Origin of the sequence: Methylosinus sp. KRF6, assembly GCF_018887255.1 — a bacterium.
In the GTDB taxonomy this organism is placed as follows: Bacteria; Pseudomonadota; Alphaproteobacteria; order Rhizobiales; family Beijerinckiaceae; genus Methylosinus; species Methylosinus sporium.
This window is the reverse complement of sequence record NZ_JAHLJF010000001.1, coordinates 103,858-160,515: the sequence shown is the minus strand read 5'-3', so window position 1 is coordinate 160,515 and position 56,658 is coordinate 103,858. Positions and strand designations below refer to the sequence as shown.

52 protein-coding genes are annotated in these 56,658 nt (G+C 66.1%); 24 read left to right on the top strand and 28 right to left on the bottom strand.

What is annotated here, in order from left to right:
* Positions 1-63 precede the first annotated feature (63 nt).
* The 5 genes from ybgC (at position 64) to tolB (ending at position 4,601) form a co-directional block, all read left to right on the top strand.
* Entirely contained in the window at positions 64-483 is a 420-nt protein-coding gene (ybgC, locus tag KP010_RS00765; protein WP_142862018.1) for a tol-pal system-associated acyl-CoA thioesterase, read from the top strand.
* 231 nt (positions 484-714) lie between these two features.
* On the top strand, positions 715-1,452 hold the full coding sequence (gene tolQ / locus KP010_RS00760) for a protein TolQ (RefSeq protein ID WP_142862019.1): 738 nt from the start codon (positions 715-717) through the stop codon (positions 1,450-1,452).
* 15 nt (positions 1,453-1,467) lie between these two features.
* Entirely contained in the window at positions 1,468-1,917 is a 450-nt protein-coding gene (locus KP010_RS00755) for a biopolymer transporter ExbD (protein ID WP_108918033.1), read from the top strand.
* A gap of 9 nt (positions 1,918-1,926) precedes the next feature.
* A complete protein-coding gene (locus tag KP010_RS00750; RefSeq protein WP_142862020.1) occupies positions 1,927-3,222 on the top strand; it encodes a cell envelope biogenesis protein TolA in 1,296 nt (431 codons plus the stop codon).
* A 65-nt stretch (positions 3,223-3,287) separates the two neighbouring features.
* Positions 3,288-4,601 carry a Tol-Pal system beta propeller repeat protein TolB gene (gene tolB, locus KP010_RS00745; RefSeq protein WP_108917935.1) on the top strand — a complete coding sequence of 438 codons (1,314 nt, stop codon included), beginning with the start codon at positions 3,288-3,290 and terminating at the stop codon, positions 4,599-4,601.
* A 132-nt stretch (positions 4,602-4,733) separates the two neighbouring features.
* Here the strand turns inward: tolB and recG are convergent, their stop codons facing one another.
* Positions 4,734-6,836 (bottom strand): ATP-dependent DNA helicase RecG, encoded by a 2,103-nt coding sequence (gene recG, locus KP010_RS00740; RefSeq protein WP_142862021.1) that lies wholly within the window; start codon positions 6,834-6,836, stop codon positions 4,734-4,736.
* A gap of 42 nt (positions 6,837-6,878) precedes the next feature.
* The gene (locus KP010_RS00735; RefSeq protein ID WP_142862022.1) at positions 6,879-7,652 is read right to left on the bottom strand and encodes an SDR family oxidoreductase; all 774 of its coding nucleotides are present in this window, start codon (positions 7,650-7,652) and stop codon (positions 6,879-6,881) included.
* Between the two features lie 388 nt (positions 7,653-8,040).
* On the opposite strand from KP010_RS00735, the gene KP010_RS00730 reads away from it, so the two are divergent.
* A complete protein-coding gene (locus KP010_RS00730) occupies positions 8,041-8,724 on the top strand; it encodes an outer membrane protein (protein WP_244594713.1) in 684 nt (227 codons plus the stop codon).
* Positions 8,725-8,870: 146 nt separating this feature from the next.
* Here the strand turns inward: KP010_RS00730 and KP010_RS00725 are convergent, their stop codons facing one another.
* Positions 8,871-9,014 (bottom strand): hypothetical protein, encoded by a 144-nt coding sequence (locus KP010_RS00725; protein ID WP_166145371.1) that lies wholly within the window; start codon positions 9,012-9,014, stop codon positions 8,871-8,873.
* 246 nt (positions 9,015-9,260) lie between these two features.
* Here KP010_RS00725 and KP010_RS00720 point away from each other — a divergent pair, with 246 nt between their 5' ends.
* Both KP010_RS00720 and KP010_RS00715 read left to right on the top strand, forming a co-directional pair.
* Positions 9,261-9,614: a hypothetical protein gene (locus KP010_RS00720; RefSeq protein WP_185966426.1), complete on the top strand. Its 354-nt coding sequence runs from the start codon at positions 9,261-9,263 to the stop codon at positions 9,612-9,614.
* 135 nt (positions 9,615-9,749) lie between these two features.
* Positions 9,750-10,118 (top strand): hypothetical protein, encoded by a 369-nt coding sequence (locus KP010_RS00715; protein WP_108917940.1) that lies wholly within the window; start codon positions 9,750-9,752, stop codon positions 10,116-10,118.
* Between the two features lie 18 nt (positions 10,119-10,136).
* Here the strand turns inward: KP010_RS00715 and KP010_RS00710 are convergent, their stop codons facing one another.
* From KP010_RS00710 to KP010_RS00700, 3 genes are read right to left on the bottom strand one after another with little or no spacing between them, the layout of a single operon-like run.
* Positions 10,137-11,963 (bottom strand): serine/threonine-protein kinase, encoded by a 1,827-nt coding sequence (locus KP010_RS00710; RefSeq protein ID WP_216280281.1) that lies wholly within the window; start codon positions 11,961-11,963, stop codon positions 10,137-10,139.
* Between the two features lie 12 nt (positions 11,964-11,975).
* Positions 11,976-12,845, bottom strand: coding sequence for a PP2C family serine/threonine-protein phosphatase (locus KP010_RS00705; protein ID WP_108917942.1), 870 nt, complete (start codon positions 12,843-12,845; stop codon positions 11,976-11,978).
* 15 nt (positions 12,846-12,860) lie between these two features.
* Complete coding sequence (locus KP010_RS00700) at positions 12,861-14,681, bottom strand: trypsin-like peptidase domain-containing protein (protein ID WP_108917943.1); 1,821 nt, start codon at positions 14,679-14,681, stop codon at positions 12,861-12,863.
* Between the two features lie 204 nt (positions 14,682-14,885).
* Here KP010_RS00700 and KP010_RS00695 point away from each other — a divergent pair, with 204 nt between their 5' ends.
* Complete coding sequence (locus KP010_RS00695; RefSeq protein ID WP_108917944.1) at positions 14,886-15,116, top strand: hypothetical protein; 231 nt, start codon at positions 14,886-14,888, stop codon at positions 15,114-15,116.
* Between the two features lie 58 nt (positions 15,117-15,174).
* A complete protein-coding gene (locus KP010_RS00690; RefSeq protein WP_142862024.1) occupies positions 15,175-16,755 on the top strand; it encodes a glucan biosynthesis protein in 1,581 nt (526 codons plus the stop codon).
* Between the two features lie 18 nt (positions 16,756-16,773).
* Here the strand turns inward: KP010_RS00690 and KP010_RS00685 are convergent, their stop codons facing one another.
* From KP010_RS00685 to KP010_RS00675, 3 genes are all read right to left on the bottom strand, one after another.
* Positions 16,774-18,150: a glycosyltransferase family 1 protein gene (locus KP010_RS00685; protein ID WP_142862025.1), complete on the bottom strand. Its 1,377-nt coding sequence runs from the start codon at positions 18,148-18,150 to the stop codon at positions 16,774-16,776.
* A 429-nt stretch (positions 18,151-18,579) separates the two neighbouring features.
* Positions 18,580-19,182 (bottom strand): copper chaperone PCu(A)C, encoded by a 603-nt coding sequence (locus KP010_RS00680; protein WP_142862026.1) that lies wholly within the window; start codon positions 19,180-19,182, stop codon positions 18,580-18,582.
* A 68-nt stretch (positions 19,183-19,250) separates the two neighbouring features.
* Positions 19,251-19,820, bottom strand: a complete 570-nt coding sequence (locus tag KP010_RS00675) for a hypothetical protein (protein ID WP_216280280.1) — start codon at positions 19,818-19,820, stop codon at positions 19,251-19,253.
* A gap of 231 nt (positions 19,821-20,051) precedes the next feature.
* On the opposite strand from KP010_RS00675, the gene KP010_RS00670 reads away from it, so the two are divergent.
* Both KP010_RS00670 and KP010_RS00665 read left to right on the top strand, forming a co-directional pair.
* Positions 20,052-20,549 (top strand): MarR family winged helix-turn-helix transcriptional regulator, encoded by a 498-nt coding sequence (locus tag KP010_RS00670; protein ID WP_253203516.1) that lies wholly within the window; start codon positions 20,052-20,054, stop codon positions 20,547-20,549.
* Positions 20,550-20,629: 80 nt separating this feature from the next.
* Positions 20,630-20,926 carry a hypothetical protein gene (locus KP010_RS00665; RefSeq protein WP_142862027.1) on the top strand — a complete coding sequence of 99 codons (297 nt, stop codon included), beginning with the start codon at positions 20,630-20,632 and terminating at the stop codon, positions 20,924-20,926.
* 153 nt (positions 20,927-21,079) lie between these two features.
* On the opposite strand, the gene KP010_RS00660 is transcribed toward KP010_RS00665, so the two are convergent.
* A complete protein-coding gene (locus KP010_RS00660) occupies positions 21,080-21,778 on the bottom strand; it encodes a hypothetical protein (RefSeq protein ID WP_142862028.1) in 699 nt (232 codons plus the stop codon).
* A 218-nt stretch (positions 21,779-21,996) separates the two neighbouring features.
* Here KP010_RS00660 and KP010_RS00655 point away from each other — a divergent pair, with 218 nt between their 5' ends.
* Positions 21,997-22,458, top strand: a complete 462-nt coding sequence (locus KP010_RS00655; protein WP_246659746.1) for a hypothetical protein — start codon at positions 21,997-21,999, stop codon at positions 22,456-22,458.
* 36 nt (positions 22,459-22,494) lie between these two features.
* Here the strand turns inward: KP010_RS00655 and KP010_RS00650 are convergent, their stop codons facing one another.
* Positions 22,495-23,589 (bottom strand): polysaccharide deacetylase family protein, encoded by a 1,095-nt coding sequence (locus tag KP010_RS00650; RefSeq protein WP_185966427.1) that lies wholly within the window; start codon positions 23,587-23,589, stop codon positions 22,495-22,497.
* Between the two features lie 97 nt (positions 23,590-23,686).
* Between KP010_RS00650 and KP010_RS00645 the strand changes: the two genes are divergently transcribed.
* On the top strand, positions 23,687-24,811 hold the full coding sequence (locus KP010_RS00645) for a GNAT family N-acetyltransferase (protein ID WP_142862030.1): 1,125 nt from the start codon (positions 23,687-23,689) through the stop codon (positions 24,809-24,811).
* A 3-nt stretch (positions 24,812-24,814) separates the two neighbouring features.
* On the opposite strand, the gene KP010_RS00640 is transcribed toward KP010_RS00645, so the two are convergent.
* Positions 24,815-26,989, bottom strand: a complete 2,175-nt coding sequence (locus tag KP010_RS00640) for an exopolysaccharide transport family protein (protein ID WP_216280279.1) — start codon at positions 26,987-26,989, stop codon at positions 24,815-24,817.
* Positions 26,990-27,181: 192 nt separating this feature from the next.
* Between KP010_RS00640 and KP010_RS00635 the strand changes: the two genes are divergently transcribed.
* From KP010_RS00635 to KP010_RS00610, 6 genes are all read left to right on the top strand, one after another.
* Positions 27,182-27,748: a polysaccharide biosynthesis/export family protein gene (locus KP010_RS00635; RefSeq protein WP_142862032.1), complete on the top strand. Its 567-nt coding sequence runs from the start codon at positions 27,182-27,184 to the stop codon at positions 27,746-27,748.
* A gap of 9 nt (positions 27,749-27,757) precedes the next feature.
* Positions 27,758-28,987 carry a glycosyltransferase family 4 protein gene (locus KP010_RS00630; protein ID WP_216280278.1) on the top strand — a complete coding sequence of 410 codons (1,230 nt, stop codon included), beginning with the start codon at positions 27,758-27,760 and terminating at the stop codon, positions 28,985-28,987.
* A 16-nt stretch (positions 28,988-29,003) separates the two neighbouring features.
* Positions 29,004-30,521, top strand: a complete 1,518-nt coding sequence (locus KP010_RS00625; RefSeq protein WP_142862034.1) for an undecaprenyl-phosphate glucose phosphotransferase — start codon at positions 29,004-29,006, stop codon at positions 30,519-30,521.
* 105 nt (positions 30,522-30,626) lie between these two features.
* Positions 30,627-31,001: a DUF423 domain-containing protein gene (locus KP010_RS00620; RefSeq protein ID WP_142862035.1), complete on the top strand. Its 375-nt coding sequence runs from the start codon at positions 30,627-30,629 to the stop codon at positions 30,999-31,001.
* Positions 31,002-31,106: 105 nt separating this feature from the next.
* Positions 31,107-31,499, top strand: a complete 393-nt coding sequence (locus KP010_RS00615) for a response regulator (protein ID WP_142862036.1) — start codon at positions 31,107-31,109, stop codon at positions 31,497-31,499.
* A gap of 155 nt (positions 31,500-31,654) precedes the next feature.
* A complete protein-coding gene (locus KP010_RS00610; RefSeq protein ID WP_185966428.1) occupies positions 31,655-32,497 on the top strand; it encodes a DUF2865 domain-containing protein in 843 nt (280 codons plus the stop codon).
* A 260-nt stretch (positions 32,498-32,757) separates the two neighbouring features.
* Here KP010_RS00610 and KP010_RS00605 read toward each other — a convergent pair whose 3' ends face one another.
* On the bottom strand, positions 32,758-35,010 hold the full coding sequence (locus KP010_RS00605; protein WP_142862038.1) for a ComEC/Rec2 family competence protein: 2,253 nt from the start codon (positions 35,008-35,010) through the stop codon (positions 32,758-32,760).
* A gap of 220 nt (positions 35,011-35,230) precedes the next feature.
* On the opposite strand from KP010_RS00605, the gene gltX reads away from it, so the two are divergent.
* From gltX to KP010_RS00585, 4 genes are all read left to right on the top strand, one after another.
* Entirely contained in the window at positions 35,231-36,658 is a 1,428-nt protein-coding gene (gene gltX / locus KP010_RS00600) for a glutamate--tRNA ligase (protein WP_142862039.1), read from the top strand.
* Between the two features lie 341 nt (positions 36,659-36,999).
* Complete coding sequence (gltA, locus tag KP010_RS00595; RefSeq protein ID WP_108917962.1) at positions 37,000-38,286, top strand: citrate synthase; 1,287 nt, start codon at positions 37,000-37,002, stop codon at positions 38,284-38,286.
* A 144-nt stretch (positions 38,287-38,430) separates the two neighbouring features.
* A complete protein-coding gene (locus KP010_RS00590; protein ID WP_142862040.1) occupies positions 38,431-39,078 on the top strand; it encodes a hypothetical protein in 648 nt (215 codons plus the stop codon).
* Between the two features lie 438 nt (positions 39,079-39,516).
* Positions 39,517-40,926 carry a PAN domain-containing protein gene (locus tag KP010_RS00585; protein ID WP_142862041.1) on the top strand — a complete coding sequence of 470 codons (1,410 nt, stop codon included), beginning with the start codon at positions 39,517-39,519 and terminating at the stop codon, positions 40,924-40,926.
* A gap of 203 nt (positions 40,927-41,129) precedes the next feature.
* Here the strand turns inward: KP010_RS00585 and KP010_RS00580 are convergent, their stop codons facing one another.
* The 15 genes from KP010_RS00580 to KP010_RS00510 form a co-directional block, all read right to left on the bottom strand.
* Positions 41,130-41,786 carry an iron-containing redox enzyme family protein gene (locus KP010_RS00580; RefSeq protein ID WP_108917966.1) on the bottom strand — a complete coding sequence of 219 codons (657 nt, stop codon included), beginning with the start codon at positions 41,784-41,786 and terminating at the stop codon, positions 41,130-41,132.
* Entirely contained in the window at positions 41,779-42,486 is a 708-nt protein-coding gene (locus KP010_RS00575; protein ID WP_142862042.1) for a hypothetical protein, read from the bottom strand. Before KP010_RS00575 ends, KP010_RS00580 begins: the two co-directional genes overlap by 8 nt.
* A 126-nt stretch (positions 42,487-42,612) precedes the next feature.
* Complete coding sequence (lpxB, locus tag KP010_RS00570) at positions 42,613-43,695, bottom strand: lipid-A-disaccharide synthase (RefSeq protein ID WP_246659749.1); 1,083 nt, start codon at positions 43,693-43,695, stop codon at positions 42,613-42,615.
* Between the two features lie 73 nt (positions 43,696-43,768).
* Positions 43,769-44,602 carry an acyl-ACP--UDP-N-acetylglucosamine O-acyltransferase gene (lpxA, locus tag KP010_RS00565; RefSeq protein WP_142862043.1) on the bottom strand — a complete coding sequence of 278 codons (834 nt, stop codon included), beginning with the start codon at positions 44,600-44,602 and terminating at the stop codon, positions 43,769-43,771.
* 16 nt (positions 44,603-44,618) lie between these two features.
* Positions 44,619-45,080 carry a 3-hydroxyacyl-ACP dehydratase FabZ gene (gene fabZ, locus KP010_RS00560; RefSeq protein ID WP_108917969.1) on the bottom strand — a complete coding sequence of 154 codons (462 nt, stop codon included), beginning with the start codon at positions 45,078-45,080 and terminating at the stop codon, positions 44,619-44,621.
* A gap of 75 nt (positions 45,081-45,155) precedes the next feature.
* Complete coding sequence (gene lpxD, locus KP010_RS00555; protein WP_142862044.1) at positions 45,156-46,199, bottom strand: UDP-3-O-(3-hydroxymyristoyl)glucosamine N-acyltransferase; 1,044 nt, start codon at positions 46,197-46,199, stop codon at positions 45,156-45,158.
* Positions 46,200-46,372: 173 nt separating this feature from the next.
* Positions 46,373-48,862, bottom strand: coding sequence for an outer membrane protein assembly factor BamA (bamA, locus tag KP010_RS00550; protein WP_142862045.1), 2,490 nt, complete (start codon positions 48,860-48,862; stop codon positions 46,373-46,375).
* Positions 48,863-49,214: 352 nt separating this feature from the next.
* Entirely contained in the window at positions 49,215-50,357 is a 1,143-nt protein-coding gene (gene rseP / locus KP010_RS00545) for an RIP metalloprotease RseP (protein ID WP_185966429.1), read from the bottom strand.
* A 76-nt stretch (positions 50,358-50,433) separates the two neighbouring features.
* Positions 50,434-51,675, bottom strand: coding sequence for a 1-deoxy-D-xylulose-5-phosphate reductoisomerase (gene dxr, locus KP010_RS00540; RefSeq protein WP_142862047.1), 1,242 nt, complete (start codon positions 51,673-51,675; stop codon positions 50,434-50,436).
* A 6-nt stretch (positions 51,676-51,681) separates the two neighbouring features.
* Positions 51,682-52,548 (bottom strand): CDP-archaeol synthase, encoded by an 867-nt coding sequence (locus KP010_RS00535; protein WP_142862048.1) that lies wholly within the window; start codon positions 52,546-52,548, stop codon positions 51,682-51,684.
* Positions 52,545-53,324: an isoprenyl transferase gene (locus KP010_RS00530; protein WP_108917975.1), complete on the bottom strand. Its 780-nt coding sequence runs from the start codon at positions 53,322-53,324 to the stop codon at positions 52,545-52,547. The genes KP010_RS00535 and KP010_RS00530 overlap by 4 nt, the downstream gene beginning before the upstream one ends.
* Before the next feature lie 65 nt (positions 53,325-53,389).
* Positions 53,390-53,950: a ribosome recycling factor gene (gene frr / locus KP010_RS00525; protein ID WP_108917976.1), complete on the bottom strand. Its 561-nt coding sequence runs from the start codon at positions 53,948-53,950 to the stop codon at positions 53,390-53,392.
* A 134-nt stretch (positions 53,951-54,084) separates the two neighbouring features.
* Complete coding sequence (gene pyrH / locus KP010_RS00520) at positions 54,085-54,813, bottom strand: UMP kinase (protein ID WP_108917977.1); 729 nt, start codon at positions 54,811-54,813, stop codon at positions 54,085-54,087.
* A gap of 93 nt (positions 54,814-54,906) precedes the next feature.
* The gene (locus KP010_RS00515) at positions 54,907-56,187 is read right to left on the bottom strand and encodes a glycosyltransferase (protein ID WP_142862049.1); all 1,281 of its coding nucleotides are present in this window, start codon (positions 56,185-56,187) and stop codon (positions 54,907-54,909) included.
* A complete protein-coding gene (locus tag KP010_RS00510) occupies positions 56,184-56,474 on the bottom strand; it encodes a hypothetical protein (RefSeq protein ID WP_246659747.1) in 291 nt (96 codons plus the stop codon). Before KP010_RS00510 ends, KP010_RS00515 begins: the two co-directional genes overlap by 4 nt.
* Positions 56,475-56,658 lie beyond the last annotated feature (184 nt).

The following is a 56,658-nucleotide window of genomic DNA, read 5'->3' as shown; positions in this document are numbered from 1 at the left end:
GAGAGATGCGAGACGCCGCGGCCTGCTGTATAGCAGAGCCTCCAGCGATCTTGCGCGCGCGAAATGACCCACACGCACAGCCTCACCATCCGCATCTATTACGAGGACACGGATTTTTCCGGCCTCGTCTATCATGCCTCCTATCTGCGTTTCATGGAGCGCGGCCGCACGGAGCTTTTGCGCGATCTCGGCCTCGGCCAGCGCGAGCTTCTCCAGGCGCAGGGCGGATTGTTCTTCGTCGTGCGCGCCATGACCATCGACTTTCGAAAGCCCGCGCAAATGGACGATCTCCTCTTTGTGGAGACGGTCGTCCGCGAAGTGTCGGGCGCTTCTTTCGATCTCGACCAGCGCGTCATGCGCGGCGGCGACATGCTCGTCGGCGCGCAAGTGAGGATCGCGGCCGTGGAAGGCGGCCGGCCGCGCCGTCTGCCGGCGCAGGTCCGCGAAAAATTCGCATCTGTGGCCAGCCCGCGCGGCGCCTGACCTTTACGGTCCCTTAAGCCTTCCGCTCATATTTCTCTTTGTGCGGCGCATCCTGAACAAAATCTCGGCGGATTCGCGCTTCATACCGCTCTGGCTCCGCAGCCTTCGGCTCGGCGCCGCCACGGCGAGCGCGACCTGTTTTTCTTCGAGGCCGCCGTCCGGCGCGAGCAGGAGCCGATTCCGCCGCAACCGATCAGATTTCGCCCCCCGCGACTTCCGAGGACGACTTTCATGAATCCAGCCGAAATCGCCGCCCCGCTCTCCGGCGCCGCCGCCGAGGTCTCCATCTGGGGCATGTTCTGGGGCGCGCATATCGTCGTCAAGCTGGTGATGGTCGGCCTGCTGCTGGCCTCGGTCTGGTGCTGGGCGATCATCGTCAACAAGGCGATCCTCTTCTCCCGCACGCGCCGCGCCATGGATCGCTTCGAGGAAGTGTTCTGGTCCGGCTCCTCGCTCGAGGATCTCTACGCCAAGCTGCAGGAGCGCCCGGCCGCCGGCATGGGCAGCCTGTTCATCGCCGCCATGCGCGAATGGAAGCGCTCCTTCCAGAACGCCGGCGCCTCCTTCATGGGCCTGCAGGCGCGCATCGACAAAGTGCTGGACGTCTCCATCGCCCGCGAGGTCGAGAAGCTCGAATCCAATCTCCTGGTGCTGGCGACGGTCGCCTCGGCCGGCCCCTTCGTCGGCCTGTTCGGCACGGTCTGGGGCATCATGACCTCCTTCCGCTCCATCGCCGCCTCCAAGAACACCTCGCTCGCCGTGGTCGCGCCGGGCATAGCCGAGGCGCTGCTGGCCACCGCCATCGGCCTCTTCGCCGCCATTCCGGCGCTGGTCGCCTATAACAAGCTGCAGGGCGACGTCGCCCGCACCCAGGCGCGGCTCGAGAGCTTCGCCGACGAATTCTCCGCCATTCTGTCGCGCCAGATCGATCAGCACGCCGGACAGTCCGGCCGCGATCGCGCGGCCTGAGCGGGAGAAGCGCGAATGGGAGCGTCGGTCGCCGCAGGACGCAAAGGCTCGGGACGCCGCCGGCGCGGAACGCCGCGCTATGGCGCCATGGCCGAGATCAATATGACGCCCTTCATCGACGTGATGCTGGTGCTGCTGATCATCTTCATGGTCGCGGCGCCCTTGCTCGCCACCGGCGTCGCCGTCGATCTGCCGCAGACCAAGGCCGGCCCGCTCAATATCGATCAGAAGCCGCTGGCCATCGCCGTGGACGACAAGGGCCAGATCTTTCTGATGGATCAGCCGATCGAGATCGGCCAGCTGCTCGACCGTCTGAAGGAGACCGCCAAAGCGGGCTTCGACGAGCGCATCTATATGCGCGCCTCGAAGACGGTGAATTACGGCCGCGTCGCCGAGATCATGTCGATGGTGACGAGCGCCGGCTACAAAAAGGTCGCTCTCGTGACCGAAGTGGAAAAGAAGTGAGGGAAAGCGTTGAAGCCCTCGCGTTCCGAACCAGGTCTCGTCGTATCGGCGGCCGTCCATGCCGGGCTGCTGCTGGCGACGCTCATCGCCTTTTCGGACACGAAGAAATTCGATGACGCGCAGGAGAGCGTGCCCGTCGATATCGTCACCGATGCGCAGCTCAATCAGGTGATGAAGGGCGAGAAGGCCGCCAAGGAGATCAAGCCCGCCCAGCGCGCCGACAAGGTCGCCGAGCAGCACGAGACGAAGCCGTTGCCGCCGCTCGCCGAGGCCAAGAAGGACGTCGCCGCCCCGCCGCCGCCGCTGAAGCCGCGGCTCGATGAGCCGGAGGACAAGCCCGAGGCCCCTCCCCCGCCCAAGCGCATCGCCGCTCTGCCGCCGACCCCGGAGCCGCCCCTCCGCCCCACTCCGCCCAAAGCCGAGCCGCCCAAACCCGAACCGCCGAAGGCGCAGCCGGCCAAGGCGGAGCCTCCCAAGCCCGAGCCGCCGAAACCCGAGCGCACCAAGCCCGCGCCGACGCCGCCCGAGCGCGAAGAGCCGGAAGAGGCCGAGATGGTGAAGCCCAAGCCTCCCGTGCATCCGAAGCCCGAGAAGGAGGCCAAGGAGACGCCGCAGCCTCCCGAGAAGCCGAAGCCCAAGGAAGAGCCGAAGCCCCGGGACGAGCCCAAGAAGGAAGAAGCGAAGAAGGAGACGGCCAAGCCCAAGGAGGCCGCCAAGGAGGCGAGCAAGCAATTGAAGGTCGATGAGGTGGCCAAGCTCCTCGAGAAGAAGAAAGCCGCCGAAAAGGGCGCGCCGAGCGACTCCGACGAGAAGAAGAAATCCGACAAGCCGCCGGCCAAGCCGAAATCCGGCGACGAGGCCGCGCCCAAATCGAAATTCGACGCGGCCAATATCGCCAATCTCCTGAGCCATGAGGCGCCGCAACGCCGCGCCGCGACCGGCGCCGATCTGACCAAAACCGCCTCGCTCGGCGCGCCGACCGCGAGCGCGCCGCGCATGTCGCCGACGATGCAGGCGCAGATCGACGCTTATACCGTGGAGCATTATCGCAAATGCTGGGAGACCGCGCTGTCGGTCGACGCCCACGCCTATGTGCCGCAGGTGGAGTTCCGGTTCACGCGCAATGGCGCGCTCGACGGTCAGCCGCGCCTGCTCAACCCTTCCGCCAATCCCGTGGAGCGCAGCCGCGGCGAGCAGGCGCTCGGCGCCGTGCGGCGCTGCAGCCCTATGCCGATTCCGCCCGCCTTCGAAGCCTATTTCGATTATTGGCGCGTCACAGTGCTGAACATGACGAATGATATGTAACGCCTCCACCGTAGCCCGCCATCCAAACTCCCTCGCCCCCTGAGCAAGCCCAGGACCCGCATCTCATGACGTTCCACCTCTCCCGCCGCTCCGCCGCCGGCCTCATCGCGGGCGCGGCCCTTTCCCCGCTCGTCGCCGCGCCGGCGCGCGCCGCGCGCGTGCTCGATCTGCGCGCGGGCGGCGGCTTTCAGCCGGTCTCCGTGGCGGTGACGAATTTCTCCGGCGACGAGGCGGCGCGCATAGTGACGAGCGTCATCGTCAATAATTTCAAGCGCTCGGTCTTCCTGCGCCCCATAGAGCCGGGCGCCGTCCCGGAGCCCGCCGGCGCCGAGGCCGCGCCCAATCTCGATCTCTTCCGCTCGATCAATGCGCAATATGTCGTCACCGGCCGCTCGCAGCGCGGCCCGGACGGGCGGCTCAAGACCGAGTTCCGCCTCTTCGACGTCTCCACCGGCGAGCAGGCGACGGGCCAACAATATGTCACCGATTCCGCCAATATGCGCCGCGTCGCGCATCTCGTGTCCGACGCCGTGTTCACGCGCATCACCGGCGAGAAGGGCTTTTTCGACACGCGCGTCGTCTTCGTCGACGAGAGCGGTCCGAAAGAGCATCGTCGCAAGCGTCTCGCCATAATGGATCAGGACGGCGCCAATGTGCGCTATCTGACCCGCGGCGAGGAGCTGGTGGTCACGCCGCGCTTCTCGCCCTCCTCGCAGGACGTCACTTACATGTCCTTCGGCTCCGCCGATCCGAAGGTGCTGCTGCTCAACATCGAAAGCGGCCAGCGCGAGGTGGTCGGCAATTTTCCGGGCATGACCTTCTCGCCGCGCTTCTCGCCGGACGGCCAGAAGATCGTGATGTCGCTATCGCAAGGCGCAGCCACCAATCTCTACGCCATGGACATACGCTCGCGCACGACGACGCGGCTCACCGACACCAACGCCATCGACACCTCGCCCTCCTATTCGCCGAGCGGCGGCGAGATCGTCTTCGAGTCCGATCGCGGCGGCTCGCAGCAGATTTACGTGATGGGCGCGAGCGGCGGCGGCGCGCGGCGCATCTCCTTCGGCCAGGGCCATTATTCAACGCCGGTGTGGTCGCCCAAGGGCGATTACATCGCCTTCACCAAGCAATCCTCCGGCTCTTTCGGCATCGGCGTGATGAAGCCGGACGGCTCCGGCGAACGCATCCTCACCGAGGGCTTTCATAATGAAGGCCCGACCTGGGCGCCGAACGGGCTGTTCCTGATGTTCTTCCGCGATCCGGGCGGCGGCGGCGGCGCGAAAATCTACATGGTGGATATTTTCGGCCGCTCGGAATTCCCCGTGCCGACGCCGTCCTACGCCTCCGATCCGTCCTGGGGGCCGTTGCAGGATTAGAACGTTTCCAGCTGACGCGGACGCCGGTTCGGCGTTGGAAATCGACCTCCCCCGCGATCGCGCTATTCGAATGCGCGCTCCTCCGCGCCCCCGCGACGGCCGCAGCGTCTCGCGAGGTGCGAACGCGGCGCGTCATCCCGCCCGCAGCAGCTTCACCGCCTCGTCGCGCTCGAAGAGGTAGAGCAGAACCCTCAGCGCCTCGCCGCGCGGGCCGGAGAGATCCGGGTCGCGGCGCAGGGTCAGCTCGACATCGTCGCGCGCGATCGCCAGCAGCCGCGCATGGGCCGAAAGATCGGCCAGGCGGAAGCCCGGCAGGCCGGATTGCCGCGCGCCGAGAATTTCCCCCTCCCCGCGCAGGCGCAAATCTTCCTCCGCTATGCGGAAGCCATCCTCGGTCTGGCGCAGCATCACCAGCCGCGCCTTGGCCGTCTCGCCGAGCGGACCCTTGTAGAGCAGCAGACAGGAGGATTTGCCAGAGCCGCGGCCGACGCGCCCGCGCAGCTGATGCAATTGCGCGAGGCCGAAACGCTCGGCGTGCTCGATCACCATGACCGTCGCCTCGGGCACGTCGACGCCGACCTCTATGACAGTGGTGGCGACGAGAATGCGCGTCTCGCCCCGCTTGAACGCCTCCATTGCGGCGTCGCGCTCGGGGGCTTTCATGCGGCCGTGAACGAGGCCGACGATCTCGCCGAAGATGCGCGTCAGATCCTCGTGACGATCCTGCGCGGCGGCGAGATCGAGATCTTCGTTCTCCTCGACCAGCGGGCACACCCAATAGACGCGCGCGCCGGAGGCGAGAGCGCGGCGCACGCCCTCCACCACATCGCCGATGCGCGAGACCGGCAGAGCGCGCGTGTCGATGGGCGAGCGGCCGGGCGGCTTCTCGTCGAGGACGGAGCTGTCCATGTCGCCGAAATAAGTGAGCGCCAGCGAGCGCGGAATGGGCGTCGCCGTCATCACCAGAACATCGACGCTCTCGCCCTTGGAGTCGAGCGCCAGACGCTGCTGCACGCCGAAGCGATGCTGCTCATCGACGACGGCGAGGCCGAGATCGGCGAAAGCGAGCTCGCTCTGCACCAGCGCATGAGTGCCGATGACGATATCGACAGCGCCCGCCGCAATGGTCTCGTAGAGGCGCGCGCGCTCGGAGGGCTTGGCTCTGCCGGTGAGCAGGCAGAGGCGCAGGCCGGCGGCTTCGGCGAGCGGCGCCAGGCGCTCATAATGCTGGCGCGCGAGAATTTCCGTCGGCGCCATCAGCGCCGCTTGTCTGCCGCATTCGACGACGCTGGCCATGGCGAGCAGCGCGACAATGGTCTTGCCGGCGCCGACATCGCCCTGCAGCAGCCGCAACATGCGCCGCGAGGACGCCAAATCCTCGCGTATCTCGACGAGCGCACGCTGCTGCGCGCCGGTGAGCGCATAGGGAAGCGCGGCTTCTATAACGCGCGTGATGCGCCCGTCGCCGGCGTTCTCGCGGCCCGGCTCGCGGCGCATTTTCGAACGGATGAGGCGCAGCGCCAATTGTTGCGACAGCAGCTCATCGAGCGCGAGGCGTTGGCGCGCCTTGCTGGCCGGCTCTATGTCGGCCGGCGATTTGGGGTTTTGCGCCGCGGCGAGAGCGCTCGCGAAATCGGGAAGGCCATTGGCCGCCAGCACCGAGGCGTCCTGCCACTCCGGCAGCTTGGGCAGCCGCTCCAGCGCTCCGGCGACCGCGCGCTGCACGAAACGCTCTTGCAGCCCTTCCGTCAGCCCATGCACCGCCTCCGCCGGCGGCAGCTTGGCGAGGCCCGCCTCGTCCAGCACGCGATCGGGATGCACGATCTGCCGGCGCCCGTCATAGAGCTCGATCTTGCCGGAGACCCAGCGCGTCGCGCCTATGGGCAGGCTGCGCTCGATCCAATCGGCGTTGGAAAGGAAGAAGACCAGCTCGGCGTCGCCGGTGTCGTCCTCGACATGGACTTTGAACGGCGCCTTGGCGTAGCGCCCTTGCGGCTTGCGATGCTCGGTGACGCGCACCTTCAGCACGACCACGCGATCCGTCGGCGCCTCGGCGATGGCGGGGCGCAGGCTGCGATCGACGAGATTGATCGGCAGATGAAACAGCACGTCGACGAGACGCGTCTCCTTGCCCGGACTGGCGAGCAGCCGGTCGAAATGCTTGGCCGTCTTGGGGCCTATGCCGGGAAGGGCGGCGGCGCGGCCGAAAAGCGGATCGAGGATCGAGGGACGCATTCGCGCCTTTTCCCCTATCGCGGAGGCTTTGTCGAACGCGCTCTAATCCGGCAGCACGTCGGGCGTTTCCCAGGCGAGATGCTGACCGCCGTCCACAGCGATCATCTGCCCGGTGACGCTGCGCGCCTCGGCGAGAAACACCACGGCGTCGACGACGCCGGACACATCGGCCGGCCGACGCAAAGGCACGCCGCGCGCCTCCGTCTCGAATCCCGTCTGCCCATGCACTGTGTTGGGAAACACCGGCCCCGGCCCCACGGCGTTGACGCGAATGCGCGGCGCGAAAGCCTGCGCCATGGTGCGCGTCGCCGTCCACAGAGCGGACTTGGCCAGTGTGTAAGTGAAGTAGCGCGGCGTCAGCCGAAACACGCGCTGATCGACGATATTGACGATCGCCCCTTCCGCCTCCTCCGGCAATTGCGCGGCCATGTCGCGCGCCAGCAGCAGCGGCGCGCGCAGATCGATGGCGAATTGCCGATCGAAGACATCGACCGAAAAATCCTGTGCGGCGTCGAGCTCGAACACGGAGGCGTTGTTGACGAGCAGAGTCACCGGCCCGAAGGCGCGCGCGGCGATCCCCATCAGCGCCTCCGTCTCACGCGCGTCGGAGAGATCGGCGCCGACCACGGCCGCGCGGCCGCCCTTGGCGCGGATCGCCTGGGCGGCGAGCTCCGCCTCCTCTATGGAGCGATGCGAGGCGTGCAGCACGACCGGACGCCCGCAATGCGCCAGCCGCGCGGCGATCGCCAAGCCGATGCGCCGCGCCGCGCCCGTCACCAGAACCGGCCCCGAACCGCCTGCGCCGCCAGCGCTCATCGCCCGAATCCCCATCATGCCGCCGTGAAAGGCAATTCTCACGCCGCGCCGGCGCGGTCAATGCGCGGGCGAGACGTAACCATAGACGATTTTACCGATTATTAGGCAATGTAATCGACGCCACGTCTCACAGCGCCTCGAACATCCGGGGAATATCTCAGGATAAGCTCGATTAATTCTAAATATAACACGGTTTAGACACAATCAATACAACGAGAAGCGCATCGGTTTTGCTTTGCGCCCAGCGCAACCTCGGGCGCGGCAAGGTTCCGTTAACGTGAACGATTTTAATTCGAGTGAGCTCTGGCTGGGCCTTGCCCCTCGCCCGCGCCGAGTTTGTGACCGCGAGCCGAAGCCCCGAAGGCGCGCGAATGTGGAGTCGAGTTCGATGAGACCTATGCTGCTTCCCGCGCTGCTGGCGCCCGCCCTGCTCTGCGCCGGCGCCTCCGCCCTCGCCGCCGACCTGCCGCGCCGCGGCGCCCCGGTCGCCGATTATTACAGCCCGCCGCCGGCTTTCACCTGGCAGGGATTTTATATCGGCGTCAACGGCGGCTATGCGGCCGGCGCCTACCAGAATGGCAGCAGCAATCTGCTCGGCAATCCGAACGGGTGGGTTATCGGCGGCACCGCCGGCTATAATCTCACCTTCGCTCCGAACTTCCTCATCGGCGCCGAGGCGGATTTCGATTTCAACAGCTCGAAGGACGGACGTTCGCCTTTCATCGGCGTCTCCGGCAATGGCTCGGTCGACAACACGCTCACCATTCGCGCGCGCGCCGGCGTCACCGTCGATCGCGCTCTGCTGTTCGTCACCGGCGGCTTCGCCGGCAGCAACACCACTGTGAGCGCGAACAACGCCTTCCAAGGCTTCTACGGCCAGCAGTCGAAATTTCTCGCCGGCTGGGCGCTCGGCGCGGGCATAGAGTTCGGCGTCGCGCCCAATCTCTCGGCCAAGGCAGAATATCTCTTCACCTCCGTCGGCGGCGATCGCTATTTCGATTTCTCGACCAATGCGTTGCAGACGAATATCGACACGTCGACGATCCGCGGCGGCCTCAACTATCATTTTTAGAGCGCGTTCCGATCGAACGGAATCGTTCGATCGATCAGAATTCGCTCGAACGAAAGAATGCCAAATGCGGACGCCGATCCCGCCGCCCGAGCGGGGTCGGCGTCATTCGCTCTCGCGCTCGTCCGTCGACGCGGAATTCGTTCCGCTCAATGCCCGTGCGGCTTGCTCAATGCGCGCGAGCCGGCTTTGAAAAGCAGAAAAACGACGATCGATACGGAGACGGCGGCGATCACGACGGCCTCCGTGAGCAGAGCGAATACGATCGGATCATTGGCTCCGTAAGTGGACATTGCCGATTCCTCCAGTCGCCTGTGCGATATTTCGAGACGCCAGGCTCGCATGAAAGATTAGGCCCTCGAAACGATGCGCGACGAGCGCGCGCGAGGCCGCAGCGTCAAACAACCGCAGCAGCGCGAATGATTTTGATTTTCGTCAAATAGGCGAGGTGGACGCGCGCGCACTCGCCGCTGCGAAACGCTGACATAGTTCAATCTCGTTCGCGCGACCATTGCAGCGCAGACGAAGGAGAATGCATCATGAGCACAGTCGTCAGATTGTCGATGATCGGCGTGTCGGCGCTCGTCATCGGACAGCTCGGCGTCGACGCCGCCATCGCCAAAGAAAAGCGATGTCGGCAAGTCTGCGAAGAGACGACCGAATATGAGCCGTCGCCGCCGCCATGCGAGCACAGGACGAGCTATGGGCGCCGCATCGTCGAGCGCCGGACCGTCTATGTGGCGCAGCCCGAGATCGTGGCCGCGCCGGTGATCGCCTACCCCGCCTACTCCTATGGCTATGCCTACCCGTACGGTTATGGTTACGGCGCCTATGGCGGCTATGGCGCCGGCTACGGCCTCGTCGGAGCGAGCTTCGGCGGCTGGGGCTGGTAAAACGAGAAAGCGCGGCGCGGGGACGAGCGCCGCGCGAATGCGCCTATGGACAAATGCGCGTTCGACAAAAGCTCGTTTGACAATGTCGAGACCGCGCCCGATAGTCGATGAGAGCAATTTTTTCGGCTGGCGAAGATGATCGACGAATGTAAGGGCGAATTTCACAGCGCTTCCGATTCACCGAAGCTTTCCCGCCGCGCCTTGCTGGCGGGGCTACTCGCTCTGCCGGTCGCCGCGCTCGACGCCGGCTCGGCCGAGGCGCAATCGATCGGCATCGGTCCCCTCCAGCTGAATCTCGGCCCGACTGGCGGCTATGGCGGCGGCTATCCCTATCGCACGCGTCGGCCTCCGCCGCGCCAGCGCGTCCATCACAGTGGCGGCGGCTCGCGGCACGCATCGCGACGCAGCCGTCGTAATGAAGGCGGCGGCCAGGCGAGCGGCGGCGGCGACAAGGGCGGAAGCCCCGCCAGCGGCGCGACGGGACTCGGCAAGCTGGATTATTGATCCAGCCCGGCCCGCGGCTCAGTAGCGGCCGGCCTTGCGCAAGCCTTCCAGCGCCTCGGCGGCGCCGGGAAAACTCTGTTCCTTGGCGAGGCGATAGAAATCGCCCGCCCGTCGATAATCCCTCTTCAAAACATTCGGCACGCCGCGTTCATATATTTTGCCGAGCAGGAATTGCGCGCGCGGATGCCCCTGATTGGCGGCCTCGGTGAACCAACGAACGGTTTCGCTCGGATTCTCCTGGCCGCCCATGCCGTCGCCGTTCTGATACATGACGCCGAGCGCGAATTGCGCCTCGGGATAGCCCTGCGCCGCCGAGAGCTTCATCCAATTCAGCGCCGCATCGAGATTCTGCGGCCGCCCCATTCCTTTGAGCGCGGCCCAGCCGAGCTGGAATTGCGCCTCGCGCTGCTCGCTCTTGTCGCTGGATTGAGCGAGCGCCTCAGCCATGCTCGCCGCCTTGAGATAGTCCTTGTCCTTGAGCGCCTTGCGCATGTCGGCCAGCGTCGCCGGCGCCGCCAGCGACGCCTTCTCGACGGCGGCGGTCTTCTGCCCCGGAACGGTGGAGGGCTGGCAATCGGCTATGCTGAAGCCGTCGTTGCATTTGGGCTTGGCGGCCGGCGGCGCATCATTCGTCGCCAGCGCCGGGCGATCGATCTCGCCGCGCGCCGGCTTGATCTCGCCGATCTGGCCGTAATCCAAAGTCTTCGCGGTCTGACGACGGTCGCTCTCGATCTCCGCCATGCGGCGATCGCGCTCGACACGATCGATGTCGCGCTTCCTCGCTCCGCTGTCGTCGCCGCCGCCGAACAGCAGAGGCGCGACCGCCGCGAAGGCGACGATCGCCACCGACACGCCTTGCAGCGCCGGATGCAGCGTTTTGAAGCGCCGGACCAGCGAAGTGGAGCGGCTCTTGGCGACCGCGAGAGCGACGGAAGGCAAGGAGGCGGCGGGGCCGGCGCTCGCGCTCGTCTCGGTCGCTCTGTCGAGCAAATGGGCGGGGCTCTGGATGATCGAGGTCGCATCGACGCGCAAAGCGGTGGCGCCGATGGCGTCGCTGAAGGCGCGGATCGACGGATAGCGCTGCTCCGGCCGCTTGGCGAGCGCCTTCATGATCGCCGCTTCCAGCTCCGGCGTCACGCCGGGAATGCGCGGCACCAGCGGCGGCGGATCTCTGCCGATCTGCGCCTGCAGCAGCTCCACCTCGTCGAGCCCGGCGAAGGGCGGCGCGCCGGAGAGAATCTCGTAAAGAACGATGGCGAGCGAATAGAGATCGCTGCGCTCGTCGCCCTCGCTGCCGCGGCGCTGCTCCGGCGCCATGTAGAGCGGCGTGCCGATCGCCGTGCCGGCGCGCGTCATGCGCACGCTGCCCTGCACGCGGGCGATGCCGAAATCCATGATCTTCACGCGGCCGTCATTGCCGATCATCAGATTGGACGGCTTTATGTCGCGATGGATCACGCCCATCTGATGCGCATAGGCGACGCCGTCCGCCGCCTGCGAGATGATGGCGAGACATTCTTTGACGCCGAGCGGTCCGCCGCGCTCGCGCAGCACATCGTCCAGCGCGCGGCCGCGCACCAGCTCCATCACCATATAGAGATCGCGGCCGTCGGGCAGCAGCAAAAACAGCGTGGTGATATTGGGATGGTTGAGGCGCGCGAGGCTCTGCGCCTCCGCTTTGAAGCGCCCGACGAATTCCGGGTCTTGCGTCAGCTCGGGGCGCAGCGATTTGATCGCCACCTCGCGCTCGATGAAAGTGTCGAAGGCGACATGCACCTTGCCCATGGCCCCGGCGCCGAGCAGCTCGACGATGCGGTAATGGCCGATCATTCTCTGGTCGCTCATGACCTCATGCCTCTATCGAACGACGACGACTCGCGTCGGCGGCGCGCCGTCCGCGAGGACTGAAATCTTCTGCGTCGCGGCCTGATCGCGCACGCCGGACGGCGGCGCGACAATCTGAAACACGCCGACCGAAATATTGTCGTGCCCGCCCGCCGCGAGAGCGGCCCCCACCAGCAAACGGCAGGATTCCTGCGGCGCGCGATCGGGAACGACGGCGGCGAGCTCCGCCTCGGAGACGAGATTGGAGAGACCGTCCGAGCACAGCACGATGGCGTCGCCGATCTCGAGCGGCAGGCCCTCGGACCAGATCGTCGGCGCGATCTCCTTGCGCGTTCCCACAGCCTGGAGAATGACATTGCCGCCGGGGCTGCGCTCGGCCTCCTCCTGCGTCATCACGCCGTCGCGCACCAATTGCGCATGGAGCGTCTGATCGTCGGAGAGCTGCGTCGTCTCGTGGCCGCGAATGAGATAGGCGCGGCTGTCGCCGACATGGCCGAGCCACAGCCGTCCGCTGCGAATGACGACGGCGGTGCATGTGGTGCCCATGCCCTTGCATTCGGGCTGGCGCGCGCTCTGCTCGAAAATGGCGCGATTGGCCGCCTCGAAAGCCGCCTTCAACGCGCGCGGAGGATCGACGTCGAGCGAATAGAACACGCGGCGCACGACTTCCGTCGCGAGCGCGCTCGCCACCTCGCCGGCGGCGTGGCCGCCCATGCCGTCCGCCACTATGGCGAGATAGCCCGATCTCGCCTCCGGCGCGTCTACAGCCGGCGCGACGAAGGCGACGCTGTCCTCATTATGGGACCGCACGCAGCCGACATCGGTCTGCATCGCGCCGACGACGCGGAATGCGTCGCCGGGAGCCTCGCGCCCCGTCGCCATTTTCTCGACCTTCGATCAGTTGCGCTGCGCGCGCAGCAGGTCGCGCCCGAATTTGATCGGCACGGCGAGCGTCACGCGCGCATCGCCGCGGCTGCGGCTATAGGTGAACAGGCCGATGACCTTGCCATTGGCGTTGAACACCGGGCCGCCGCTATTGCCGGAGCCCGTGGCCAGCACGCTGAGCTGAATGCGCTCGCCGGCGCTGGTCAGCGTGACGCCGTCCTTCTCCTTATAGCCGGTGGAGAGCTTGGACACGATGCCGTCGGTCACCGTCGCCTCGGGAATGACCTCGTTCTGAACGCGCGTCAGGCCGTTCTCGACCGTGACCTGCCGCTGGACGTTCTCCACCGACACGCCGGGATAGCCGAGCACGATGACCTTCTCGCCGATCGTCACCGTATCGTCTTCGGCGAGCTCCACTTTCTCGAGGATTTGCGGAGAGTCGATCTTGATGAGCGCCGCGTCCGAGTCGGACGAGGCGCGCACGAGCGTCGCATTGACTCCGAGCCGCGCGCCCGGGAAGCGGACGTCGAGCATCTCGTTGCGTCCCTCGAAGCTGCGCTGCTCGTTTTTCGTCCAGTCCGGAATATTGTTGCGGTCTCGCCGGCCGATTGCCTTGGCGACGTTCGACGGGAAGATGACGCCGCCGGCCTCGGGGACCCACAAACTCAGCTCGACGTAGTCGCCGCTGGCGAGATCGATGACGCCGACAGGTTTGCGCAATTTCGCGTCCGCCGCTCCCGGCCCGCCGCCGGCATCGAAGAGGAAGCCGTAGCGCGGCGACTCGTCGTATGTGACCTTCCAGCCCGCCGCGACATGCTTGTTGGTCAGCAGATATCCCTGCTCGCCGACGACGAATCCCGATCCGTGTCCCTCGCCCGCGATCTGCAGATTGGAGCGCTGATCGTCCTCGAGCGTCAGCCAGCGCACGACCTTGCCGTTGGGAAAGCGCACATAGGCCGGCAGCGTGTCCTTGCCGATCCTGAAAGTCTGATGGAAGATCGGCTTGCCGGTCTGCGTGTCGAAGAGACGCCAACGCAGATCGATTCGCGCGGTGGCGTTGGAATATTTGTTGTAGATGTCGAGCGGCGTCATGCCGATGAGATTGGCCTTCACCTCGCCCTGCAGCGAGGCGCTGCGCTGATCGGCCTGCTTGGCGTCCGCCTTGACGTCGGCGAGATCGGCCTGATGGCGCTCGTCGTCCTTGATCTGCTTCCAATAGACGGCGCCGCCGCCGAGCGCGATGAAGGCGAGCAGCCCCGCCGCCACGGCGCCCCAGGTGCGGCTCACAGAGCGGCGCTCCTCGACGATCAGCCGCTGCACAGTCTCCTGGCCGACGCCGGCCTTGTGCGGAGGCGCCTCGGTCGATGTCGAGCTTATCTGGGCGACGGCGGTGGAGGCCGCCGTCTGCGCCGTCTCGATCAGCCGGGTCGCAGCGGAATCGTCGATGCCGATGACGCGCGTGCGCGCCGCGAAGCTGGCCGGGCGCGGCTGAAGATCGAAGGTGAATTTCGGTCCCTTGGCGCCGCCGAGTTCGACCTTGTCCTCCGGCAGCAGTTCCGCGTCTTGCGAGATGCGCTGGCCGTTGAGGAAAGTGCCGTTGCTGGAATTGAGGTCGATCAGCTTGAACTTCAGATCGTCGCCTTCGCCCTCGATGCGGATGACGGCGTGCTGCCGGCTGACGACGCCATCTATGGTGGGATCGAAGGCGACTTTCGAGGTCGGATCGCGGCCGATGGTGATCTCTTTCAGATCGCCGATCGGAAGCTGCTCGATTTGATTTGCCTTCGACCCGGCCAAATGCCGAATAACGACGCGCTCGACGACTCCAACCATAGGCCTGCCCCTAAAAAAAACAGCGACTTTGCTTCGGCGCGAAAAAAGGAAAAAAGCGCCTGCGTCGCCCCCACTTACAGAATACCAGCGGCGCGCGGCGCATCGCAAGAGGCGTTCCGCCGCCTCCAGGGCGCCGACTTGCGCCGGGCCGGCCGATCGTATAGCACAAATGCGCTGGACGATGAGCGCGGAGAGCTTCGCCCGATGAGCGAGAAGCCCTTGAACCTTGTGCATTTGTCGACTTTGGTCGCCGTGGCGATCCTGGTCGGAACGGAGCTCGTCGCGACCTCCTGGGCGGCCGGCTGGGCGCTCGGCGGCCTGTTTCAGCTCGATCCGGCCGTGAGCCGCATTTTCGAGATCGTCTTCGCGCTGGCCGGTTTCGTCGGCCTGTATTTCTTCATGCGCACAGCCGTCCGCCACGAGCCTATCCGCTGATTTTTTATCAGCCTTCGGGCCGACGACGAGCGCTTCCCCGCCCAGCGAGGTTCCCCGCATGATCGACGACACCGATCGCCGCTCCTTCCTCAAGGCCGCGGCGGCCACAGGCGCGCTCGGCGCAATGGGCGCGACCGACGCCGTGGCGCAGCGCGCGCCCGGCCGCCTCGACCTCGGCCCGCCGGAGCCCTTTTCGTTCGAGCGGCTGAAAGAGACCGCGCGCCGCCGCATCGCCGAGCCCTTCCGCCCGCCGAGCCAGCCCGATTCGGAGATCACCTCCAAGATCGATTACGAGGCCTGGGGGAAGATCAGCTACGATACCGATTACGCGCTCACCACCGGGGCCGGCCGTTTCCCGGTCGAATTCTTCCATCTCGGCAAATTCTTCAAAAAATCCGTTCGCATCTATGCGCTCGAAGGCGGCCAGGCGCGCGAGGTCCTCTACAATCCCAGATATTTCGACATGCCCGCGGATTCGATCGCCCGCCAGCTGCCGCCGGGCGCGGGCTTCGCCGGCTTTCGCATTCAAGAGCCCAAGGACGGCCCGCTCGACTGGCGCAAGAATGATTGGGTCGCCTTTCTCGGCGCCTCCTATTTCCGCGCCATCGGCGAATTGCGCCAATATGGGCTCTCCGCCCGCGGCGTCGCGCTGGACACTTGGGCGCCCGACCGGCCGGAGGAGTTCCCGGACTTCACCAATGTCTATATCGGCCCGGAGACAGACGACGGACTGCCGCTGCATCTTCTGCTCGAAGGCCCGTCCATCGTCGGCGCCTTTCGCATTCTGGCGAAGCGCGGCAAGGGCGTCGTCATGGACATAGATTGCTCGCTGCATTTGCGCGGCAGTTTCGTTCGCTTCGGCATAGCGCCGCTCACTTCCATGTATTGGTTCTCCGAAACCAAAAAGCCGACCGCGGTCGATTGGCGTCCCGAGGTGCATGATTCCGACGGTCTCGCAATGTGGACGGGCCGCGGCGAGCGCCTGTGGCGTCCGCTCAACAATCCCGACCGCGTGATGGCGTCGGCATTCTCGGACGAAAATCCCAAAGGCTTCGGCCTGCTGCAACGCGACCGCGATTTCGATCATTATCTCGACGGCGTGTTCTATGATCGCCGCCCGAGCGTGTGGATCGAGCCCAAGGGCGATTGGGGCAAGGGAACAATTCAGCTCGTCGAGATTCCGACCGACGACGAGATCCACGACAATATCGTCGCAATGTGGGTTCCGGCGAAGCCCGCCGTTCCCGGCGCGTCGTTCGATTTCTCCTATCGCCTGCATTGGCTCGCCGACGAGCCCGATCCGACGCCGCTCGCGCGCTGCGTCGCGACGCGGCTCGGCAATGGCGGCCAGCCCGGCAAGCCGCGCCCCAGAGGCGTGCGCAAATTCATGGTGGAGTTTTTGGGCGGCCCGCTCGAGCGCCTGCCCTTCGGCGCGAAGCCCGAGCCGGTGCTGTGGTCCTCGCGCGGAAGCTTCTCCTACATCTACACGGAAGCCGTGTTCGACGGCGTGCCGGGACATTGGCGCGCGCAATTCGACCTCACGGTCGAGGGAGCCGATCCGGTCGAGATGCGGCTCTTCCTCGCGCACAAGGGCGAGACGCTCTCGGAGAACTGGCTCTATCAATATCACCCGTTCTGAAGGACGCGGCCTTTTAGGCTAGCGCGCCTCGAGAGCCTCCTCGAGCCGCAGCGGATAGCCGCCCGTGCGCAAAAGGCCCGCCAGCGTCTCTGCGGAGCCCGCCCAGGACAAAATGTCGCAGGCCGGCGCGGCAGGCGGCGCGGCGAGCGTCTCCTTCAGGCGGGCCAGCAGAGCCTCGCTGTCGCCAGGCGCGAAATAGGAGACCCATTCGCCGCCGACCTCCCGAAACACGCGAATGTCGCTCGCTATGGCGCGCGCGCCGAAATGCGCGGCCTCGACCAGCGGCAGGCCGAAACCTTCGGCGATCGAGGGAAACACCAGCGCGCGCGTGCGCTCGTACAGATAGCGAAGATCGGCGTCGCTCGCGTCCTGGAGCCAGAACAGGCGCCGACCGAATTCGGGATGCTCCAAAATGCGCCGCTCGAGCGCGCGCACATTCCAGCCCTTCGAGCCGACGATGACATAGCGGACGTCGGCGCCCTCCTCCCACCAGCGATCGAAGGCGCGAAGCGCGATCGCATGGCCTTTTCGCGGCTCCAACGTGCCGACGCTGAGATAGAGCGGCCGATCGCCCTCCACTGCGGCGATGGCGCGCGGCGACGGCGCAGCGTCGCCGGGCGCCCGAAAATCCGCGCCGAGCGGCCACCAGCCGAGCCGCAAGCCGCGCTTGCAGGGCAAAGACTTCATTCGGGCGTAGACCGCGAAATCGTCGATGACGGCCTTGGAAATGCCGACGATCGCATCGCTCTCGCGGACGAGAAGATCGAACCATTCCACAAAAGCCAGATGCGCCGAATGCGTTACCACCGACGGATAGAGAATTGGAATGAGGTCATACAGGCAGCCGATGGTCTCGCCGCCCGCCCGCGCCACCTTGTCGATCATCTGCGAATATTCCGCGGTGAGATGCCAGCCGGCGTCGAGCAGCAGAAATTTGTCGCCGGCCGCAGGCGTCACCTCGTCGGGAAGATTCGCATGGGCGAAATGGGAATAGAGGCGCCCATTCTCCATGAAGACCGGAATTGCGGCGCCGCTCTCGACCATAGCGCGCGCGATTTCCCGCACGACGCGTTGAATGCCGGTGCGGCCGATGGTGCGATGAGTCGCCGTCATATCGACGAGCAGACGGGCGCGCGTCGCGGGCGCCGGAATATCGCCCGCAAGGGCCGTGCGCCACGCCCTGGCCGCATCGCCGCCGGGCTTTCGCCAGACGCCGTCGTGCAGCCGGCCGAAACCGACGAGGCGTGTCACAGTCCAATAGAATTCACGGGCCCGCGCATAGAGAAATTTCGTGACGTCGTCGACCTCGCTGCGCGCGAGCTCGTCGATCTCCGCCTTCATCTCTCGCAGAAGATAGGCCTCGATTTGGCCATCGCCCGGCGTTCTTTCGACCATATGTCCGCGACCTCGCTGCCGTCGTCGCGACAATAACGGGAGAGCCGAACGAATCCAAACGCGCTTTCGGCGCCGGCGGGGCCCCGGATGCGCAGGGCCTCGAATGCAAAGACGCCGACCGTGATCACTGACGGATCGCGGCCGGCGTGGCGAGAACGAGAGTGTCTCGCTCAACCCCCGTGGGAGATGATGGGGGCGAAGTGGATCAGGGTGACGATCAGCACGATCGCGCCGATGAACCACGCCAGAGACTTGACGATGTCCTTCCCAGAAGTCTGCAGAGCCATTTTCTTCTCCATTAGACGCCGCCGCTCGTTTTTTCGAATTGGCTGCGCGCAGAGGCGTCGAGACGTCGCAGCTTGACCTATCGAATGGCGACATATTGCGTCGCGCGCAAGTTAATTTTTCGAGCAGCGCGATGAAAGCGGCTCACTGCGCCGGCGGCGCCTCGCCGCCGCCCTTCATATCCTCATCGCCAGAGCGATGATCCTCGCCCTGCGCGGCGCCTTCCTGTGGCGTATCTGTGACGCCGCGGCCATGCGCTTTTTCCCAACGCTCCGTCGCCTCGGCGTCATGCGCATGTGCGGCGTCGGGCGCGTCGATGGACGCTTCTATCGGCAGCTCGCCTGCCTTTTCGAACACGAGAGTGACCTCGAACCCCCAGCCGACCGGATTGATCTTCTCGATGCCGGAGAGACGAATGAAAGAGCCTCCCGGCGCGAGAGCGACTTTCGAGCCATTGGGAAAGAAGATCGCATCCGTCGCGACGGCGAAATGAGGCGCGACATGCAGAGCGAAACCGCCGATCTCGGGAGATTTTACCGCGATGAGACGATCGGCGGCGTCGCCGCGATTGTAGACCGCCATGAAGAGATCGGCCTCGCTCTCGCCGTCCCGCGGCGCGCGCAGCCAGGGATGCTCGACCTCGAGCCCGCCCTTTCTATATTCGTGCGCGCTCGCGACGCCGAGCCCGCTCGCCGCCAATGCAGCGCCTCCGGTCAGCAATAGAACGCGCCGTCGATCGATAGACATGCCCGCCTCCTTTTCGGCGAGCCGCAATGTCGCGGCGCGCTCGCAACGACGAAGATGATCCGCCGCGATCAGGCTCGCGGCGGCTTCGTCTTGAAGGAATTCTTGTACCAGAGTCCGAATCCGACCAGTCCCAGCCCCGCAAAAAATGCAGCGATGGTGATGTCGCGGCTCTCTGTCTCGCCGACCGAGAAAGGAAAGCGCGAAACATACTCGTTCGTCCCGTCATCGCTTCGCGCCTTCACCAAGCCGATGAACTTGCCCTTTTTCTTGAAGTCGTATTCGAAATTGAGCGTGCCAGTGCGATATTTCTTCGGCTGCACATAGGTCTCGGTGTTCTGCTCGAGATTCTCGTCGTCGTGCGACTGACCGACGTCGCGCAGAATGCGGATTTCCAAATTCATGTCGCGCAGCTCGTCCTGCACGGCGTCGAGAACGATGATGGTCGGGCCGACATCGGGAATGTCGTCACAAAATTGTTCGCGCGACTTCAGCGGCTGATAGCCGGTGAAATTCATTTGATCGGGTCCGATCTTCATCTTGCATTGGCCTTCGTCGATGCTGACGCCGCCATGCGCCTGCGCCTGCGTCGCCAGACCGATGCTCGCAAAAATCACGGCGGCTGAAATTCGGATGATCATGGATTCCCTCCCGGCTTCGCGCGTCGTTCGCGCGCATGTTTTTTTTTGCGAGCCGCCGCCGCCCGGCGCTCAATCGTTATACGATGGATATATATCGTATAGCGATATAAATGCAAGACCGTTCTGAGTCCCCACGGATGCGCGCCCCGGCGGACGCCTTGACCGCGCGCAGGGCGAAGGCCATCATGCGCTTTCGGCCGGAGGAGGCCGGATGCGGGGAGAGCAAAAACAATGTCGACGACGCTCGAGAGCCGCGCTCAGGAAGCCGACGAAAGCCGTCCCTCCGAGGAAGAGCTTCGCGCGCTCGCGAATTTCCGCTATGCGCTACGGCAATTTCTCGCATTCAGCGAGCAGGCGGCGGCCGACGTCGGCCTCACCATGCAGCGCTATCAGGCTCTGCTCGCCATAAAGACCTTTCGCGCCGGCGCGCATATCAGCGTCGGCGAACTCGCCGAGCAATTGCTGATCCGCGACCACAGCGCCGCGGAGCTGGTGTCGCGTCTCGAGCAGGCCAAGCTCGTCAAACGCAAGAACGACCCTCTCGATCGGCGCCGCTCGCTCCTCGTGCTGACGACGCTCGGCGACCGCCGGCTTTCGCAGCTCGCTTTCGTGCATCTCCGTAAGCTGCGCGCCGATAGAAGCGCCTTTCTGCGTCTCTTCGAGACAGAGCACGCGGGCGACGACGCTGCGCAGGGTATTGCGCCCGACGAGCCGGCGCAACGCCGATGAGACGCGCCGGCCGTCTCGCAATCTCGCTTTCGCTTCTATTCGCATCGCTCTGCGACGCGGCTGCGGCGCAGGAAGCGGCGATGCGCCCCGATTTATTCGTCAAGCGCGGCGCCGTCGTCTGCCAGCGGCGACAAGATTTGATGAAGATCGAGCGCGCGACCAACAGTCTGCGCTATTTCGGCCAGCTCCGCGCGCTCGTCGCCGAGGGACGCTGCCGACGCTCTGTCGAGCGCGAAAAAATCGTCGCGATCGTCGCGATCGAGCAAATCGAGCGGCATTCGATCGCCTCGATCCGAACCGACGAAAAGCCCGACGCCATTCGGTGGATCTCGGCGCGCGGCATTCGGCAGATCGAGCGCCGCTGGCGCCGTCGCTAGAATCGCTCTGTGCTTCATCGAACGCAGAAAGATCCGAGCTCTCGTTTCGACGCGTCTCCAACGCCGAACCGGCCTCCCGCTTCGGCTGGAAGCGCTGGCGAGCGCCTCCCGGAGCCGTCTCGAGACGACGACTCCGAGTGACGAGCGGCCGGGTCAAGGCTGCGACGACGACCAAGGACGCATGAAACTCAGCACGGTCGCGCTCAGCGTGCTGCCGGTGAGCACGACGGTCGCGCCGAGCGCCAGAAGAGCGACGAGATTGAGCACGAGATCATTGGTGTTTCCCGCGACAGCGAGAACGCCGAGCACGATCGCGGCCAGACCGGCGAGCGCCTGAATGCCCGCAGAGCCAGAGGCCATCTCGCTCGCCAGAAACTCGCCGCTGAGGTTCTGCGATTGCGTGGCTTCGCTCTTCGCCTGCGCGTGGCGCAGCGTGTAGAGATGCCACACCGCATTGCTGCTGAGCACGAGCGCAGTGCCGAAAGCGATCGCCGCGATCGGCGTCAGAACGCCGGAGTTGATGCCGAGAAGCGAGAGCACGCCGAGCACAATTCCCGCCGCTCCGACGAGGAAGACAGCCGAGAGGCCGCCGGCGCCGAAATGTTCGAAATTCCCGGATTTCGCGCCCGCGGGGAAGATGATCTGCGCATATTCGGACAGCATGGCGCCGCCTTGAATGAGCAGAGCGACGCCGAACACGATCGTCGCGATTCCGGCCATGAGCGGCGGATTGACTCCGGCGAGCCCACAAACGGCGAGGACTATTGTTGCGATGCCTCCCACCGCATCGACGAGACCGCCATAAACTGCAGCGTTTTCTTGCGCTGTCGCCTCTCGGAAGGTCATGGACATGAGGACTCTCCATTCCTGCAGCCCGGTTGCAACCCCGCGATCCATCTAGTTGCGCTGGCCGAGCCGGCAAGAGCGACGATCGCGCCGTCGCCGAAAGCGTCGCCGATCCGTGCGCCGACATCGATCGAGGCGCAGGAACCAATCCGCTTTGAACGTGTTCAGGGGAGTTGGGGATTTGTTTTGTCGGGCGGATGGCCCCATTGGCGACGGAGGGCGTGATGAAATACAGAACTCTCGAAGAAATAACTAAACTTGCAGGAGTCGAGCCCGTCGAGGCGCGGCGCGAGCAAGCCTCGCTGCGGCGCGCCCGATTGCAGCGGCTCGCGACTTTGATCGAAGCGCATGTCGGACGCATCCGCCTCTTCTCGATGATGGAATACGTGCCCGTGAAGGAGCGGATCAAGCTGCGGCAGGACGAGTCGCCGCTGTACATCGCCTTTCGTGACGCGCAATTTCGTGAGCAGGGCTTGAAAGGCGACCGTCTCGGCGACGCGATCGATTTCTTCCAGCTGTCCATGCGGGAGGCGCATCATATTTTCTGCGATTGCAATTATTCCGGCGCGATCACGCCCGGCGCAGTCGCCGCCCGCGCGCGCTCGATCGCCGAAAAGAAATCGCTCGGCGAGCTATGGCGCAGCTTCACGCAGCGTCTCGGCCTCTGGCGTCTCGGACCGGCGTAACGCCCGGCGCCGCGCCAAAAGTCAGGCCGCCAAAAGTCAGGCCGCCATGACGCGGCGGCCTGCGTTCATCAGGGCGAAAGGCGCGCCGGACAAAAGAATGTCCAGCGCGGCGAGCGATTGATGCCGTCCGTTCACCGAGAGCCGCGGCAGCGCCAGGAGATGATCGCGGTGCACGGGAAAAATCATGCCCGGACGCGTCGTCGCCGCGCTCGCGAAGCCGAGCAGCGCGGCGAGCTCGAACTCTCTTCGTCCCGCCGACGTCGGATCGCCGACCGGATAGCAAAAATGCCGAACCGGACGCTCCAGCTCGGATTCTATGCGCAGCCGACTCTCGGTCATCTCATAGATCGCCGCAGCGCAGTCGACCTTGGCGAGCCGGGCGTGGGTGACGGAATGCGCGCCGATCGTCGCCAGCTCATGACGCGAAAGCGCGCGCAGCTCGCTCCATCCGAGGCACAGGCGCCGCGTCAGCGCCAGAGGCTCGAGCCGCGCCTCGGCGGAGAGCGCGGTGACGACGCGCAGCAGCTCCGCCTCGTCCCCGGCGCGCAATTGCGCATAGATTTCTGCGAAAGCGGCGCGCTTTTCTTCCGCCGTCGCCGCGACGCGCGAGACGCGCTTGCCGCCCGCGACGACGTCGACGCGATCGAGACGGCGGATCGCTTCCTCGAGCTCGACCCACCATAGCCGCGCCGACGCATCGGCGTAGCCGGCGGTGATATAGAGCGTGAAAGGCGCGCCATGGCGTTCCAGCACGGGCAGCGCATGTTCGACGAAATCCCGATAGCCGTCGTCGAAGGTGAGCACGGCGAAGGGCGCCGCCGAAGCGCCGTCACGCAGCCGCGTGAGCGCCGTCTCCAGAGAGACGATCGCAACGCCGCGCTGGCGCAGCCATAAGATCAGCGCGTTCAAGAACTCCGGGGTGATCTCCAGCGGCTGATTGGGCTCGAAAGCCTGCTCGAGCCGCGGCCGAACGCGATGAAACATCAAAATCGCGCCGAGTCCGCGCGTAAACGGCTCGGCCAGCCGATGAGCGCCGCTCGCGCGGAAAAACTCCATCCCCGCCTCGATCGCAAATCGACGCCATTTCGTCACAGCCGCGCCTCCCGCGCTATTTTTATCGTCCCACACCATCTCGAGGTCTCGTTGACCTTTCCTTGCTAGTGTCGCGAAGAAGCGCAAACATCAGCAATGCGGCGGCGGTATGGTTAACGCAAGAGCAGAAAACGTCATGGAGCTTTCGCGGTTCGAGGCGGCGGTCGACGACATCTCGCTCGACGTCTTCTCTTCTTTCAAAGACGCGCGCGACGATTGGGAGACGCTCTTCGCCAATGCGCCGGCGAGCGCCTATCAATCTTTCGGCTTCGCGCGCGATTGGTTTCAGGCCTTCGGGCACGCCCCCGGCCTCGAGCCGATGATCGTCGTCGTACGCAACTCCGCCGGCGCGCGCCCGCTCGCGCTTCTCGCGCTCGGCGTTTCGCGCCACGGGCCGCTGCGGATCGCGCAGTTCCTCGGCGGCAAGGAGAGCAATTTCAATCTCGGTCTCTTCGCCGCCGACGCGCGCCTCGACGCGACCGCGGTCCGCGCCGTGTTGCGTCGCGCCGCCCATTCGGCGGGCGTCGATCTCTATCGCCTCGGCAATCAGCCGCTCGCCTTCGATGGCGTCGCCAATCCGCTCGCTTTGCTCGGCGCGACTCCGAGCCCGAGCTTCGCCTATGGGACGAGCCTGCCCGTGACAGTGAGCGAGCTCGACGCGCGCTTCTCGAGCGATGCGCGCAAGAAGCTGCGCAAGAAGCAGGCGCGGCTCGACAAAATGGGCGCGCTCGTCTTCGAGCATCGCGCGACGGGCGCGCGCGCGGGAGAGATTCTCGAGGCGCTTCTCGCGCAAAAGGCCGAGCGATTGCAGGACCCCTCCTTCGCGAAGGACGCCATGCGCGACTTTGTGCTCGGTCTCTGCGGCGGCGCGCTCGAGGCTCACGCCGTGACGCTGGACGGACGCATCATCGCGACCTATGCCGGCTTCGTCCATCGCGGGCGCTTTTCGGCGATGCTCAATTCCTTCGTGGCGGATGAAGAAATCGCGCGTTCGTCGCCGGGTGATCTGCTGCTGCATTCGCTGCTGCGCGATCTCGTCGCGCGCGGCGTCACGCGCTTCGATCTCGGCGTCGGCGAAGCGCGCTATAAGAACGCCGTCTGCGACGAGACGATCGCGCTGGTCGATGCGCTCATTCCCGTGACGCCGCTCGGCGCGCTCGCCGCGCCGATCCTTTCCGCGCTCACGCGCGCAAAGCGCGCCGTGAAGCAGAATCCGCGCCTCCTCGCTTCGCTCACGCGGCTGCGCCGCCTCGCGCGGTAGGGCTCAGGCGGCGGAAGCGTCGGCGGCGCTCTCCTCCTCGAGCAGGTAAGCGTCGGAGACGCCGGCCTGCGCCAGCTCGTCGATCACCGCCTCCGCAGCGGGCTCGGCGCCGCTCACCAGCACAATGTCGAATGAGGGCGCGAGAAACATCGCGCGCTCATAATCGCGCGTCGCGAAAACGATGAAATCATAAGTCTGCGCCAGCGCCTCGAGCACGGGCTCGACGTCTTGATCATACTCCGCGGCGGAGCGGCCGCCCGGCATGACATGCAGGCGCGACTCCTGATCGCGATGAATCGCCTCGCCGAAGGTCGCGGCTCCGCTGGCGAGATCGGCGAGTCCGAGCGGCCGCGCGCGCTCGAGATCGGGAATGAGCCGATCATAAAGTCGCCCTTGCGCCTGCGCATCTGCCGCCACGATTATGGCGAGGCCGCGCCGCGCGAGAGCGCGCGACAATGTCACGGCGCTGTCGAAGCTGCATTCGGCGTCGGCGCAGCCGACCATCAGAACTTTCACCGAAAGCGTCGCCATGCGCGCCGCGTCGATCTTGCCGACGACACCCGAACGAAACGTCCGCGGCGCTCGATTCTCGAGCTCTGGCGTACGCCGCTCGGGAGCGACGGCGAGACGCGTCTGCGGCTCCTCCTCTTCGGGCTCGTCGAAAACAGGTTCGCGCCGGCGCGCCGCGATGCGAATCTGCGACGGCGCCTCGAGCGCCTCCTCCTCGGGCGGAGCCGGAAGCGGCGCCGGGCCGAGGAGGCGCGCGCGGCCGCTGAGCAGCTCGATCGCGACGATCGAGCCGGCCGACAGAACAAAGGCGGCGATCGTCGCGAAGGCGGTGATCGGAACCTTTTTCGGGAAAGACGGAATCGGCGGCGCCACGGCGCGCTGGATCACACGGGCGTCTGCAGGCGAGGCCTTGGGCCCCTCCCGCGCGAGCGCCTCCTGATATTTGGCCGAATCCGCCTCGAGCTGATCCTTGAGCACGCGCGCGGCGCGCTCGAGCTCGCGCAATTGCACCTCATCCGCGCCCGCCGCGCCGGCGACACGCTTTTGCTCCTCCATCGCGCGGGCCAGATTTTCGACGCGCGCGGAAGCGATATGGGCCTCGTTCTCCAGCGTGCGCGCGGTGCGCTCGGCGGCGCGGCGCCAATCGGCGTCGAGATCGGCGAGCTGCGCCTGCATCTCCTTTATGCGCGGATGGCCGGGCAGCAGCGTGCGCGATTCGAGCGCGAGCTGAGCGCGCAGCGACACGCGCTGCTCGCCGATGCGGCGGATCATCTCGTTATTGGCGACATCGGGAATCTCGCCGACGCGATTTTGCCGCAGCATGTCGCGCACGAGCCTGCCCTTGGCCTCGGCGTCCGCCTGTGCGGTGCGCGAAATGGAGAGCTGATTGGCGAGATCGCCGAGCTGCTGCGTGGCGATCGTCATATTATTCGTGCCGGCGAAGAGGCCCGAACGCGAGCGGAACGCCTCCACCTTGGCCTCGGCTCTGCTCAGTCGCTCGCGCAGATCGGCGACCAGCGGGCTCAGCGATTGCGCGGCGTCGCGCGCATTCTCGCGTTTCGCCTCGCGCTGAATGTCGATATAGAAGGAGGCGATTGCGTTGGCCGCCCGCGCCGCGAGATCGGGATCGCGGGACGAAAATTCGATTTGCAGCACGCGCGTCTTGGTCGGCGAGAGCACGAGCAATTTGTCGAAATATGCGTCCAACATGCGCTCTTCCGGCGCGAGCTTGGACGGATCCCGGCTCAGCCCCAGCATGACGCCGATCTTCGCGCCGAGCCCGTGGCCATTGGCGATCGGATCGAACTCCGTATTGCCCTGGAGATCGAGCGACTTCAGCACGCGGCGCGCGAGATCGCGCGAGGTGAGCATTTGAATCTGGCTCTGCACCGCCTCGGCGTCGGGCGCCGCGGTGGGATCGGCGCGCTCCTTGTCGGCGCGCGTCAGATAGCTCTCCTGATTCTCGAGCAGGACGCGCGCTTCGGCCGTGTAGCGCGGCTTGACGACATTGACGAAGACCAGAGCGCCGAGAAAAGCCGCGAGCGTCACGCCGATCACGATGCGCCGGCGCCGCGACAAGGCGCCGGCGATCTGCCCGAGATCGATCTCGCCATTCGAGATCTCGCCCCGGACGCTTCCCGCGTCGTCGTGAGAGTGGCCGAAACTCATCTGCGAACTCCTTGTAGCGCACAGACCATGTACAGAGATTATGGTTTCCGCGCGGTTAACCACGGCGACACGGCGCCCTCGGCGTGGCGATCCGCGTGACGGACCGTCCAATCAGGCTTTGTTAACCATAGGCCGTTAAAAAATTTCCGCGGAACGTCGTTCTTAAGCTGTTCCTCGAGCCCGAGATTCTAAATGCCGAGATATGGCTTTCTCCTATTCTGGCTGCTGATGTGCGCGACATTGTCGAGCTGCGCCCTGCCCGGCGCCTATGTTCCAGAGCTGCTGGCGTCCTCGACCGAGGAGCCCTACACGCTCGCGGCCGGCGACCGGCTTCGCGTCATCGTGTTCGGCCAGGATGCGATCTCCAACAGTTACACTGTCGACGGCTCCGGCCATATTGCGATGCCGCTCATCGGCATCGTGCCGGCGGCCGGCCTCACGACCCAGGCGCTGCAACATGAAATCGCCGCACGTTTGCGCAACGGATTCATCCGCGACCCCCGCGTCTCGGTGGAAGTCGAGGCGTATCGGCCTTTCTTCGTGCTCGGAGAAGTGATGACCGCCGGACAATTTCCATTCGTCGAGGGTCTCACCGTGCAGAAGGCCATCGCCATAGCCGGCGGCTTCAGCCCGCGCGGCTATCAAGGCGAGGTGGATCTGACGCGCGACTTCGGCGGCGTCTCGGCCACTGGCCGCGTGCCCCTGCTGCAAGCGGTTCGGCCCGGAGACACGATCACGGTTCGCGAGCGGATATTTTAAAGACGGAAGATGCGAGACGAGCGGCAGAGCCTTTCGAGCGACGATAAAGCCCTAGGGCGACTGCGCATCGTGCATGTGATGCGCGCGCCGATCGGCGGGCTCTTTCGTCATGTCGTCGATCTCGCCGGCGCGCAGGCGGCCCGCGGCCATGCGGTGGGGATCATCGCCGATTCCTCCACTGGCGGCGAGCGCGCGGAGGCGACCTTGCGAAGGCTCGAGCCCGCACTCGAGCTCGGCGTCACGCGGCTCTGCATTCGCCGTCTGCCGAGCTGGACCGATCCGATCGTCGCCTTTCGCATCGCCACGGCGCTGAAACGGCTCGCGCCCGATGTCGTGCATGGCCATGGCGCGAAAGGCGGGCTCTATGCGCGCCTGCCCGCTCTGCTGCCGTTTTTTCCGTCGCCGCCGCATCGACATATTCGCGTCTACACGCCGCATGGCGGCAGCCTCCATTTCGATCCGGATGCGCTCGTCAATCGCCTCTATCTCTCGGTCGAGCGCGCGCTCGAGCGGGTGACGAATTTCATCCCCTTCGAAAGCGCCTATGCGCAGAAGCGCTTCGCCGAGGCGATCGGCTTTTCCGGCTCCATGACGCGCGTCGTGCCCAATGGACTGCGTCCGGAGGAATTCGAGCCCATCGCGCCCAGCGACGATGCGGCGGATTTTCTCTATGTCGGCGAGTGGCGCCGCTTCAAAGGCGTCGACACGCTGATCGAAGCGCTGGCGCTCATACGCGACGAGACCGGCGCGGCGCCCCGGCTCGCCCTCGTCGGCTCCGGACCGGACGAAGCGGCGTTGCGCGCGCTCGCCGAAGCGCGCGGCGTCAGCGAGCGGCTCTCCTTCGCGCCGCCCATGCCGGCCCGCGAGGCGCTGCGAACGGGACGCATATTGGTGGTGCCGAGCCGCGCAGAATCGCTTCCCTATATCGTGCTCGAGGCGATCGCCGCGCGCACGCCGCTCATCGCCACCAATGTCGGCGGCATTCCCGAAATCTTCGGCGATCACGCGGATCGTCTCGTTGCGAGCGACGATCCGCGCGCGCTCGCCCGCGCAATGATCGCCGCCGGCCGCACGGATGCGGCGCAGCGACGTCTCGCCGCCGATCAACTCGCTGATCGAGTAGCAGAAAATTTCTCTTTGAGTGCGATGGACGAGGCGGTGCTGCGCGGCTATCGCGACGCGCTGGAGGCCGTAGGACATCGCCGCGCCGCGGAGGCCGTCCTACCGCAGCGAGCCTGATGAGTGGAGTAGCGTCATGTGTGCTTTCGCCCTACGCGACATAAAGGCGGCGCCGCCCGTCAATGACGACAGTCGCGCGGCCTCGAGGCTCGCGGAAATTTCCGCCGACGCCCGGCCGACTCCGGCCTATTCGCCGATCGTCCTCGCCGGCCTCGTCCGCAGTCTCGAATTTCTGCTGATCACCGCGGTCGGCTTCGCCGTGCATCGGCTGCATGTCGCGCCCGGCTATGGCTATGGCGTCGAATATTTCGTCGTCATTCCGGGCATGGCGCTGCTCTCGGTCCTCGCCTGGCAGGCGTTCGACCTCTATACGCCCGCCGCATTTCGCGCGCCGATCGGCCATGGCTCGAAGCTCGCCGCCGGCTGGACCCTGGTCTTTCTCGCCGCTCTGGCCGCGATCTTCTTTTTGAAGCTCGACAACGCCCTGTCGCGCGTGTGGCTGCTCGGCTGGTATGCGGGCGGGCTCGGCGTGCTGGCGGCGGAGCGCTTCGCCGTCTCGGCGATCGTGCGCACGCTGACGCAGCAGGGCAAGCTCGACCGCCGCACCGTCATCGTCGGCGGCGGCCCGATGGCCGAGCCGGTGCTGCGCGATCTCGCCGCCGCGCAGCAGGACAGCGATCTGCGCATTCTCGGAATCTTCGACGATCGCCGCGACGATCGCTCGCCGGACGTCGTCGCCGGCTATCCCAAGCTCGGCACGATCGACGATCTCGTCGAATTCGCGCGCCATACGCGGCTCGATCTCGTCATCTTCACGCTGCCGATCTCGGCGGAGGCGCGGCTGCTGCAAATGCTGCGCAAGCTCTGGGTGCTGCCGATCGACATTCGCCTCGCCGCCCACACCAACAAGCTGCGCTTTCGCCCGCGCTCCTATTCCTACATCGGCAATGTCCCGGTGCTGGACGTCTTCGACAAGCCGATCGCCGATTGGGACGTGCTGGCCAAATCCGCCTTCGACAAAGTCGTCGGCGCGCTCTGCCTCATTCTCTTCGCCCCGGTGATGGCGGCGGTGGCGCTCGCCATCAAGCTCGATTCGCGCGGCCCCGTGCTGTTCCGCCAGACGCGCTACGGCTTCAACAATGAGAAGATCGAGGTCTATAAATTCCGCTCCATGTATGCGGACAAGCTCGACCCGGCCGCGGCTAAGCTCGTTACCAAGGGCGATCCGCGCGTCACCCGCGTCGGCCGCTTCATCCGCAAGACCTCGCTCGACGAATTGCCGCAGCTCTTCAATGTCGTGTTCAAGGGCAATCTGTCGCTGGTCGGCCCCCGCCCGCACGCCATGCACGCGAGAGCCGCCGAGCATCTCTACGACGAGGTCGTCGACGGCTATTTCGCCCGCCATCGCGTCAAGCCCGGCCTCACCGGCTGGGCGCAGATCAATGGCTGGCGCGGCGAGACCGACACGCCGGAGAAGATTCAAAAGCGCGTCGAATGCGACCTCTATTACATAGAGAACTGGTCGATCCTGCTCGACATCTATATTCTCGCGCTCACGCCGATCGCGCTGCTGAAGACCGAGAACGCCTACTGACAAAACCTCGCCGCGGCGCGCGAAGGGATCCACGGCCACGATCACGCGGAACTTCAACATGAGCAGAATTTTCCTTATTCTGCTTTAGTTTACCAAGAGAAGCTGATGCAGCGCTCGAATCTTCTCATCGTCGCTTTCGCCGCGCTCGACGGAGCGGCTGGCGTCGCTCTCTCCGCCGCGGCGGCGCATATTTCGAGCGCCGCCAACCTCGACACGGCGAGCCGCTTCCTGATGATCCACGCCGCAGCGGCGCTCGGTCTCGGCGCGCTGCTCGCGGCGAAGCCGCCGCTGGGGCGCTGGCTGACGGGCGTCGGCTTCGCCCTCCTCGCCGGCGTCGCGCTGTTTTCCGGCGATCTCGTCGCCCGTGCTTTCGCCGGCGATCGGCTGTTCCCCTATGCCGCGCCGATCGGCGGCTCGCTGACGATCGCGAGCTGGCTGGCTCTGGCGATCTGGGCGCTCGCCGCTCTGCGCGCGAAATAGCGGCTGCGCCGCAAGCGGCGGATGAGGCTATCCCGATCTGGACAGGCGCCGGAATCGCCCCCACCATCCGCGAGACTGAAAGCCTTGGCGTGGGGGCGAAGGGCGATGGAACATTGGCGCGCGGAGGCGGCGCTCGGTCGGCGCGTGCTCGTCGTCGAGGACGAGCCGCTGATCGCGTTGGCGCTCGAGGAGATGCTCGCCGAGCATGGCTACCGCGTCGTGGCCTCGGCCCAGACCGTCGCCGTCGCACTACGACACGTCGCCGAGACGCAATTCGACGTCGCTCTGCTCGACCTTCGCATCGGGGCCGAGAGCGTCGAGCCGGTCGCCGATCGGCTCGACGCGATGGGCGCGGCTTTCGTCTTCGCGACCGGCTATGGCCGTTCGGCCCTGCCGCCGGCGCATTCGGCGCGCCCGATCGTCGAAAAGCCGTTCCGCACCGAGGCGCTGATCGCCGCCCTCGCCGCAGCTGCGCGCCACGCCGCCCAAAAAGCCTAAAAGACCAAGACGCCGAGACGAGGCTTGTCTCTCGCGATCACGCTCCATGTAAGGGGGAGTTGCGTCAAAACGGGTGCCGCGTCATGTCTTCGCGTAAAAGCGGCGATCGGGAAGCTCCCCGTCGTCGTCGCCTCGCCGCCCTCGGCGGCCTGATCTTGAGTTTTTTCCTCATGGGGCTCGAGCCTCGTCCCGCTTTCGCCCAGGATTTTTTCCAGCAATTGTTCGGCGGCGGAGGCGGCGGCTATTCGGACTATGGCGGCGGCTCTTATCCGAGCTATCGGCGTCACGCCCACGCTAGGCGCCATGGCTATGCTCCGCAGGAGCGGCGCGTCTATGTCCCGCAAGCGCGACGGGGCGAGCCGCAGCTGCGCGCGCGTCGAGCCGCCCCCGGCGGCGAGCCGCAACGCGCGGTCTACGCCGAAGCGGCGGGCGGCGGGCGCTCTTACTGCGTGCGTGAATGCGACGGTTATTTCTTTCCCGTCGGCCTCTATTCCAGCTCCAGCGACACGGCCAGCCATCAGCGCGCCTGTGGGCGTCTGTGCCCAGGCGCGCGGACGACGCTCTATGTGATGCGCGGCGGCTCCGACAATATAGAGGAGGCCGTGGCGGCGCGCGGCGGCGCCAGCTATTCGCGGCTGATGGCCTCTCTCCAGCGCAAGAGCGAAGGCAAGGGCGAAGGAGAGAAGGACAAGGAATGTTCCTGCCACGCCGGCCAGTCTAGCGAGAGCTCGATCGAGGCCATCTATCTCGATCCGACGCTGCGCCGCGGCGACGCCGTCATGACGGCGCATGGCGTCGAAATTTTCCACGGCGCCAGCCGCTATCCCTATTCGAAGAACGACTTCCGCCCCCTCGCCCGCTCGCCCGATCTCGACGAACCGGTCCGCCGCCGCCTCGCCGCGATGGAGCGCGCCAGCAAGCCCGGCCGGCCGAGCGTCGAACGTCGCGCCGCGCGGCCGCTCGACGAGCGCCGCAGCCAGTCGGGTGGACGCAGATAGGGCGGCAGCTTCTCTCCTTTCAGCAAGATTTCATTTGGAGAGCTACGTGGCGGATGGCGTTCATGTGAACGCGAGCTATGCGCTCGAATTCATCCCGTTCATGCTCGGCGAACTCGGCAGAACCGTCGCGTCGAGCCGACGGGGCCGCTGATTTCGCGACAGCTTTTTCGAGCATGGCGCCTGGTCCAGAACGCGATAATCGACGGGATCGCGCCTCTGGCGACGCGCGTCGCGTCGAAATGGTTCGATGATCCGCAGCCTCAATCCATTGGCGCGGCATCGTCTGACGCGAGATCGCCGGGCGCCGGCGGCGCGCTCGCCGGCCGTCGCCGCGGCGCCCGCGACCAGGGCCGATCCTCGCCGGGGCTGCGGGCGGTTCGCCATTGCGCCGCCTCGCCGGAGAAGCGCAATGTCACAGCGCCCGTCTCCGCCAGCTTGCGGCGATCGAGAAGGATCGGCGCGCCGCAGCCCTCGGGCGCGTAAAAGGGCGCGATGACGATCGCCGCTTTGCCGCAATCCTCGATCAGCGCCTTGCGATCCGTCACCAGCGCGACGGCGCGGCCGTCGATCGCTCTCGCCACGCAGCCGAACTCGTCGCAGGAGACGCCGCCGCGCGCGTCCGCTGGCGCTCTGACGTCGGCGTCGGCGCGCAGCCATTGCTCGCCGACGAAGGAGAGCTTCCCGCGGCCGAGCAGAGCGAGTTCCCCCGAGGGCAGCCGCAGAGCCGCGGCGTCGCCGCTCGGCGCGACGGCGAGATCGAAGCCCTCGCCATTCGCCGCGCCGAACAGGCCGAGCGCGGCGAAGGGAATGGCCATCGCCCGGAACAGCCACGTCCGCCACAGAACGAGCGATAGAACCGCGAGCGACAGGAAAACCATCGCGAAAGGCGCGAAACTCTTGACCGGCAAGCTCGACCCCGGAGCGGCGGCGATGAGCCGCGCTATGGCCGTCACCAGATCGATGCCGAAGCCGACATAGCGCCAGACCGGGCCGTCGAGACCGAAAGGATAGAGAAAGGCGCCGACGAGCGCTCCCGGCACGGCGAAGAATTCGATGATGGCGAGCGTCAGCGGATTGCCGATCAGCACATAGGGGCTCAATTCGTGGAAATCGCCCGCCATGAAGGAAGCCGTCGCCGAAGTGGCGCAGAGCGTCGCGAAAATCGGCGCCGCCGGCCCATGCAGCAATAATTCGCCCGCGCTCTCCCGCCAGCGCACGAAACGGGAGGGCGCGCGGCCGAAGGGCGGCGTCTCGCGCCGGCGCTCGATCATCGCGCCACGCGCCTCATAGACGGCGACGAGCGCCGCCACCGCCGCGAAAGAGAGCTGGAAGCTCGCGCCGAGCAGCGCCTCCGGCTGGAAGGCGACGATGACGCCGACCGCCAGAGCGAGATTGCGCATCGACAATGAGGGGCGGTCGAAGAGGACCGCGACCAGCATGATCGTCGTCATGATGAGCGCGCGCTCCGTGCCGACGCGCGAGCCCGTGCCGATGTCGTAGAGAACAGCGCCGACGATGGCGAGCGCGGCCGCCCATTTCTTGATCGGATAATTCAGCGCCAGCGCGCGCGAGAGCGCCAGCAGCCGCCGAAAGCCGACGAAGAAAATGCCGGCGACCAGAGTCATCTGCACGCCGGAAATGGTGATGATGTGAAAAATGCCGGCGCGGCGGATCAGCTCTTTCGCCTCCTCGCTCAGAAAATCGCGCTTGCCCGTCACCATTGCGGCGGCGATGGCGCCGGTGTCGCCGCCGAGCGCGCGATAGACCCGCGCCGAAAGATCATTGCGCAGCCGATCGACGGCCGCGAAAAATCGCAGCGACAAAGGCGCCGGATCGGGCGGCGGCATGACGTCGATGCGGCCGAGCGCATTGCCGACGCCCCCGAGCCCCGCGAAATAGGCGTCGCGCGAGAAATCATAGCCGCCCGGCAGAGCGGCGTGAGCCGGCGGCAAGACGCGCGCTTTGAGGGCGATGAAATCGCCGGCCGAAAATTTCGTATCGCCGCGCGTCGTCAAGCGAACGCGCAGCGGGACGACGTCGCCCGGCAATCCCTCCGCGCTGGCGAGGCGCAGGATGAAACGCGCGCCATTGGGGCGCGGATCGAGCTCCTCGACGAAGCCGGTGAGAAAGCCGACGCCCGCGCGCGGAACAATGGGGGCGTCGACGCGCGCGGCGCGCCAGACGGAGGCGAAAAATCCGCCGGCGACACAGGCGAGGACGAGAAAGAGAGCGCCCGCGCGATGCGCGCGCGCGAGGAAGGCGAGCGCCGAGAGGATTGCGAGGGCGGCCGCCGAGACAGCGAAGGAGGGCTCGCGATCGGCCGCGAAATAGAGGAGCGCGCCGGCGCCGGCGGCGACCGGCAGCCAGAGAAACGGCCGCCGCAGCGAAATTTCTTCGTCCAGCGCCGCGCGGGCGGCGGCCGAAAGCGACGCGACGACGATCGCGAAGGCGGGGCGGAAGGCGCCTCTCGCCCGATCGGCCGCGCCGGCGACGGCTTTCGCGCTCCAACTCAAGAAAAGCCTCGGACTATCGCTGCTAGAATGAAGTCGAGCTCATGCTATATCCGAAACTGGCGCCGGCGCGAGCGCCGCGACGTCGAAAACGCGCCGCCGGATCGGTCACGAGGCGGCCCGCGCCGAGGCGAGCGCGCCCCGCCCCCCGCAGTTCCCCCCTGGCCCGCAGCGTGCTAGACGGGCCTCCACTCGAAATTCTCAGGAATCACCAGCCGCGCTCATGTCTCAAGTCGTCACGCGCTTCGCCCCCTCTCCCACCGGCTTCCTCCATATCGGCGGCGCGCGCACGGCGCTGTTCAATTGGCTCTACGCCAAGCGTCACGGCGGGCGCTTTCTACTGCGCATAGAAGACACAGATCGCGAGCGCTCCACCCAGGGCGCCATAGACGCCATTCTCGATGGAATGCGCTGGCTCGGCCTCGATTGGGACGGGGACGTCACCTACCAATTCGCGCGCGCGCCGCGCCATCGCGAGATCGCCGAGGAGCTGCTCGCCAAAGGCAAGGCCTATCGCTGCTACGCCAGCGCGCAGGAACTGGAGGAGATGCGCGAGACCGCGCGCGCCGAGGGCCGCCCGCCGCGCTATGACGGGCGCTGGCGTGATCGCGACGCCAGCGAGGCGCCGGCGGGCGTCGCGCCGGTCATTCGGCTGAAGACTCCGCAAGAGGGCGAGACCGCGATCGAGGACGCCGTGCAAGGCCGCGTCGTCTTCCCGAACAAGGATATCGACGATTTCGTGCTGCTGCGCTCGGATGGCGCGCCGACCTATATGCTCGCCGTCGTCGTCGACGATCACGATATGGGCGTCACGCAGATCATCCGCGGCGACGATCACCTCACCAACGCCGCGCGGCAAAAGCACATTTACGACGCGCTGGGATGGGAGGCGCCGAGGCTCGCCCATATTCCGCTCATTCACGGGCCGGACGGGGCGAAGCTGTCGAAGCGCCATGGCGCGCTCGGCGTGGACGCCTATCGGGCGATGGGCTATCTGCCGGCGGCGCTGCGCAATTATCTCTTGCGTCTCGGCTGGAGCCAGGGCGACCGCGAATTCTTCTCGACGCAGGAGATGATCGAGGCTTTCGATCTCGAGAGCATTCATCGCTCGCCGGCGCGCTTCGATTTCGTGAAGCTCGAGAATATGAACGGCCATTATCTGCGCAGCAGCGAGGATGCGGAGCTGCTCGCGGAGCTGATCGCGACCCTGCCCTATCTCGAGGGCGGCGCGGCGCTCGCCGCCAGGCTGGACGAGACGCGCAAGGCGCAGCTCGCCGCGGCCATGCCCGGCCTCAAGGCGCGCGCCAAGACGCTCAACGAGCTGATCGACGGCGCGGCGTTTCTCTTCGCCGAGCGGCCGCTGACGCTCGACGCCAAGGCCGCCGCGCTGCTGTCGCCGGCGGCGCGGGCGCATCTTTCCGTGCTGACGGAAAAGCTCGCCACGCTCGAAGAATGGAGCGCCGCTGCGACCGAGAATATCGTGCGCGAGACGGCGGCTGCGCAGGGCGTGAAGCTCGGCGATCTCGCGCAGCCTTTGCGCGCCGCGCTCACCGGACGCACCACCTCGCCCGGCATTTTCGACGTGCTGGCGATCCTCGGCGAGGAGGAGAGCCTCGCCCGCCTGCGCGATCAGGCGGCGCAACGCGCTTGAACCGCGTGCGGGGGATGCTATAGTTTGTGCAACGCACAAGACGCCTCCGCACGACCCTATGCGCCGCGCCGCGGCGTCTCGCCCGCCACGCGCCCGGTCCTCGCGGCGCAGCGACCGACGCAATTCCGCCGGCTATAGCAGGAGGGTTTTGAATTTAAAGCGTTTGACATTCGTTCGACGGGACCCGGCGGTCGCGCGGGCGCAAAGCGCGCCGCAGATTCGAACGAAGCTCGCTCGTCGGTCCGATCCGCGGGGAAGCGCGGCCCGGGCATGGCGTAGAATATGCTGCGGCGTTTCGCCGAAAGCCGCAAATTACACGGATAACGCGAGAAGGTGGGGCCATGACGAAAAAAGAAGCGTCCTTTCACACCGGCGAAAAAACCGTGAGCCTTCCGATCATGGAAGGAACGATCGGCCCCAGCGTCGCCGATATTCGCAAGCTCTACGGCGATACGGGCATGTTCACCTATGACCCGGGCTTCACCTCCACGGCGAGCTGCGAGTCGAAGATCACCTATATCGACGGCGACGAGGGCGTGCTGCTCTATCGCGGCTATCCGATCGACCAACTCGCCGAGCACGGCGATTTTCTCGAGACCTGCTATCTGCTGCTCTACGGCGAATTGCCGACGGCGACGCAAAAGGCCGATTTCGACTATCGCATCACGCGCCACACCATGGTGCATGAGCAGATGGCGCGCTTCTTCCAGGGCTTCCGCCGCGACGCGCATCCGATGGCGGTGATGGTCGCGTCGGTCGGCGCGCTCTCGGCCTTCTATCACGACTCGACGAATATCGCCGATCCGGTCGAGCGCATGGTCGCCTCGACGCGCATGATCGCCAAGATCCCGACACTGGCGGCCATGGCCTACAAATATTCTATCGGCCAGCCCTTCGTCTATCCGAAGAACGATCTCGACTACACGTCGAACTTCCTGCGCATGTGCTTCGCCGTTCCTTGCGAGGAATATAAGGTCAATCCGGTGATGTCGCGAGCGCTCGACCGCTTCTTCATGCTGCACGCCGATCACGAGCAGAACGCCTCCACCTCCACCGTGCGTCTCGCCGGCTCCTCGGGCGCCAATCCCTTCGCCTGCGTCGCGGCGGGCATCGCCTCGCTGTGGGGCCCGGCGCATGGCGGCGCCAATGAGGCGGTGCTGAAAATGCTCGCCGAGATCGGCACGCCGGACCGCATTCCGATCTATATCGCCAAGGCGAAGGACAAGAACGATCCGTTCCGCCTGATGGGCTTCGGCCATCGCGTCTACAAGAACTACGATCCGCGCGCGAAGATCATGCAGCGCACGACGCGCGAGGTGCTGGCCGAGCTCGGCGTGAAGGACGATCTCCTCGACGTCGCCATAGAGCTGGAGCGCATCGCTCTGCACGACGAATATTTCATCGAGAAGAAGCTCTATCCCAACATCGACTTTTATTCCGGCATCACGCTGAAGGCGATGGGCCTGCCGACGACCATGTTCACCGTGCTGTTCGCGGTGGCGCGCACGGTCGGCTGGATCGCGCAATGGAAGGAGATGATCGAAGATCCGGGCTCCAAGATCGGCCGTCCGCGCCAGCTCTACACGGGCGAGAAGCAGCGCGACTATCTGCCCATGTCCAAGCGCTGATCTTTGGCGCTGACGTCCGAGCGCCGATCCTTTTCTCCGCGGCCTTCGCGTCGAAGATGCGAAGGCCGAAAGACCCTGTGCGCGAGCGCACAGATTTCCGGCTCCGCTCCCGCCATTGTCTCCTCACCAAACGGGGAGGCGAAAATGATCGAGACGGGGTCCTATGAATTGCTCTCTTTCGAGGAGGCGCGCCAGAAGCTGCGCTTCGATCGCGAGATAAGCCTCGGTCTCTTCGACCTCTCCTCTTTCCGCATCGCCTATTGTCCCGGCGACTTCGTCTATGTCGGCGACATAGAGCTCTATCAGTGGATGTGGTGCGACAAGATCGCGGGCCTCGTCGTCGATGGCGACATGACGATCGAAGGCGATCTCATGGACAATTCCTTCGACGGCGCCGCGGCCTTCGTGCTGGCGCGCGGCAATCTCAGAGCGCGCACCGTCACGCTCGGCGGCGCTGAGGTGGTCGTGCGCGGCGACCTGCGCGCGGAAGGCCCCGTCTTCAATAGCTCGACCGCGGGCCGCTGCGAGATCGGCGGCTCGCTCCACGCCAGCCATCTCGTCACCGACGATCATGCGACCGTCGTCGCCGGCCGCGCGCCGGCGCGCTCCTTCGCGCTCGGCTATGTCGATCCGACGATGAGCGAGAAGCTGCGCCCGGCGAAGTCATATCTCGATCTGTTGACGCCGGAGGCGGCGGAGGAATTCGACGCGCAGTTCCGCGGCGCCGGCCCGGAAATCGTCATGCGCATCGTCGCGGCGATACGCGCCGGCCGTTCGGTGCTGCGCGTCTGACGGTCCAAATCGCGAAATATCGAGAGCGAGCCCGAAGGCTCGCTCCCCCCCGCCTCTCTTCCGCGAATCGAGCCGGCGCGACTCGAAAAAGACATGTTCCTCGCCGCCAATGGCGCCGTTCGCCTCACGATTCGAACAGTCGCTCTTTTTCACCCTGCGCGCGTTATTTCATCGCGTTTCAATCATCGATTTCAGCCCCAGCGAATCGCGAACGGCGCCGCGCGCGCGATTCGCGACGATCGGACCATTCGTCATGAGCCAAACGCCTCCGCCCCGCGAGCGGGCAAATCCCCTGCACCCCGCGGCGGCGCCTGTGAACTCCATTGTCGCCGCCGCGACGACGGCGCATGATTTGGACGCGCGACGCAAATTCGTATTAGAAACCGAACGCGATCGGACGATCGCGCAGCGGCCGACGAGACGATTCGGGAGACGACGATGGGGGCTGTGAACGATTTGGCGCGGAACGAGGCGAGCCGCCCCGATGCGCGACGTTCATGGGACGAGGTCGAGGCGCTCTATCGCGAAGAATGCGCGGCCATGCTGCGCGACGCGCGCCGTCATTACGAGCAGCGCGCAGCGCGCGAACAGACGACAATCGAAAATGTGCTCGCCGCTTTTGCGCGCGATTTCGACGCCTGGCTCGATCGCGAGCGGCGCGGGATCTCCTCGCCCAAGCCGAACCTCTCCACATTGTTCGAAATCTGGCTGGAGCGCGGCGCGCGGCGGCTGGAGCCGCCGAGCGCGAGCCCAGAAGCCGACGCGCGATCGCAGGAGCTGGAGCAGCGCCTCGACGAAGGCGCACGACATATTCAGCAATTGGAGGAGCGGCTCGCCGAGGCTCAGCGCCGCGCCGCGCAAAGGGCGGCGGAGACGGCCGCCGCCATCGCCGCCGCGCCCGCGGCGCCGCGCCGCCTCGGCCGCGACCTTCTCGCCATGGCGCTCGGCCTTTTCGTCGCGCTCCTCGGCGCGGCGCAATGGGCGCGGCAATCGGCGGCGACGCCGCCCGCACTGCGCGCGGCGCTCACAGGTTTCGACGCCTCCCTGAGCGAGCTGGAAGCGCGCGGCCGCGCGGCGCTCGGCGGTCTCGCAGCCGATCGGGCGCGCGAGGAGGCGCTGACGGCGCTGCTCCGCGAGGACAGGGCCTATGTGATCGCGCGCGCGGTCGCCGCCGACCCGCAGCTCGCCCGCGAAAGGATCGACGCGCTGGAGCCGAGCAGCCCGGCGCCCGTGGCGCAAGCGCCGTCCGAGCTTGCGCCGAAGGAACCGGCCGCCGCTTTGCCCCGAACCCCGCCCGCGGAGCCTGCCACGCCGGACGTCGCGGCTCTCGCGCCGGAGGAGGAGCCCGAGCGGCTGCCTCCCGCCGTCATCGGTCTGCAAAAGCCTGCGACATTTCGTGGTTTCGAAAATCGCGACATCGTCGGGCCGACGTTCGTCACGCTGCGCAAGCTCGATCAGCCCGCCTGCGTCGCCGCTTGTCGGAGCCGCGACAATTGCCAGGCCTATTCCTTCGACCGTTGGAATCGCATTTGCCGCTTGAAGGCGACGGCGGGCGCTTTTGCGCTCAATCCGCGCATGACCAGCGGATTGCGCGATGATTTGCGCATCCCGCGCGCTCCCGCCGGCGCGCTCTCCATGGAGCGCTATCCCTCCAAGGCGTTTCCGGGCGCGGGCTATAAGACGACGTCGCTCGAAGGGCCCGACGCCTGCGAGACCGCCTGCCGCGCCGAGGATGCCTGCATCGCCTTCACTTTCCGTCTCGACGAGAGCGCCTGTCATTTGTTCGAGAAGACCGGAGAATATTTCTCCAACGAGCTGGCCGACAGCGGAGGCAAGCGCCAGGATTGACGGGATCGGCGATCGAAACGACGCAATCCTCTCGCCCATCATCTTTTTTTCACGCGGCCTCTCCCACATATGGGGGATGCGCGGAGGGCCTGAGCCGAGCTATTCGGGTAGCGTTCTGCGATGATTTTTGCGTTTCGAGGGAGGCCGCGCGTCCGGAAGCGCGACCTCCCTTTTTTTGCGGCGCGTCGAAGCCGCCGCCTCCGTCAGGCCGGCGCCGCCGCGCCGCAGAGTTCCGTCGCCAGGGGGAAGGCTCCGCCATGATCGCGCGCGATCTGCCGTAGCATCAGCCCATAGAATTCGGCGGATTGGATCATATTGATCCCGATATCGGCTTTCTGGCCTTCGTCCAGAGTCTCGATCCGCTCGAAATCTGTCGCCAGATGGTCGATATCCGCGAGCGTGTGAACGCGGAGAAAACGCGCGCAACCGTCGCCATGCGCTCGAACGACGCGGCGATACAGCTCCGGTCCGCCGATCGCCGCGAGCCCTTCCAGGACGATGACATAGCCGTAGAAGGCGGTGGAGCCCAAATGCTCGATCTTGAAATATTGCGTCTCGTACAGAGCCCTCGTGACCGCCCGTTCGGGATATGTCTCCACCTCCGCGCCGAGGCCGCGCAAATCCTCGAGCGCCAACAGCTCATGGGAGTCCTCCTCACCGAGATGCTGGATGAAGCCGCGGTGAAGGACAGCGCTTTCGGCCGGACAACGACTCGCCGCCAGCGCCAGAAGCCGCGTCGAGTGACTCGTGAAATAAAAGGTCTGGGCCAGGAAATCGGCATAGGCCTGCGGCGCTTCCCAGGGAAAAGCCGAGGCGTCGTCCATCAATCGGTCGATGAGACGATGAAGCTCGTCACGCATGTCTCGCTCCTTTGTGCAATTCCGAATTTTGGTCTGTGTGTCGCTTGAAGTCCCACAGATATCGAACGGCGCCGGCGACAGGCTCCTCGCCTTCGGTCACTTTTTGCGGAAAGAAAGCGATGAGATCGATCGGCGCATTGTGGCGGATGACGCCGGGGACCAGAGGCGTCCCGCCCAATCGGTAGCACGCGCGATGCACGCCGCGATCCGTCCGCGGCGCGCCCAGCATCGCATGTGCGCCCGACTCCAGCATTCGACGAATCATGAGCCCGATGATGACGTCCATCATCGGCAGACCCAGCGCGCCGCCACGGGCCGAGGGATGGAGGGTGAGGCGGCTGGCGATAATGATGCGGCTCCCGTGCGACGCCACATTTTCGAGAGCGTCGACGGGCCAAGCGCCGAGCTGAGAATCGTCGCGCGCGCTCTGGAGCTCGAGATTCGTCCAGCGCATGAGCCCCATGGCGAGGCACTCCCGCTCACGGAAAATGCAGAGAATTTCGTTCTGCCGGCAAAACTCGTCCGAGTAGAGCCGCTCGGCCCCCTCCAATTCCCGAAAAGTCTCGAGCCACACCGTCCGCCATGTGGCGTAGGCGCTGTTGTAATCGCGCAATTGCTCCGGCGACGGGTCGGAGCCGGGCAGAGAAACGACTCTGAGCGACTTCAATACGCCGAACGCGCTCACCTCGTTTCGAGGCATGTTTCATACTCCAAATCACGAAGACCCGGCGCTGAACCTGGCCACGCATTTAAATACAACCTTTGGTTGTATACAATACAAATAACAATCAAATGTGCGGAGGCGTCGAGGAGAGGACGGCGATCGCTACGGCTTTGTGATATGAGTCAATATGCGTTCGGCGGCGCGTGCGCTGGGGCTGTCGCCGGCGGCGAGAACATGCTCGCGCACTTTGGCGAGGCCTCGCCGCTGTGCGCCACGCTCGACGCCGTCGCGAATGAGCGGCTCGAGAGCCGCGGCGAGCGCCGTCGGCGTCGCCCGCCCTTGCAGGAATTCCGGGACGAGCCGCTCGCCGAGCACGAGATTGGGCAATACGATGCTGTCGACGCTCACCAGAATGCGCAAAGGCCATTCGATCGGCGCGACCTTATAGGCGACGGCCATGGGAACATCGGCGAGCGCCAGCTCCAGAGTCGCGGCGCCGGAGGCGACCAGAGCGGCGCGCGCGCGGCGAAAAGCCGGGAATTTTTGATCCTGCGACAGAAGATGCGGCCGCAGTCTCCATGATGTGAGACCGCGTTCGATCTCCTCCGCGACATGCGGCACGACCGGCAGAGCGACATCGAACGGCCCACATGTTTTCGCGAGCATGTCCATCGTCTCGCCGAAAACCGGCATGAGCCGGGCGACCTCGGCGCGGCGCGAGCCGGGCAGCGCGAGAAGCAGCGGCGGCTCCGCCTCCCGCATCGCCAATTCGGCGGGGGAAGGCGTGAGCGTCTCGAGACAGTCGAGCAGCGGATGGCCGACATAGACGCAGGCGGGACCGCCGAGCCGCCGATGCGCCGCCGGCTCGAAGGGCAGCAGAGCGAGCACCTCGTCGACATAGGCGCGCATCGCCCGCGCGCGGCCCGGCCGCCAGGCCCAGACGGTCGGGCTCACATAATCGAGGATGGGCAGCGCCGGCCGAGCGCGCCGCACCCGCCGTGCGACGCGATGCGTGAAATCCGGCGCGTCGATGAGCACGAGGCAATCGGGCTCTGCCGCGAGCGCCGCGCGGGAGGCGCGATCGATCCGCTCGAGCAGCTGCGGCAGACGGCGCAACGGCGACAGCAGACCCATTACGGCGATATCGGCGAGCGGGAACAGGCTCGCGAGCCCTTCGCGCGCCATCGCCTCGCCGCCGACGCCCGAAAAGCGCATGTCCGGCCGCAGGGCGCGCAGCGCGCGCATCAGCAGCGCGCCCAGGAGATCGCCGGAGGCTTCCCCGGCGATGAGAAACACACGCGGCGGCGCTTCCACCGCCCTAGCCCCGCGCCGGGCGCGGCGCGCAGAGCGGCCGCTCCCGCTCGGCGCGCAGAAAGGCGATCAGCGCCTCCACATCCTCGGCGCCGGAGAAATCCCGTGCGACGGTCTCGATGCGCGCGGCCAGCGTCTCGGCGCCCGCCCCCTGTGGGAACAGGCGGCGGAAGGCCTCGCGCAAAAGGGCGAGGCGCGCGTCGGAAAAGCCGCGCCGGCGCAGGCCGACGAGATTGAGCCCGAACAAATGCGCGCGATTGCCGCCGGCGAGGCCGAAGGGAACGAGATCGCCCTCGAGCCCGGAGAGGCCGGCGACGAAAGCCTGCGCGCCGATGCGCACGCGCTGATGCACCACGGTCGCGCCGCCGATCGCGGCGTGATCGCCGATCCGGACATGGCCGCCGAGCAGCACAGTGTTGGAGAGCGTGACGCCGTCGCCGATCCGGCAATCATGACCGACATGAGAATAAGCGAGAAAGGCGCAATCGTCGCCGACGCGCGTCTCTCCGCCGCCAGCCGGCGTTCCCGCGTTTATGGTGACGCCCTCGCGAACGAGGCAGCCGCGGCCGATGACGAGCGTTCCCGCCTCTCCGCGCGATTTCAAATCCTGCGCCGCGGCGCCGAGCGCGGCGAAAGGATGAATCTCGGCGTCCGCGCCGATGCGCGTGCGCCCCGTCAAAACGACATGGGAGACGAGATGGGCGCGATCGCCGAGCTCGACCTCGCCGCCGATATGGCAGAACGGCCCGATAACGACGCCCTCGCCGAGACGCGCGCCTGCCTCAAGGACAGCAGAGGGATGGACGACGGCGGAAGGATGAATGCGCGCGCTCGAGGTCATGGACCCGCCCCAGCGCTCAGGCGCCGATCATCACGCTCAGCTCGGCCTCGCAGACCAGCGCGCCATCGACCAGCGCCCGGCAGGCGTACCAATAAATGTCGCGCTTGCGGGCCTTTTTGGCGACATGGAATTCGACGCGGTCGCCGGGAATAACCGGGCGGCGGAATTTCGCCTTGTCGATGGTGGTGAAGAAGACCTTGCGCTGCGAACCCTTGGGTTGCATCCGCGCGGCGATGACGCCCGCCGTCTGCGCCATGGCCTCCACCAGCAGCACGCCGGGAAACACGGGATTCTCCGGGAAATGGCCCTGAAACTGCGGCTCGTTGAAGGTGACGTTCTTGATTCCGACGCCGCTCTCGTCGCCGTGAATATCGACGACACGGTCGATGAGGAGAAGCGGGTAACGATGCGGCAGCAGCTCCAAAATCTGATGGATGCCCAGGGATTCCGGCGCCTCGGCCGTCGTTTCTTCGTTCATTTTTTCCTCCGCTGCGGCGTCCGGACGCCTCTTCGTCCGGCCCGTCTCATTCCCTTCCGACGTCCTGCGCCGGTTTCATTTCGTCTCGCGACGCGCCAGGCGGTCGAGCAGCAGCTCGCCCCGCAAATGGCGACGCACGGGACGCGCCGGCGCGCCGCTCCAGCGCGCGCCGGCCGGCACGTCGCGGGTCACGCCGGATTTGGCGGCGATCTGCGCGCCCTCGCCGATGGCGATATGGCCGCCGATCGCCGATTGGCCGCCGAGGACGACGAAATCGCCCAGCTCGCAGGAGCCGGCGAGGCCGGATTGCGCGACGATGACGCAGCCGCGCCCGATGACGACGTTGTGGCCGATCTGGACCAGATTGTCGATCTTGGTCCCCTCCCCGATGATCGTGTCGCGCGTCGCGCCGCGGTCGATGGTCGTATTGGCGCCGATCTCGACATCGTCCTGAACGATGACGCGGCCGATCTGCGGCGCCTTCACATGGCCGCGCGGCGAAAGCGCGAAGCCGAAGCCGTCCTGGCCGAGACGCGCGCCGGGATGAAGAATGACGCGATCGCCGATGAGCGCGCAGACGACGCTGACATTGGCGCCGATCGAGCAGTCGCGCCCGATGCGGACATCCGGGCCGATCACCGCTTGCGGGCCGATCACACTGCCGGCGCCGATCTCCGCGCGGGGACCGATGACGGCGCCGGGATCGACCGAGACGCCCGGCTCCAGCCGCGCTGTCGGGTGGACGATCGCGCCGGGCGAGACGCCGCTCGCCGAGAACAGCGACTGCGGCCGCAGCGAATCGGGAAAGAGCCGCGCCATGACTCTCGCCATGGCCTTGTGCGGCTCCGTCGTCACCAGCGGGACGACCCCGCTCGGCAGCGAGTCGAGATCGCGCGCGCGCAGCAGGCAGGCCGTCGCTCGGCACAGACGCAGCGCCGCCGCATAGCGCCGGCGGTCGTAGAAGGCCAGCTCGCCCGGCCGCGCCAGATCGAGCGGCGCGACGCCGATGATGATCTCGGCCGCGCCGGCTCGGCTCTCGTCGATGCGAGCGCCGGCGATCTCGGCGACCTCGGCCGGCGTCAGCGGCCGGTCGAGGCGGAAAAACCCAGCGGCGCCCATGCCGCGCTCCTCCCCGTCGCGCCCGGCTCGCAGCCGGGACGAAAACCGAAGAGAACGCCGGCCGGCCCGGAGGCGGCTCGGCGCTCTCTCAAGAAAACGATCCCCGAGCGGCCTCGCCGCTCGGGGATCGCAAATTCTAGTCGCTGTGTCGAAGGCGCGCCAGCGCGAAGCCTTTAGAAATTGGTGCCGCCGGAGAAGCGGAAGCGCTGCGTCACGTCGCCATAGGCCTTGGACAGCACCACCGCATAGTCGAAGCGGATCGGCCCGAGCGGCGATTGCCACAGCGCCGAGGCGCCGACCGAGGAGCGGATCTGCGCCTTGTCACCCGAGACGACGATGCAAGTGCCCTGGCCATAGGTGGGAGCCGTATAGGGATAGACGCAGGGCAGGTTGGCGACGCCATACAATGAATCGCTGAAGTTGGTCTGGCCTTTGTATCCCCACAGCGTGCCGGCGTCGGCGAACAGCGCGCCGCGCAGGCCGATGTCCTTCGGCAGGCCCCAGATCGGGAACTGCACTTCGAGCGAGCCGCCGATATAATTGCTGCCGCCGAGCGAGTTGCCGCGCGAGCTGGTCCAGTTGGAAATATCGCGCGGGCCGAGGCCGCCCGGCGCGAAGCCGCGCACCAGAGTCGGGCCGAGATTGAAATTGTCCATCACCCGCATCTTATAGTCGCCGAGCGCGAACATATTGCCGCCCTGCACGCGGGCGATGCCGACCACATCGTCCACGAAGGGAATCTCGTGGAAATAACGCAGGTCGCCGGTCGTGCGCACATAGCGGCTGTCCCCACCGAGGCCGGCGATGTCCTGCGACGCCTGCGCATGGATGCCGTTCTTCGGATTACGGAAGTTATCCAGCGAATTATAGGACAGCGTGTAGCCGACGAGCGAGGTCAGACGCGTTCCCACCGATTCCTTGATGGCCAGCGAGGCCTCGCCATTGGATTGGCAATTGTAGAGGACGTTGAGATCGGCCTGCGTCGGCGCGTAGATATAACCATATCCCGGCGTATATCCCGGCAGCGGCGACTGACAGTCGTTGTAGGGCCGGTTGCTGTCGTTGGGGATGGAGATCGTCGTGGTGTAGAGCGAGTAGCGCGGCGCGAGGCTGATCTCCTCGGTGATCGGAATGCCGAAGCGCAGCGTGCCGCCGATCGAGGTGGTCGAATAGTAGGAGTAGTTATAAGCGTCGGACTTCTTCGCGAAGAGATCGAAGCCCGCCGAGAAGCGCTGATCGAGGAAGTAGGGCTCGGTGAAGCTGAAAGATATGCCGCGGGCGCGCTGGCCGGCCTGCACCGAGAGGCGCGTCGCCTGGCCGCGGCCGAGGAAGTTGCTCTCCGACACGGAGACTTCGCCGATGAAGCCTTCCGTCGTCGAATAGCCGCCCGACACGCCGAAATTGCCGGTCGCCTGATCCTCGACGTCCACATTGACGACGACGCGATCGGCCGCCGAGCCCGGCTCGTTGGTGACGCGGACCTTCTTGAAGAAGCCGAGGCCGTTGAGGCGGCGTTCGGCGCGATCGATCAGCACGCGATTATAGGCGTCGCCCTCGCCGATCTCGAACTCGCGACGAATGACGTAATCGCGCGTGCGCGTGTTGCCGCGAATATTGATGCGCTCGATATAGACGCGCGGACCCTCGTCGACGACGAAGCGGATCGCCACCGTCTGAGCGGCGGGATTGCGCTCGCCGCGCGGGCGCGCCTGCGAGAAGGCGTAGCCCTTCTTGGCGATCTCGCGGGTCAGCGATTCGACCGTCTTCTCCACAGCGTCGCCATTATAGACGTCGCCGGGCGAAAGACGCAGATAGGGTTGCAGAGAGGCCGGATCGATATCGGGCAGATGCGATTCGACATCGACATTGGAGACGCGATATTGCGGCCCCTCCTCCACCACGACCGTGATGACATAGCCGCCCTGGGCCGGATCGAACACGGCGTCGGAGCTGACGACATGGAAGTCGGCGTAGCCGTTCTTCAGATAGAAGCGCCGCACCAATTCGAGATCGGAGGCGATGCGGTCGGGATCATAGACGTCGCTCGTCTTGATGAACGACAGGAAGTTCATCTCCGTCGTTTCCATCAGATCGACGAGACGGCCGGTCGAGAAGACCGTGTTGCCGACGAATTTGATCTCCTTGACGCCGGTCTTGTCGCCCTCCTCCACGGTGAAGACGACATCGATGCGCCCATTGGGCAGCTGCACCGTGCGATAGGTGATCTTGGCGCCGGCGCGGCCGGAGCGCTTATAGATTTCGAGCAGGCGGGCGATGTCCTGCTGCACGACCGTCTGATTGAAGGAGCCATGCGCGCGCGTGCGCACTTCCGAGGTCAGCGTCTCCGTCTTGACCTTGCTGTTGCCTTCGAAGACGACGCGATTGATGAGATTGGTCTCCGCGACGTGGATGACCACGCGTCCCTTCTCATGGGTGGCGCTCACATTGGAGAAGCGCCCGCTGTTGCGCAGCGCCTCCAGCCCCTTTTCGATCTCCTCCGGACTCGTGCCGGAGAAATAGGAGCGGATCACGTCGGAATCGCCGCGGGCATTGCCGACGACGACGATATCCTGCGCGAGAGAGGGAAGAGAGAAACCGAGGACCGCCGACACCACGGCCGCCAAGAGATAGGAACGATTCCGAAAAGCCTCGATGGACCGCATTGTCAATCCTAAGTCCTCGTCGCACCGTCGCCCGCCGAAGCGGCGCGGCTCACGAACTGGGACGACGCACGCACGCCACCGCACGCCGTCCGATCCGATGTTCACCTTCTACAAGGTTTACCGTTTACTGCAAATGCCGAACGCCGCGAGTTTCCCCGTTTTGCCCGACCCGTTGCCGCGAAGCCACGATTTATAGTCAGCGTCGCGTTAACGTGAGGAACCCGCGGCGCAGACCGCGAGTCCCCGGGTGACGATCCTCCCCAGAATGATGGCGAAAAGCGGTCATAACCGCTCGTATCGTCGAATTCGCCCGCGATTTCCGTGGGCAGAAACAAACGAGACGTGGAAACGCTCAATCGATTCCCGCTCCGGTGACGCGACGCAGCAACCTGGCGATGTCGTTATAGGTGGAGAACACCATCAGCGTGCACACCATGGCGAGCCCGACTCGGAACGCGTATTCTTGCGTACGTTCCGCCAGCGCGCGGCCGCGCACTGCCTCGATCGCGTAGAACAAGAGATGTCCGCCGTCGAGCAGCGGCACCGGCGCGAGATTGAGCAGGCCGATCGAGATCGACAGAATAGCGATGAGATTGAAGAGCGGGCCGACGCCCACTTTGTCGATCGCCTTGGCCATTTGGCCCGAGACCTGCGCGATGCCGATAGGGCCGGACAATTGGTCGGTCGCCTCGCGGCCGACGACGAGGCCGCCGAGATAGGAGCCGGTCCGCTCGATGATCGTCCAGGTCTCTGTGACGGCGAGAACGAAGGATTGGCCGAGGCCGTAGCGCTCCTCGCGCTGATCGGCTGGATCATTGCTGGCCTGCAGGCCGATCATGCCGATCTTGGTCTTGCCGAGCGCGGTCTCGATCTCGCGCAATTGCGGGGTCGCCTGCAGCGTCACATTCTGCTCGGCGCGGCGAACGACGATGCTCAGCGGCTTGCCGGTGGCGGAGGAGACGATCTCCTGCATCTTGCCGAAGCTGTCGATCGGCTCGCCGTCTATGGTGAGGACCAGATCGCCCTTCTGAAAGCCGGCCTGCTCGGCCGCACCGCCGGCCTGCACGGCGGCCACTTTGGGCAGCAGCACATTGCGGCCGAGAGAAGCGTAGAGAACGGTGAAAATGACGATCGCCAGCACGAAATTGGCGAGCGGCCCCGCCACCACGATCGCTGCGCGCTTCCACACCGTCTGGCCGAAGAAAGTGACCTTGCGCTCCTCCTCCGGCATGGCTTCGATGCGCTCGGGATCGGGCACGCTGGCGCCATTGGCGTCGCCGTGGAATTTCACATAGCCGCCGAGCGGGATCGCCGCCACTCGCCAGCGCGTGCCGTAACGGTCATGAAAGGCCCAGAGCTCCGGCCCGAAGCCGATCGAGAAAGCATCGATCTTGACCCCGCACCAGCGGCCGACGAGGAAATGGCCGAGCTCGTGGAAGAAGACCACCATCGTCAGCACGAAGACGAAGGGGACGACATAGATGAGGATCGTCATGAGCAAGTCCAGCAAAGCGATACTCCCGGCGAACGCTACGACCCGAGAGTCCGCCTTTCTGGCGGCGCCCTCTTGGTTACTGAAGCGTTAACATGCCCGAAGCCTGGTTCACCGCCAAGGCGCCGCGCGATCTTTCTCTCACAATATGGTCAATGGCGAGGGCGTCCTCAACAGTCGCCGGCTCACGCGCCGTGCCGTCCTGGAGCGCGGCCTCCAGCGCATCGGCGACATGAGCGGCGATTCCGGAAAAGCCGATGCGGCCGGAAAGGAAGGCCTCCACCGCTATCTCATTGGCCGCATTGAGCACTGTTGGAAGCCCCCCACCCGCCCGCATCGCATCGAGCGCGAGGCCGAGCGCCGGAAAACGCTCGAGGTCGGGCTTTTCGAAAGTCAGCGCGCCGAGGGCGACGAGATCGAGCCGCGGCGCCGGCGTCTCGATTCGCTCGGGATAGGCGAGGCAATGGGCGATCGGCACGCGCATGTCCGGCCGGGCGAGCCCGGCCGTCACCGAGCCGTCGGCGAAGCTCACGAGGCCATGCACGATGGATTGGGGATGCACGATCACGTCGAGCTTTTCCGCCGGCACGCCGAAAATATGATGCGCCTCGATGAGCTCGAGGCCTTTGTTCATCAAAGTGGCCGAATCGATCGTGTTCTTCGGCCCCATCGCCCAATTGGGATGGTTGAGCGCCTGCTCCACAGTGGCGGCGGCGATCGCCTCCTTGCTCCAGCTGCGGAACGGGCCGCCCGAGGCGGTGATGGTCATTTTCTCGATTCGCGAGACATCCTCGCCGCCGAGCGCTTGGAAAATGGCGTTATGCTCGCTGTCGATCGGCAGCAGGCGCGCGTTTTTGTCATGCGCCATGCGCATGAAGGGCGCGCCGGCGCAGACGAGGCATTCCTTATTGGCGAGGGCGACCGCGCGTCCGAGCGAGAGAGCGGCGTGGGTCGGCTCGACGCCGGCGGCGCCGACAATGGCCGAGACAACGAGATCGGCCTCGCGCGTCGCCGCCTCGATCACGGCCTCGCGCCCGGCCGCGACCTGGATATTGGTCCCGGACAGCGCCTCCTTCAGCGCCGCATAGCCGTCCTCGTCGCGGATGGCGACGAATTCGGCCTTCACCGCGAGCGCCGTCCGCGCCAGAGCGGCATGGTCGCGCCCGCCGGCGATCGCCACGACGGAATAGCTCTCCGGATCGCGCAAGAGCAGATCGACCGTCGAGCGCCCGATCGAACCGGTCGCGCCGAGCAGCACGATGCGCTTGGGCGCGCGGCCGCGCGGCCGAGTGAATTGTTCCGATCCCGCCCCAGTCGTCATAGTCGCCTACCAGATGAAAATTCCGGCGGCCAGGGACTCCTGGCCGCGCAATCCGCCGAGCATGGCCGCGAAGGCGCTGGCGAAGATGAAGCCGTCGACGCGATCCATCACGCCGCCGTGACCGGGGATGAGCCGGCTCGAATCCTTGACGCCGAAACGGCGCTTGATCCAGGATTCGAAGAGATCGCCGGCCTGCGCCAGCGCCGCCGCGACGAGGCCGACGAAAAACAGCGGCAAGGTCGCCGCCGCGCTCCAGCGGCTGAGATAGACGACGCAAAGGCCGAGAAGCGCGCCGCTGGCGACGCCGACCAATGTTCCCGACCAGGTCTTGCCGGGCGAGACGCGCGGCCACAGCTTGGCGCCGCCGATCAGCCGTCCGCCGAAATAGGCCATCACATCGGTTCCCCAAACGACGGCGAACAGCCAGGCGATGGAGATCGCGCCATAGTCGGGCGAATGGCGCAGCACATTGGTGGAGACGATCAGCGAGCCGGCGTAGAGCAGGCCGGCCGGCGCCCAGAGACGGCGTCCCGGCCCCGCCAGAATCGCGAGAATGGCCGAGAAGGCCGCGAGAGAGGCCAAAGCCGCCGGACCGCCGCCATGGGCGGCGAAAGCCGTCGCAGCCGCGAGCGAAGCGCCGCCGAGAGCAAATCGCGCGAGCGCCATTTCGCCGCCGACGATGCTCTGCCATTCCCAGGAGACGGCGAAGCCGGCGAGCAGCCAGAATAATGCGAAGGCGTCGCCGCCGACATAGAGCGCGACCAGCGCGGTCGCGATGAGCGCCGCCGCCGAGCCGATGCGCGGCCCGAGATCGGCGAAACGCGCGCCCCTGTCGCCGGCTCCGGCGCGGGGCGACCTCGACGGCTCTCTCATGAAGCGGTCTTCGCTCTGCGATCGGCGGTCGCCAATCCGCCGAAGCGTCGATCGCGCTGCGCATATTCGTCGATCGCCGCCTCGAAATCGGCTCGGCTGAAGTCCGGCCAATGGACCGGCACGAACAGCAATTCCGCATAGGCGGCCTGCCACAGCATGAAATTGGACAGGCGCTGCTCGCCGCTGGTGCGGATGATGAGGTCGGGATCGGGCATGTCGGCCGTATCGAGGCGCCGGGCGATGGCCTCGGCGTCTATGTCCTGCGGGCGCAGGCGGCCGGCGACGGCCTCCTCGGCGAGCGCGCGCGCCGCGGCCGCTATCTCCTGCCGCGCGCCGTAATTGAAGGCGACGACCAGAGTGAGGCCGGTGTTGGCGGCGGTCGACTGCTCGGCCTCTAGCAGAAGACCGGCGATTTCGGCGGCGAGATCCTCACGCGAGCCGATGACCCGCACGCGGACGTTGTTGGCCTGCAGCTCGGCGAGGTCATTGCGGATGAAGCGATGCAGCAGCGCGAGCAGGCTCTGCACCTCCTCGGGCGGCCGCGACCAGTTCTCCACAGAAAAGGAATAGACGGTCAGATAATCGACCCCGAATTCGATCGCGGCCCGCACCGTCTTGCGCAGAGCGTCGACTCCGCGCCGATGGCCCTCGAATCGCGGCAGGCCGCGCGCCGCCGCCCAGCGGCCATTGCCGTCCATGATCAAGGCGACATGACGCGGCGCCGCTCTCGGCGCCAGAACCGGCGCCCCCAACTCCAATATGCCACCGTCTCCCATTTCTTCTGCGCCACCCTCAAAGCTCGAGCCGCAAAAACGGCTCGTCGCGACAATGAAAAGACAAATCAAACCTGCATGATCTCTTTTTCTTTTTGCGCGAGCATCGCATCGATCTCGCGCACCGATTCGTCGGTCGCCTTCTGCACCTCGGCCTCGTGACGCTTGGAGTCGTCCTCGGGCAGGGCGTGATCCTTCAGCAGCTTTTTCAATATGTCGATGCCGTCGCGCCGCACATGACGCACGGAAACGCGCGCGTCCTCGGCATATTTATGCGCGACCTTGACCAGCTCCTTGCGGCGCTGCTCGTTGAGCTCGGGCGTGCGAATGCGCAGCACCTGCCCCTCCACCGTCGGCGAAAGGCCGAGATTGGAATCGCGTATCGCCTTGTCGACCGCGCCGACGAGCGCCTTGTCCCACACTTGCACGGCCAACATGCGCGACTCCGGCACGCTGATCGTCGCCACTTGGTTGAGCGGCGTCGCCTGGCCATACGCCTCGACATGGATCGGCTCCAAGAGGCTCGCCGAGGCGCGTCCTGTGCGAAGCCCACCGAGCTCGTGCTTGAGGGTCGCCAGCGCGCCCTGCATACGGCGTTTCAGTTCGGGCAGATCGAAAGTCTGAGCCATAGGAAACTTTGCCTATTCGTGAAGTCTGTCGGTTCGAACGAGCGGGCCCGCGCCGGCTCCGAGGTCGGAGCATTCTCTTAGAACAGAATCCGCCGAGGCGGAAATCGCCGGCCGCATCCGAGGGCGTCGTCCCGTCAGGGAACGACGTGAGTGGCCCGCCCTCGTCCTTCCAGCACGGCGCGGATCGCCCCCTCTTCCGCGATGGAGAAGACGATTATGGGAATCTTGTTCTCGCGAGCAAGAGCGAAGGCGGCCGTATCCATCACGGCGAGGCTCTTGGCGATGGCCTCGTCATGGGTGAGCCGCTCATAGCGCCGGGCGGAAGGATCGCGCTTGGGGTCGGCGGTATAGACGCCATCGACCTGAGTCGCCTTCAGCACGGCGTCGGCCGAGAGCTCGGCGGCGCGCACCACGGCGGGCGTGTCGGTGGTGAAAAAAGGCAGGCCGGTGCCGCCGGCGGCGATGACGATGCGGCCTTTGGCGAGATGGTGCAGCGCCGCTCGCCGCGAATAGGATTCGCACAGCGAGGGCATGGGCACGGCCGAGAGCGCTCGCGCCTGGCGCCCCTGCGCCTCGATCGCCTGCTCGAGCGCGAGCCCGTTCATCACCGTCGCCAGCATTCCGATCGAATCGGCGCGCGCCCGCTCTATGCCTTTGTCGGCGCCTTGAATGCCGCGAAAGAAATTGCCGCCGCCGACGACGACGGCGATTTGCGCGCCGAATTCGGCGGCGGAGGCGAGATCGGCGGCGATGCGCTCCAATGTCGGCGCATGAAGACCATGCGGCGCGTCGCCCATCAGCGCCTCGCCCGAGAGCTTGACGACGACCCTCTTCCATTTCGGCGGGTTCGACGGCTCCGTCATCTGCGCCTCTCTTTCGCTGGCCGGCCTTGCTCCGACCTTAATAGGAAACCGCCGCCGCCCCGGCAAGGCGCGTCGCCACGCAGGGAGCCGCCTTCACAAAGCGCCGAGGAATTCGTCGATGATTCTGAAAAAGGAGGCCGCGTCGCGGCGCGGGAAACCCTCGAGCCGACGCAAGGCCGCGATGCGGCGCGGCGAATCGGCGTCGCAATAGGCGAGGATGGCGTCGCGCCAGCCGGGACCGTCGAGCGGATCGACATAATCGAGCGAATTGGCGGCGATCTCGCGAAATGTCTCTATGTCGGAGGCGATGATCGGCGCGCCACTGGTCGCGGCCTCGGCGATGGGAAGGCCGAACCCTTCCGCGAAGGAGGGCGCGAGCGCGGCGCGGGCGCCGGCGAGCAGCCGCCGCATGGCCGGCGTCGACAGGCCCGAGGCTTCCACCACATGGGGGCGCAACGCCGCACAGCGCTCCAGCATCGCGAGCACGTTCTGATTGTGCCAGCCGCGCTTGCCGACGAGGACCAGCTTGGGCGCGCGCGCGCCCTCGCGCTCGACGAGCTCGCGCCAGACATTGAGCAGCATCATATGGTTCTTGCGCGGCTCGATCGTGCTGCAGAGGACGAAATAAGGCGTATCGGCGAGCCGCGGATCGGCGAGCGCCTTTCGCTCGAAGGCGGGAGCGACCGGAAGGCCGGCGACGCAGACGGAGAGATCCCTCCTGCCCTGCTCTTCCGCATATTCCCTGACCCGACGCGCGACGGAGGCGGAGGCGACGACGACCCCCGCCGCCCGCCGCACGATATTGCCCATGACGAGGCGATGCTTGTCGCGCTCGGCCGGGCGGAAGAATTCGGGCGCGTCCAGCGGCAGCAGATCGGCGACGAAGAAGACGGGCCTCACGTCCGGCCGCGACTCCAGCCAGCGCAAATGCCACTCCTTATGCACGGGGAACTGGCTCGCGTTGAAAAAGACGGCGCCCGGCGGCGCCTCCGAGGGCGGCCGTCCGAGGCGCAGGGCCCAGCGGCGCATGGCGCGCCAATTCTCGGGAACGACGCCCCAATCGCGTCTCGCGATCCGCGGCGCCGTCCGTCCCGCGGGCGCCGCGCCGAGCGCGGCGACGAGGCGCTCGTATATTTTGTCCTCGCCGAAATCGATGAACTCGTTCCAATAGGTCTCTATGTCGGTGAGCGAGCGCAGCCCGGCCTCGGCGGCGGCGAGGCGCGGCCCGAGCGCCGCGGCGGCGAGCGCGACGCCGCCTGCGCCCGAGAGAAAATGCCGCGCCAGAATAAAATCGACCCGATCGATGCCATTGGGCGTCGGATTGAGCGCGCGCGTCACGAGGCGCGTGACGTCATAGACGACAGGCCGCGTCATTTGCGGCATCGCTCGCCCCGCTCGCGGCATCGCCAATGGTCGATCACATCGTTCGACTCGCGGATCACGCGCTCACTCTCCTTGGTGAGACATTCGCGATAATGGAACACGGAGGCAATATAGGCCTCCACCTCGCGCCCACAGGCGTCGGCGGGCCGGCCCGGCGTGAAGACGCAGGGCGGCGATCCCGGCGGCACGCAGAGATTGAAGCCGGGAGAGGCCTGCGGAAACGCCGGCGCAGGAAGAAAAAGCGCCGCCGCCGACAAGGCGAGGCGCGAGAAAGACAAGAAGCGCCGCCCCGCTCCGCGCGCGGACGGTCGCCGATCGATGATCATCCGACGCTCGTGATGAAAAGTGACACGGGGCGAAGAATTGCCCCGTCGCGGGGCCGCGCGCAAGGGCGCAGGCGCCTATTCCAGGGCTCCGAATCCGGGTTAACGGGCTGAAGCGCCCAAGGCTGTGGCGAGATAA

Coding starts and splice junctions, on each gene's coding strand:
- ybgC (WP_142862018.1), top strand. CDS start 64: ATGACCCACACGCACAGCCTCACCATCCGCATCTATTACGAGGACACG.
- tolQ (WP_142862019.1), top strand. CDS start 715: ATGAATCCAGCCGAAATCGCCGCCCCGCTCTCCGGCGCCGCCGCCGAG.
- KP010_RS00755 (WP_108918033.1), top strand. CDS start 1,468: ATGGGAGCGTCGGTCGCCGCAGGACGCAAAGGCTCGGGACGCCGCCGG.
- tolB (WP_108917935.1), top strand. CDS start 3,288: ATGACGTTCCACCTCTCCCGCCGCTCCGCCGCCGGCCTCATCGCGGGC.
- recG (WP_142862021.1), bottom strand. CDS start 6,836: ATGCGTCCCTCGATCCTCGATCCGCTTTTCGGCCGCGCCGCCGCCCTT.
- KP010_RS00735 (WP_142862022.1), bottom strand. CDS start 7,652: ATGAGCGCTGGCGGCGCAGGCGGTTCGGGGCCGGTTCTGGTGACGGGC.
- KP010_RS00730 (WP_244594713.1), top strand. CDS start 8,041: ATGAGACCTATGCTGCTTCCCGCGCTGCTGGCGCCCGCCCTGCTCTGC.
- KP010_RS00725 (WP_166145371.1), bottom strand. CDS start 9,014: ATGTCCACTTACGGAGCCAATGATCCGATCGTATTCGCTCTGCTCACG.
- KP010_RS00720 (WP_185966426.1), top strand. CDS start 9,261: ATGAGCACAGTCGTCAGATTGTCGATGATCGGCGTGTCGGCGCTCGTC.
- KP010_RS00715 (WP_108917940.1), top strand. CDS start 9,750: ATGATCGACGAATGTAAGGGCGAATTTCACAGCGCTTCCGATTCACCG.
- KP010_RS00710 (WP_216280281.1), bottom strand. CDS start 11,963: ATGAGCGACCAGAGAATGATCGGCCATTACCGCATCGTCGAGCTGCTC.
- KP010_RS00705 (WP_108917942.1), bottom strand. CDS start 12,845: ATGGCGACGGGGCGCGAGGCTCCCGGCGACGCATTCCGCGTCGTCGGC.
- KP010_RS00700 (WP_108917943.1), bottom strand. CDS start 14,681: ATGGTTGGAGTCGTCGAGCGCGTCGTTATTCGGCATTTGGCCGGGTCG.
- KP010_RS00695 (WP_108917944.1), top strand. CDS start 14,886: ATGAGCGAGAAGCCCTTGAACCTTGTGCATTTGTCGACTTTGGTCGCC.
- KP010_RS00690 (WP_142862024.1), top strand. CDS start 15,175: ATGATCGACGACACCGATCGCCGCTCCTTCCTCAAGGCCGCGGCGGCC.
- KP010_RS00685 (WP_142862025.1), bottom strand. CDS start 18,150: ATGGTCGAAAGAACGCCGGGCGATGGCCAAATCGAGGCCTATCTTCTG.
- KP010_RS00680 (WP_142862026.1), bottom strand. CDS start 19,182: ATGTCTATCGATCGACGGCGCGTTCTATTGCTGACCGGAGGCGCTGCA.
- KP010_RS00675 (WP_216280280.1), bottom strand. CDS start 19,820: ATGATCATCCGAATTTCAGCCGCCGTGATTTTTGCGAGCATCGGTCTG.
- KP010_RS00670 (WP_253203516.1), top strand. CDS start 20,052: ATGTCGACGACGCTCGAGAGCCGCGCTCAGGAAGCCGACGAAAGCCGT.
- KP010_RS00665 (WP_142862027.1), top strand. CDS start 20,630: ATGCGCCCCGATTTATTCGTCAAGCGCGGCGCCGTCGTCTGCCAGCGG.
- KP010_RS00660 (WP_142862028.1), bottom strand. CDS start 21,778: ATGTCCATGACCTTCCGAGAGGCGACAGCGCAAGAAAACGCTGCAGTT.
- KP010_RS00655 (WP_246659746.1), top strand. CDS start 21,997: ATGAAATACAGAACTCTCGAAGAAATAACTAAACTTGCAGGAGTCGAG.
- KP010_RS00650 (WP_185966427.1), bottom strand. CDS start 23,589: ATGGTGTGGGACGATAAAAATAGCGCGGGAGGCGCGGCTGTGACGAAA.
- KP010_RS00645 (WP_142862030.1), top strand. CDS start 23,687: ATGGAGCTTTCGCGGTTCGAGGCGGCGGTCGACGACATCTCGCTCGAC.
- KP010_RS00640 (WP_216280279.1), bottom strand. CDS start 26,989: ATGAGTTTCGGCCACTCTCACGACGACGCGGGAAGCGTCCGGGGCGAG.
- KP010_RS00635 (WP_142862032.1), top strand. CDS start 27,182: ATGCCGAGATATGGCTTTCTCCTATTCTGGCTGCTGATGTGCGCGACA.
- KP010_RS00630 (WP_216280278.1), top strand. CDS start 27,758: ATGCGAGACGAGCGGCAGAGCCTTTCGAGCGACGATAAAGCCCTAGGG.
- KP010_RS00625 (WP_142862034.1), top strand. CDS start 29,004: ATGTGTGCTTTCGCCCTACGCGACATAAAGGCGGCGCCGCCCGTCAAT.
- KP010_RS00620 (WP_142862035.1), top strand. CDS start 30,627: ATGCAGCGCTCGAATCTTCTCATCGTCGCTTTCGCCGCGCTCGACGGA.
- KP010_RS00615 (WP_142862036.1), top strand. CDS start 31,107: ATGGAACATTGGCGCGCGGAGGCGGCGCTCGGTCGGCGCGTGCTCGTC.
- gltX (WP_142862039.1), top strand. CDS start 35,231: ATGTCTCAAGTCGTCACGCGCTTCGCCCCCTCTCCCACCGGCTTCCTC.
- gltA (WP_108917962.1), top strand. CDS start 37,000: ATGACGAAAAAAGAAGCGTCCTTTCACACCGGCGAAAAAACCGTGAGC.
- KP010_RS00590 (WP_142862040.1), top strand. CDS start 38,431: ATGATCGAGACGGGGTCCTATGAATTGCTCTCTTTCGAGGAGGCGCGC.
- KP010_RS00585 (WP_142862041.1), top strand. CDS start 39,517: ATGGGGGCTGTGAACGATTTGGCGCGGAACGAGGCGAGCCGCCCCGAT.
- KP010_RS00580 (WP_108917966.1), bottom strand. CDS start 41,786: ATGCGTGACGAGCTTCATCGTCTCATCGACCGATTGATGGACGACGCC.
- KP010_RS00575 (WP_142862042.1), bottom strand. CDS start 42,486: ATGCCTCGAAACGAGGTGAGCGCGTTCGGCGTATTGAAGTCGCTCAGA.
- lpxB (WP_246659749.1), bottom strand. CDS start 43,695: ATGCGCGCGCTGCGCGCCCTGCGGCCGGACATGCGCTTTTCGGGCGTC.
- lpxA (WP_142862043.1), bottom strand. CDS start 44,602: ATGACCTCGAGCGCGCGCATTCATCCTTCCGCCGTCGTCCATCCCTCT.
- fabZ (WP_108917969.1), bottom strand. CDS start 45,080: ATGAACGAAGAAACGACGGCCGAGGCGCCGGAATCCCTGGGCATCCAT.
- lpxD (WP_142862044.1), bottom strand. CDS start 46,199: ATGGGCGCCGCTGGGTTTTTCCGCCTCGACCGGCCGCTGACGCCGGCC.
- bamA (WP_142862045.1), bottom strand. CDS start 48,862: ATGCGGTCCATCGAGGCTTTTCGGAATCGTTCCTATCTCTTGGCGGCC.
- rseP (WP_185966429.1), bottom strand. CDS start 50,357: ATGACGATCCTCATCTATGTCGTCCCCTTCGTCTTCGTGCTGACGATG.
- dxr (WP_142862047.1), bottom strand. CDS start 51,675: ATGACGACTGGGGCGGGATCGGAACAATTCACTCGGCCGCGCGGCCGC.
- KP010_RS00535 (WP_142862048.1), bottom strand. CDS start 52,548: ATGAGAGAGCCGTCGAGGTCGCCCCGCGCCGGAGCCGGCGACAGGGGC.
- KP010_RS00530 (WP_108917975.1), bottom strand. CDS start 53,324: ATGGGAGACGGTGGCATATTGGAGTTGGGGGCGCCGGTTCTGGCGCCG.
- frr (WP_108917976.1), bottom strand. CDS start 53,950: ATGGCTCAGACTTTCGATCTGCCCGAACTGAAACGCCGTATGCAGGGC.
- pyrH (WP_108917977.1), bottom strand. CDS start 54,813: ATGACGGAGCCGTCGAACCCGCCGAAATGGAAGAGGGTCGTCGTCAAG.
- KP010_RS00515 (WP_142862049.1), bottom strand. CDS start 56,187: ATGACGCGGCCTGTCGTCTATGACGTCACGCGCCTCGTGACGCGCGCG.